We start from the raw sequence: 57,671 nt of genomic DNA, 5'->3' as shown, positions 1-57,671 counted from the left end.
ACCCCGACCCGATCCCCACGACCCCGGCCGTCAATCCCACCCCCGCTTCCCCTGACGCCCAGGAAGAAGCACGCCTCATCCGCCGGCTTCAGCTCATGATGAACCTGGTGCTACAGACCATCGCACAGGACCATTCCCTCACCATCGACGACGCGTCGCAGATGATCGGCGACGCGCGCTCTGCTGCCCTCGCCATGTTTCCCGGCAAGGAGCTGGCCTACGACCTCATCTGGCGTCCCCGCTTCCAACGCCTGATGCGCGAACGCTTCCGCATCATGTAGCGCAAGCCTGATCCCGCGCCACACCCATCCTCGCCGTCCGCGCAGGACTATGGCGACTTTCCTGACGCGGTTACCGCGAGGTTCACTCCACTCACATCGCCCGTCACGACCAGCGGCTGTTCCGTCGTTCCATACTTCTGCACGACGGTCTCCTTGGTATGAAACGGCGGCATGGATCCAAGCCCGTTCGAGATCTCCTCGCGCCTCACATCCTCGGCGTCCTTGACCTTAATCACGTAGCTTCCCTCCGGCACAAACGGCATCCGAAACATCGGCTCATCGCTCTCTACCTTCACCGATGCAAGTTCTTCGCCTTCGCCATCCGAGTAGCACAGCACAACCGTTCCACCATTGATCGCGCGACCGCCGCCTGCCTGCACAATCTGCCCACTGACCATGTGCAGCTTCGACACGGGAATGGTGATGTTGGCACCCGACACCTCCTGCGAACTGTCCACATGGATGGGCTTCGCGTCTCGCAGCCGGACCGTATCGCCACTGTAGTAGTCCAGGGAGAAGTGCGGGAACGACGATATTCCTTGAGGCTGCTCCAGCACGCTCGACACAAACATTTCGTCGAGCGAAAAACTCGCCTTCAGCAAATACTCCCCCGCCAATAGACCAGTAATGCGGAAGTTACCCAAATCATCCGTATATCCACCACTTACCAGCGGCAACGTCTGCCACTTGCCCTTCGCATCCTTCTGCATCACCTGCACCTGCACATCGGGATACGGCTCTCCGTCATCGAAGCTAAGCGTCCCGCTCAAACTCGCCCCGCGCGTCAAATGAATGTCCATCGTCGCCGAGTTATTTGGCACCACCGTGACCACTGGCAAATACGCATCCATCTTCTGCTGATCATCCGGCGTCGGATGCGAAAGCTGTTGATTCGTGAACATCGCAAACGGCGACAGATACCCCGGCATCTTGACCACCACGTAATACGAACCAGGCCTCACACGCGTGATGCGGTACCCGCCGTCGAGCGCGGTCCGATAGATCTGGAACGAACTTGTCTGGCGCGTATCACTCTTCTTCGCATCATCACTCGGCACTTGCACTGGCTGCAGCGCCACCTGCGCCAGCCGCGCGGGGCTGCCGGTATCGGCCAGGTAGACGTGCCCCATGATCGTTCCGGTAGTCTCCGCAGTCGCAGGCGGCATCGCAGCCTGCTGCGCCAACCCAACCGACCCTGCCACGCCCAGCATTGCCGCAGCCATCCATCGCATCGCGCTCGCTCTCCGTTTACACGTACTGCATGGACGCTACGGTATGGCCGTGGTCAACGGCACGTACAGATTTATTTCCTACGAGGCCCCACGCGCCGACCGCCCTGAAATCTCCGCAGCCCGCGTCTCCGCGAACGCCGCCGCTCCCAGCAGAGCACACGAGTCATCCAAAATCACTCGCACCGGCATCGCCTCCAACAAGGGGGAGAGCCTTCCCTTATCCAGAAACGCCTGCGCAAATTCGCCACTCTGCATCGTCTTCAGAATCTTCGGAGCAATGCCGCCCCCCAGGTACATCCCACCTGCCGCCAGCACCTTCAGGCCCACGTTCCCCGCCTCTGCGCCAAACGCGGACGTGAACATGCGCAGCGTCTCAAGGCAGATTTCGCTGCTTCCGTCCTCGCCGCATTGACCGATCACGGCATTCGGATCTTCGCTCTTCATGCGTTCGCGCAGCCACGCAGGCTCTTCCATCTTCTCGTCATCACGCAAAAACGCGTAGACGTTCTTGATCCCAATCCCCGACACCACGCGTTCAAAACTTACGCGTCCATTCAGCGTTCTCCGCAGGTACTGGAGCAGCGCAATCTCGCGATCGTTGCGCGCTGCAAAGTCGCAGTGGCCACCTTCCGACGGGATCGGCCGATGCTGCCGTGTCTTCTCATCCCAGATCAGCAGTGCCTCGCCAAGTCCCGTTCCCGCCGACACCAGTCCCCTGTGCCCCTCCGCCGTCGGGTCGCCCTTGAGCAGCGTAAAAATCTTATCCGGCGCCAGCTCCGGAATCCCGTAGCCATTGGCCTCCAGATCATTGATCAGAAAAACGTGCTCGATCCCTAACGACTTCTCGAGCTCGCGTTCATCCAGCGTCCATGGCAGGTTGGTCAGCTTCAGGCGCCCATCGCGCACCGGCCCCGGGCATCCAAAACACGCCGCGATGATCTCTTCCTTCGACCCCTCAGCCTGAGCCAGAAATGTCTTCACCACCTCATCGAGCGTAGCGTGCTCGCTGGATGGGAATTTATTCTCCCGCACCAGGCCCAGCCGCCCACTAACAAAGTTGTACAGCGCCAGGTGAACCTTCGTTCCGCCAACATCGCCTGCAAGAATCATCCGCAACCGTCCTACTCACTGCTTTTATATCTCGAGCGTACCGACGCGATACCCATTGCCGGCTTCTTCTGCTGGTGGCAGCTTCGCTGCGGCAGCCTCATCCAGCAAGAAGAGAAGCTTACCATTCGCAGGCCGTATTAGTTGCGATGGCAGTCGATCCGGATCGCGCGGCCCGGTTAAAACCTCGGCCAGTACATCGGTCTTCGATGGCCCCTCCACCTCAAAAACGACCTCCGCCGCATGATTGATCACCGGCCACGTCAGCGACACTCGCCACACATCCTTCTGCGGCACATGGTTTGCAATCACCAGGCGGCCCAACTCATTCAACCCCTCGGTGTTCGGAAACAGCGAGGCTGTATGCCCATCCGGCCCCATCCCGAGCGTCACCGAATCGAACGCCGGTGTCTCGGCTCCTTCGAGCTTCAGCACGTTGCGAAGCGTGCTCTCATAGCGGCTGGCAGCGACCTCAGGATCCAACTCGCCCTCCATGCGAAACACATTTTCTGCAGGAATAGGCACCTTGCTGAGCAGCAGATCGCGCGCCACGCCGTAATTCGACTCCGGACTATCCGGCCCAACGCACCGCTCATCCACCCAGAACAGCTGCAGCTTGTCCCACGGAATCGTCTTCGCGAACGGGCCCGCTGGATCAGCCAGCAGCTTGAACGTAGCCTGCGGTGTACTACCACCCGAGATCGCCAGCCGCGCCACGCCATGCTTGGCTACTGCCGTCTCTACTGTCTCGGCAAACTTCCGAGCCGAAGCGAGCGCCATCTCCGCCGCTGTCGGCCAAACCTGGTATGTAACTTTAATCAAACGCGCCATCTACCCGCTCCACTCAGAAATTTCAAACCCAACCAAAAGAGCGGTCGCAGCGGCTGTTCCCCGCCGCAACCGCTCTCTCTATCCTCTACACTCTGCTCTTACAGCTTGTACCACTTCCGTCGATCCCGCTTCAGCAGTGCATCCGCAGCCGGAGGGCCCCAGCTTCCCGCCTCGTAATTCGGGAAGTCATTGGGCGGACGCTTTGCCCACGCCTCAAGAATCGGCGTCATCAACGCCCACGTTGCCTCAACACCCGAGCGATGCGCGAACAGCGTTCCATCGCCCAGCATCGCATCCAGCAGCAACCGCTCGTACCCGTTCGCCGAACTCTTGCCGAAACTCTCGGCGTAACTGAAGTGCATCTCCACGGGCATCACATTCGTCGTAGGTCCGGGAACCTTCGCGCCAAACATCAGCGAGATGCCCTCGTCCGGCTGAATGCGCATCTTCAACACATTCGGCTGCACCTGGCTCTTCGCGTCGTCGGACTTGAACATATGCAGCGGTGGCTGCTTGAACACCACCGTCACCTCGGTCACGCGCTTCGCGAGTCGTTTGCCTGCACGCAGATAAATCGGCACGCCAGCCCAGCGCCAGTTCTCAATCTGCAGCTTCATCGCCACAAACGTCTCGGTATTCGAGTCCGGATCCACGCGGTCTTCTTCGCGATAGCCAATCACCCTTTCGCCGTCCACGCGGCCCGGCCCATACTGCCCGCGCACCGTGTCCTCCACCTGGATCGGATCGATCGCATTCCAAACCTTCAACTTCTCGGTGCGCACGGAAGCTGATTCAAAGCTATCGGGTGGCTCCATTGCAACGAAGCTCAGCACTTCCATCACGTGATTCTGCAGCACGTCGCGCAGAGCGCCTGCGCTCTCATAGAACGGTCCGCGTCCCTCGATGCCAATCGACTCAGCAGCCGTAATCTCCACGTGGTCAATAAAATTACGATTCCAGATCGGCTCAAAAATCCCGTTGCCGAAGCGGAAGACCAGGATGTTCTGCACCGTCTCCTTGCCCAGGTAATGATCGATGCGGAAGATCTGGTCCTCATGCAACACCCGGTTGATGTCATCATTCAGCTTGCGAGCCGACTCCAGATCCGTTCCGAACGGCTTCTCGATAATCACGTGCATCCACTGCCCGGGCTCCTTCGAGGTCGTCATCTCATGCTTGCCCAACCGGTCGGTGATGTCGGCAAAATACTCTGGCGCCACCGCCAGGTAAAACAGCCGATTCCCCTTGGTGCCAAGCTCCTTGTCGATGTCTTCCAGAAATCCCTTTAGCTTTTCGAAACCCGCATCGTCATCGAAGTTAGTAGTGAAGTACTTCACCCGCTCCATGAATTTCTTCAACTTTGGATCAGTCGGCTCCACACCGCCGCCCTTCACAATGCCGTCTTCCATGTCGGCTGCGAACTTCGCGGAAATATCTCGCCGCGCCACACCCACAACAGCAAACCCCTCGGGCAACAAACCTTCCTGCTGCAAGTGGAACAGCGCCGGCAGCAGCTTGCGCTTGGTCAAATCGCCGGACGCTCCAAAGATCACGACGATACAAGGATCAGGAACTCTCTCCTGCTTCTTAATGTGATGCTCGAACCCTGCCTGCATCCCCGCATGTTTTACTTCGTTTGGCATCTACTGCTCCTTACGTATCTTCACAACTCTGGATTTCCGCTTAGCTTATGAGTGATGAGTAGTCTTCACAACCGCACAAACCACTGTCTCTATGTTTTCTTCACGGCATGCCCGCCAAACTCATGGCGCATCACCGAAAGCATTCTGTCCGTAAAGTTATCGTCCTCGCGCGAACGCACACGGCGTATCAACGACTCCGTAATCACCGGCGCAGAAACATTCAGATCAATCGCCTCGAACACGGTCCAGCGACCTTCACCCGAATCCGGCACATATGGCTCCAACCCATCCAGCGTTGGATTCTTCTTGAGCGCGTCCGCCGTCAGGTCCAGCAGCCACGACCGCACCACCGAACCATACCGCCAGATATTCGCAATCTGAGTCAGGTCCAGCTCCAGCGGCTTCTTCGAGTTCATGATCGAGAAGCCTTCTGCATACGCTTGCATCAATCCGTACTCAATCCCGTTGTGCACCATCTTCACGAAGTGCCCTGCGCCGCTCGGCCCCGTGCGTCCCCAGCCCGTATCCTTCGTTGGAGCCAGCGCTTCAAAGATCGGCCGCAGGCGCTCAATCACTTCCTCATCGCCGCCCACCATCATCGAGTAGCCTTCGGTGATGCCCCAGATTCCGCCCGACGTTCCAACATCCACAAACTCAAAACCCTGCGGCTTCAACTGCGCATAGCGCCGCTGCGAGTCCTTGTAGTTGGAGTTTCCGCCGTCGATAAAAATATCGCCCTTCTGCATCAGCGGCTTCAGCTTGGAGATCGTGTCGTCCACCGGATCGCCCGCCGGAACCATGATCCAGATCGCACGCGGCGCCTGTAGATTCTTGACCAGGTCTTCAAGCGAGCTCACGCCCACCGATCCGGCATCATTCAGCTTCTTGACCGCATCGGCGGAAAAGTCAAAGCCGACAACCTTGTGGCCAGCAAGGCGAAGACGCTCCGCCATGTTGCCGCCCATCTTTCCAAGTCCAATCAATCCCAGTTCCATGTTGCAACCGCCCTCACGCGGAAAGTACCACTTAGAGAGTAAACTCAATCGCTGTCAATGCCCAGCCTACCGACTCACCTTTCGCCGTTAGATCTACCTTTTCATGCCTTTACAGCCCAGCCTCGATTCCTCGCCTTACGAGCAGATTGCCAATGCCGGACCCTCATTTGCCGTCGGAATAATCGGCTCCCAGCGTGGTCGATTCCCATGCTGAAAGATCCTTCTGCAGTGCCTCGATCTTCGCCTTCACCCGCGGAATCGTGCTCGCCCCCAGCAGCAAATGCAGCGGTGGATTCTTAGCCTCCACTGCCTTCACAATGGCCTCTACGGCCTTCTGCGGATCTCCCGGCTGCTTCCCGTCCTGCTCCGTGTAATACGCCCGCATCTTGCCCGACGTCTGGTCATAGTCCGAAATTTTGGCCTTGGCCTCGCCGCCTGCCTTACCCAGAAACTTCGTTCGGAACGGTCCCGGTTCCACGATCGTGACAGAAATCCCCAGCGGCTTTACTTCCTGCGCCAGCGCCTCGCTCAGTCCCTCCACCGCAAACTTCGTGGCGTTGTACAGACCAAATCCCGGCGTAGCTACCAGTCCGCCAATTGAAGAAAGATTCACAATGTGCCCCGACCCCTGCTCGCGCATCTGCGGCAGAACCGCCTGCGTCACCCGGATCAGCCCAAACACGTTGGTCTCGAACATCGGCCGAAACTCATCCTCGGCCGACTCCTCTACAGCTCCGACCATTCCATAGCCAGCGTTGTTCACCAGCACATCGATGCGTCCAAACCACTTCACCGCCGCGTCAACCGTAGCCTTCACCTGCTTCTGGTCCGTCACATCCATCGAAGCCACCAGCGCGCGCTCCGGATACCGCGTACCCAAATCCGCAAGCCCCTCTACCTTGCGCGCCGTCGCCACCACACGTGCACCCTGTGCCAGCAAATACTCCACCAGCTCGCGACCGAACCCAGTCGACGCCCCCGTTACCAGCCAAACCTTTTTGTTCGCGTTATCCATAACCAATCAGACGCTCCCCACGCGCCTCACGATGCAACCCGGTCTCGCTCTACATCGCGAAACTTTGCGCCTCTCTTCGCGCCCTTTGCGTCAGAGCCCTTGCCCTTCCCCCACCACCCTTACTCCGTCAGCTCCGTCACGCCATCGTCTCCCGCCACCAACACCATCGACGTCATACCCAGAAACAGCCCGTGTTCGACCACCCCAACAATTCCGCGAATCTCAGCCGCCGTCTCCTCCGGCTCCGGAATCGTTCCGCAAGCGCAATCCAAAATGAAATTATCCTCGTCCGTCATATAGACCGAGCCATCCGAATGATGCCGTAACTTCGGCCGCAACCCCAAGTCACTTAGTTTCCGCTCGACCAGCGGCAGCGCCATCTTGACCACCTCCACCGGCAGCGGAAACCGCCCCAGCACCCGCACCACCTTCGTCGAATCCACCACCACCACAAACCGATCCGCCGCGCTTGCAACAATCTTCTCCCGCAGCAGCGCGCCGCCTCCACCCTTAATTAACGCAAGCTCCGGCCCCACTTCATCAGCGCCGTCAACATACAAATCCAGTTCCGGCAGCTCCGCCAGGGTCACCACATCCATCCCCAGCGACAGCCCCAGGTTGTGGCTAGCATCGCTCGAAGCCACGCAGCGAATCTTCAGCCCAGCCCGCACCCGCTCCCCCAGCGCCTTGATGAACATGACAGACGTTGTGCCAGTTCCCAACCCGACCCGCATCCCGTCCTTGACCAGTTCCGCCGCCCGCCGTCCAACCAGCGCCTTAGCCTCATCCTGCGTCATCAGCACCACTCCAATTCTTCGCAGTTCAGGGTCTTAGCCGCGGGCCCTCAATCGGCGAGGAAAGAAGGCCCACGGCTAAAACCCTGTCTGGAAAACCTGAAGGCGGCGGCCCAACAAATGCCGCCGCCTTCACGACTCACTAGCTTTTCTTCACCAGCTTCTTCGCTACTTCCACAACATGTCCAACGGAAATCCCCAGCTTTTCCAGAACAATCGGTCCTGGCGCCGAAGCTCCAAAGCGGTCAATGCCAATCGCAACTCCATCCCGGCCGATGTACTTCCACCAGCCCATCGTCGCTCCGGCCTCAACCGAAATCTTCGGCACGCCATGCGGGAAGATCGACATCTTGTACTCTTCCGTCTGCTCTTCAAAGATCTTGAAGCTTGGCATCGACACGACCGTCGCGTTGATCCCGGCATCCTTCAGCTCGAGCGCTGCCTTCATCACCACCTCGACCTCCGATCCCGTCGCCACCAGCACAATGTCCTTGCCAAACGCCTCGAGCACATACGCACCCTTCCGCGCTCCCTCGTTCACCTTGTACTTGGCCGCATCCAGCACCGGCAGATCCTGGCGGCTCAGCGCCATGAAGCTTGGTCCATGCCGCTCCAGCGCCAACTGCCAGCAAGCCGCTGTTTCGTTCGCGTCCGCCGGACGGAAATCCGTCAGCTTCGGAATCACGCGCAGGCTCATCAGGTGTTCAACCGGCTGGTGCGTAGGCCCATCCTCGCCCAGCCCCACCGAATCATGCGTGAAGATATAGAGTGAGTGCGATCCCATCAGCGCTCCCATACGCATCGCCGAGCGGCAATAGTCGCTGAACGTGAAGAACGTCGATCCAAAGGGAATCAACCCGCCATGCGCCGCCATTCCGTTCACCGCGGCCATCATCCCAAACTCGCGTACGCCAAAGAACACGTTGCGCCCCTTGGGATCCACATGGAAGCTCGGCGAATCTTTGAAGATCGTCTTCGTCGACGCCGTCAGATCAGCCGCGCCGCCAAACAGCTCCGGCACCACCTTCTCGATGGCGTTCATCACCATTTGCCCCGCGTTGCGCGTCGCGATTGGCTTGTCCGTCGGGAACACAGGAATCGACTTCTCCCAGCCCGCCTCAAGCTTGCGCTCGTGCGTGCGCTCGTACTGCGCACCCTGCACCGGATACGCCTTCTTGTACGCATCGAACTTCGCCTGCCACTCTGCCTGCGCCTTCTTGCCCTTCTCTACGGCCTGCAGCCAGTTCTTGCCCGCCTCTTCCGGCACGTAGAAGCTCTTGTCCTCAGGGAAGCCAAGGTTCTTCTTCGTCGCCTTCACGGCATCCGCACCCAGCGCCTCACCGTGGACCTTGTTGGTCCCGGCCTTCGGGCTGCCGTAGCCAATCACCGTCCGTACCCGGATCAACGACGGCTTGGTCGTCTCCGCCTTCGCCGCCTCAATCGCCTTCTCAATCGCCACCAGGTCGTTGCCATCTTCCACCATCTGCACATGCCAGTGGTAGGCGTGGAAACGCTCCGTCACATCTTCGGTATAGCTCAGCTCCGTCGGGCCATCGAGCGAAATCAGGTTATCGTCATACAGCACGATCAACTTGCCCAGCGACAGCGTACCCGCCAGCGACGCGCTCTCGTGCGAAATCCCTTCCATCAGATCGCCATCGCCGCACAGCACATATGTGTAGTGGTCCACAGGCGTATGGCTCTCACCCTTCGAATCCTCAACATGCGTATTGCCGCCGTTGTTGAATACCGCTGCCAGATGCTTCTCCGCAATCGCCTCGCCCACAGCCATTGCAAAGCCCTGGCCCAGTGGTCCGGTGGTCACTTCCACGCCCGGCGTATCCCCGCACTCCGGGTGGCCCGGCGTCTCCGACCCATACTGCCGGAACTGCTCCAGCTGCTCCATCGGCAAGTCATAGCCGGTCAAATGCAGCACGCCGTACAGCAGCGCCGACGCGTGCCCGTTCGACAGGATGAACCGGTCCCGATCCGACCACAAAGGATCCTTCGGGTTGTACTTCATGAATTTGTGAAACAGCAGGTAGGCAATCGGAGCGCAACCCAGCGGCGCTCCGGGATGGCCACTGTTGGCCTTCTGCACCTGGTCAACGGCCAGAAATCTCAAAGTGTTAATCGACAACTGATCCAACTCATCCTGTTGCCGCTGACCTAACGCCTCTTGCTGCACTTGTTCAATCATTCCTGTCCTCGAAAGAGAAATGCGCGTAGCTCCGCGCTTCACAACCATTCAGATGCCCAATCCCACCGACCAGGCACGTTTACCAGTGTACTCGCGCAACCGCGAATGCCAAGCCAACCCCGGAAGACGCCCCGACCATTACTCCCGCACCATCTCCGCGCCCCCAACCAGCCGCTCCTTCACATCCCGCATCGGCGGCATTCCAAAAAACCGCCGATACTCCCGGCTAAACTGGCTGGCGCTCTCATACCCCACCTCAAACGCCGCACTCGCCGCGTCCATCCCCTCATTCACCATCCGCTCCCGCGCCACGTGCAGCCGCACCTGCTTCTGATACTGAAGCGGACTCATCGCCGTCAGCGACCGAAATTGGTGATGCAGCGTCGACACGCCCATCCGCGCCATCTCCGCCAGCTCCTCCACCCGCAGCGGCTTCGCATAGTTCTGCCGCAGCCACTCCACTGTCTTCGACAGCCGCTGGCTCTGCTCACCCAGCGTCGCAATCGCCCGCAGATTCCGCCCCTGCGGACTGGTCAGCAGCCGATAGATCACCTCACGCTGCACCAACGGCCCCAGGAACGGAATGTCCTGCGGCGCATCTAGCAGGTCGACCATCCTGCAGCACGCATCCAGCAACTCTGCCGAGCTCGTCCCAATCGCCATCCCCCGCGCCGCGCGACTCTCGCCCAGCGCATGAAACTCCTGCTGACTCAGAATCTCCCGCACCATCGGCATCTCCAGCCGCAGAACCAACGCCAGAATCGGCTTCTCCTTCGTCGCCTTCATCACCTTGCTCATCACCGGCAGGTCCACCGACGTAAGCAGAAAGTTCGACCCATCCATCACATACACGGTCTTCCCTACGGTGATCTCTTTTTCGCCCTGGACGCTCACCACCAGGCTCGGCTCATACGCCGCCGATACGCAGGACGCCGAAACCGATCGCCGATAAAGCCGCAATCCGGCAATCTCAGTTTGCGAGTCGCCTTCTCCGAGGGCCCTCCGATCAATCTTCGCCATCAGCTCAACGCGACCCGCCTCCGCGTTCGACTCCAAGCCCTCACCCGGTCTGTCCGCTGCCGTCGTCATCGCCATCCCTCAAATCCACCTTAACTGTAAATTCACACGCCCATACACGAAAATGCCGCCTTCGACAGAATCAGGCAAGCAATCGGCAGGATTGGGATACCGCCTCATCCCCTAATCTCCGTACTCTGAAACCCGAGCGAGTCTCCCAACCACTCGCTAGAAACCGAGGACTTCCCCATGTACCAAGCCAAAGCCTACTCCGTCTCCAGCGCCACCTCCGCCTTCGCTCCCACCACCATCTCCCGTCGCGAGCCCACCGACACCGACGTCCAGATCGAGATCCTCTTCTGCGGCATCTGCCACTCCGACCTCCACCAGGCACGCAACGAGTGGAAAGAGTTCATGCCCACCGTCTACCCCTGCGTCCCCGGCCACGAGATCGTCGGCCGCGTCACCAAGGTCGGCTCTTCCGTCGCCAAGTTCAAGGTGGGCGACCTCGCCGCCGTCGGCTGTCTCGTCGACACCGACCGCACCTGTCCAGAGTGCCTCGCCGGCCTCGAACAGTTCTGCCCCAACCCCACCCTCACCTACAACTTCCCCGACAAGCACACTGGCGGCGTCACCTACGGTGGCTACTCCGACAGCGTTGTCGTCGACGAGCGCTTCGTCCTCCGCGTCCCCTCCAACCTCGACCTCGCCGCCACCGCCCCGCTCCTCTGCGCCGGCATCACCACCTACTCGCCCATGCGCCACTGGGGAGTCACCAAGGGCAAGAAAGTCGGCATCGTCGGTCTCGGCGGCCTCGGCCACATGGGCGTGAAGTTCGCGCACGCCTTTGGAGCCCACACCGTCGTCTTCACCACCTCGCCCAACAAGAAGGACGACGCCCTCCGCCTCGGCGCCGACGAAGTCGTCCTCTCCAAGGACGCCAACGACATGGCCAAGCACGCCTCCAGCTTCGACTTCATCCTCGACGCCGTCTCCGCCGACCACGACCTCAACGCCTACATCCAACTCCTCCGCCGCGACGGCACCCTCACCCTCGTCGGCGCCCCCGAGAAACCCCTCCCCATCGCCGCCTTCGGCCTTCTCTTCGGCCGCAAGAGCGTCTCCGGCTCACCCATCGGCGGTCTCCCCGAAACCCAGGAGATGCTCGACTTCTGCGGTGACCACAACATCACCTCCGACGTCGAAGTCATCCCCATCCAGAAGGTCAACGAAGCCTACGAGCGTCTCCTCAAGTCAGACGTCAAGTACCGCTTCTCCATCGACATGGCCTCGCTCAAATCCGAGTAGCTGTCGCTGTCGGACCGAAGTTCTGAAGAGCCAGATGTCTTGACCGTGATGGCGGTGATGACATTGTTCCGAGCCAGCGAAATGTTGTTCGCTGGCTCGGTCAGGACATCTGAAAAGGAACCGCGTGGAGCGGATTCGGATATGAATACGTGCTCGCGGATGCTCGTGGGCCCGACCAAATCGCGACTACGTTAGTGGACGGAGACGCGGAGGACCTCGCCGCCGCTAGGCGCTGCACCGAAGTTCGAGACGTAGAGGTAGCCATCCGGGCCGAAGGTCATACCAGTAGGCCCGGTGAGTCCGGTGGCTACCTCCTCGATATCGCCGGTGCGGTTAACGCGGACAACCTTACCGTAGCCAGCCATCGGGAAGCCGGGAGGTGCTGGGAAGGGGGGATCGTCAGAGAGTTCCAGCGCATAGAGGAGACCATCAGGGCCAAAGTCGACGGCGACAACTGTGGTGAAGCCAGCGCGCGATCCCGAGAGCCGAAGCTTCTGGGGCTCATCGCCGCAGCCGAAACCGAAGAGGAAGGGCCAGGGGCATGCGCCAACGTTGAAGCTCATGACCTTGCTTGAATCTGGCGTGATGGGAAAGAGTCCGAGGTTGCCGATGTAGAACTTTCCATCGTTGACGGCGATGGAGGTTGGCACGATGTGGCCCTGCTGCATAGAGATGTCGAGATCTTCACGGATGTCTCCGCCGGCGGAGGTGGAAAAGAGCTGGCCATGGTTGGGTTCGAGGGTGTAGAGCCGGTTTTCGTAAGCGATAAGGCTGTAGAAGACACCGTCGGGCTCGAAATCGGCCATGTCCGGATAAGCGGCGGGGTGACTCTTAACGAATTGACTCAGGTTAACGATGGCTTTCCAGGAACCGGATTTGGTGTCGACGCGGGCGATGACGTTAGGCGACGAGGCGTTGCCGTGGGAGCAGCCTCCCGCAGCCGTAACAGCGTAGAGGGTGCCGTCGAGGAAGGCGATGTCTGCCACGCCTTGCAGGTCGCCCTCAGCGGCGAGCGTGGATGGGAATCCGGAGGCAACGGTGGTGCGTTTGCCGGACTTGTCCAGTTTCGAGATGCGTCCACTATTGCCCCCGAGGTAGGCGCCGATGGGGGGCAGAACCTGGGCACAGGAGCCGACAGTTGACACGCTGCCTCCGGTCCCGGCCTCGGCGACGTAGAGATCGCCGTCCGGGCCGAATTTAAGGCCGCGGGGAGCTTCCAGTCCCGTGGCGAAGACCGCTGCGTTCGACGAAAGCGGTGGAGTGGGTGTGGTGGACTGTCCATAAGCCGGGGCGAAAGCTATACTGGCGGCGGATGCCGCGAGGCAAAGATAAGCACCTAGTCTGATGTTCACGATCGGACCTCTTTTCTGGGAAAGGCCCTTGGCCACCCGGAGCCAAGATCAACCTGGAAGCTCGACCGCGGAAGTATCTTGCCGTAAGTTACGTGGGTTACGCCAACGGAATCTATGGGATGCTGGGGACAGCTTAATGATGAACAACGGGACCGAGCCGACCGCCCCTGAGATAAAAGAAGAGCTTGAACGCATACTGACTTCGAAAGTGTTCTCCGCTGCGCAGCGGAGCCAGGCCTTCCTGCGCTATGTGGTGGAGCAATCTCTGACGGATGCGCCGCCTCCTCTCAAAGAGTTTTCGATCGCGATGGACGTCTTCGCTCGGGGCGATGACTACGATCCCTCGATCGACGCTACGGTCCGGGTTGAGGCTGGCCGGCTGCGAAGCCGACTTCGGGAGTATTACGACACCGAGGGCAGCGGCGATCCCATCTCTATCGATGTCCCCAAAGGAGCGTATTACCCGGCCATTGCGTTTCGCGACCGCGAGACCGTTGCAGCGAAAGAGGTCCGGCCGAATGTGGTGGGACCCCAGTCGGCGCAAACGACTCCAGTGCGTACGCCTCTGAGTTGGAGCCGTTGGGCGGTTGTCGGTTTCGTGCTGCTCGCTCTGGTTACAGCCGGTGTGTGGCGATGGCACCCGTCGAGAAAGCAGGTAGTGAGTGATCCTGCGAGTAGTCAGCAGATTGCGCTGGCAGTCCTACCGTTCGCAAATGAGACCGGGGACAAGGCGAACGACTACCTGGTGGATGGGTTGACGGACAATCTGATTCGGCAGTTATCAGAGATTCCTCCGCTCAAGGTGATGGCTCGCAGTGCAGTCTACCGGTTTCAGTCCAGCACGGATAAGGCTGTGAGTGTAGGGCGTTCGCTGCATGTGAACAATGTGTTGACCGGCGATGTGCACCAGGTCAATGGCAAGTTGATAGTCGACACGGAACTGAGCAACATGTCGGATGGCAGCATCATTGAGAGCCACCGGTATCTGCCGGAGGGCGACGATCTGGCGCCGGTGCAGGCGAGCATCACCCAGAATCTGATTCACGGATTAAAGATCGAGCTGGATGCGAGGCAGTCAGCGCATGTTCTGCGGCCCGTCTCTACGAGCGTAGAGGCATACCAGGAGATGTTGCGGGGAGAGAGCGAGGCACGGGGAAATTCTCCGATAGAGCTTCACGACGCAATTAAGCATTTCGAGCAAGCGGTTAAGCTTGATCCGAAGTTCACGATTGCGTGGTCGGACTTGGCCCAGATCCATCTGTTGCTCGGGATTTACTTCGAGGATCCGCGGCAGCACATGCCACTGGCGAGCGAGTATGCGACCCGCGCGCTGCAACTTGACCCCGGATTTGGGGAGGCGCATGGGACCCTCGGCCTGGTTCAACTGCTTTATAACTGGGATTATTCCGCGGCGGCGTCGGAGCTTGCTTCCGTTAAGGATGAGCAGAGCGCGATGACTGCGCTGAGCTGCACAGCGCACCTGATGTCGCAGACGGGCCGGACACGCGATGCCGATGAGATGGTGCATTCCATGTTGGGGTACGATCCGCAGTCGGCACAACTGATCGGCGAATTGGGTTGTATCGACTACTATCGTGGTGACTACGACAATGCGATCAAACACTATCGCGAAGCAATGGCGAAGGATCCGCACTCGCCAGTACCGTATTGGGGATTAGGGAAGACCTTATCGCTTCAGGGTAAATACGGCGAAGCCGTGGAGATCTTGCGCCAGTTCAAGCGCGCGAGCGGGTTTGAGCCTCCTCTACTGACGGCCGAGATCGGCTATGCCCTGGGACGAGAGGGCAAAACGAGCGACGCAGAGAGGGAGATCGCGGAGTTGCGTGAGGAGTCGAAATCAATGTTTGTCGATCCGTACTTCGTGGCACTCATTTATCTGGGCATAGGAGATGAGCAGGCCACACTTCAGTGGCTGGATCGCGCCTATGTCGTGCGATCGCCCTTCCTGATTTCCATTACGACAGAACCAAAGTGGAAGCGCATGCTTGGACGTCCTGGGCTGCAGGCATTTTTAGCGAAGATGACTCCGCAGAATCGCGCGCGGGCCTAAACAGATCCGACGCACTGAATCAGCGACAATCCAAACTGCCCGCAAAGTCGTCTTTAGGCACTTCGATCCGCAGTTGCCGAAAACGCCGTTCCTGCCACATTGATTGTCACCGCTCGTGCCTGCCACCACACCACAACTGCGCTTTCCTGTAACTAATGACAGTTGTCAATCGAGTGAACGGCTCATACTCTTGAGTCCTCTTTGCCTAATGTCCAGCCCAAATTCAGTCACAGTGCGGAGCCGAGCCTCTTTGCGAAGCTCCGCAAAGAGGCAGCAGTGCAAATGAGTTCGGAGCAAGCGAGCGGCCAAGGCTTGGAAAGCCATATTTGATATGCAACGGTCGTGTCGGTTAGGGTTGGCGGCGACATTATTGTTCTGTGGGCTACGCGGGGTTCTTGCCCAGGACCTCTCGCCGCGTGCGTATACCGTTACGCCCATCCACTTCAACGCAACGAATCTCACCTCGTCTTTTTTCGACGGCAGCATCAATTTCAACGGTGTGCTGCCGGCGACAGGCGCCACGGGCACTTATAACGTCGGAATCTTCAGCCTCTACCATAGCTTCAGTTTCTTTGGACGGTCGGCCAACGTGGTCGCGGCGCTGCCGTACGCGGTAGGGAACTTCCAGGGAACGATCGCGGGCGCAGGACAAAATCTCTACCGCTCCGGCTTGGCCGACACAGTCTACCGACTTTCCGTGAACCTAAAAGGCGGCCCAGCGATGGAGCCGCGAGAATTCGCGAAGTGGAAGCAGAAGGTGTTGATCGGAGCCAGTTTGAAGGTGACGGCTCCAACCGGGCAATACGACCCGACAAAGCTGATTGGGTGGGGCACCAATCGCTGGGCCTTCAAACCGGAGATTGGCTATTCTCAGCGTAGCGGCAAATGGGTTCTGGATGCCTATGCGGGAGTCTGGTTCTTTACAACCAATCCGCTCTACTGGTCGAACAATATCTACTATGCAGGGACGAGGTCGCTATCGCAGAATCCGGTGGGAGCGTTGGAGACTCATCTGAGTTACGACTTCGCGAAACAGCGGCTTTGGGTCTCCCTCGACGGTAACTACTGGTTCGGAGGAAGCACCAGCATCAATGGAATAGAGAACCCTGCCACCACGGCCAGGAACTCACGTATTGGAGCCACCGTCTCGATCCCCATCACCAAACGCAACGCTATAAAAGTGAGCTACAGTGACGGCGCTCATATCGAGTTCGGCGGCAACTACCAGAACGTGTCAGTTTCGTGGCAATACAGTTGGCTGGGAAGACCCCAATGATCTGTGGCACAACTTGGGTACCCCGTCGGACCGGCCCCGAGGCGCCCTGTGCGATCCAACGAAGCTAAACTAAAACCAGCATGTACACCATCGCTGCCTTCTACCGCTTTCTCGCGCTCGCCGATCCCGCCGCCCTCCGCGACGCACTGCGCGCCACCTTCACCTCGACCGACCTCCTCGGCACCACACTCATCGCCCCCGAAGGCATCAACGGCACCATGGCCGGCTCGACTGAAACCATCGACCAACTCCTCAGCTTCCTCGCCGCACGCACCGGCCTAAGCCGCTCCGAAGTGAAATTCTCAACCGCCGAAGCGCCTCCCTTCCGCCGCCTCAAGTTCAAGCTCAAGCGCGAGATCATCACCTTCCGCAACGCCACCGTCGACCCCGCGCGCCCCGGCCAGTACGTCGACCCCGACCAGTGGAACGCCCTCCTCGCCGACCCCGAAGTCCTCCTTCTCGACACCCGCAACACCTACGAGACCGCCATCGGCACCTTCGCCGGCGCCGTCACTCCCCCGCTCGACACCTTCTCCGACTTCTCCGACTACGTCCGCGAACACCTCGACCCCGCCCGCCACCGCAAGGTCGCCATGTTCTGCACCGGCGGCATCCGCTGCGAAAAGGCCTCGGCGTACATGCTCCAGCAAGGCTTCCCCGAGGTCTACCACCTCAAAGGCGGCATCCTCAAATATCTCGAAACAGTCCCCACCGAATCCAGCCAATGGCAGGGCGCTTGTTACATCTTCGACGAACGAGTCTCCGTAGACCACGAAGACTTCCAAGCCCCCTAACCATCCTCCAAAAACCAAAATCCCCGCCCATTCGCGCAAAGAGCACGCGATAAGGACGGGGTACCTGGTCTCTTGAGCTTTACTTCTTGGGCCGCGACTCCGGCGGCACAAGACCTGCGAGGCGGTAGTACACAACGAGCTGGCCGTAGTGTTCCCCGCTATGTTCGATGATGCCGTAGGCCATGTCGAGAACACGCGATTTCTGCCCAGGGAAATACTCAAACTCCGTCGTCATGCCTTTCTCGCCTTGCGCCTGGATGGCGGCTGCGCCATCGGCGAAGGATTTCTTGACGAACGCAACGATGTCGGCCTTGGACTTATATTGGTCGCGCTTCGGATCTCCAGCAGGAAGCTTCTGCCCCGTCACAGTATTCGTGAAGTAGTAGCAAGAACCCGCCGCATGCAGCAGCTGCTCGGCGAAGCTCCGCTCGGCGGGTGTCGCCTTGAAGTCATATTTGTCCTCGGGAAAATCTTCGGCCATCGCCGTCAACTTGCGGCCAATATCATTCCATGAATCGAGCACGACTTTCACTTCCGGATCGGCAGGTTTGGCTGCATCTTTCTTCATCGCGTCCTGGGCATGAGCGGCAAATGCGAATGCCACCAGAACGATAGCGAGAAACGGTAGTCTTTTCATTTCTTTCTCCTAGATTGAATTTCGCGATCAAACCTCAGCTTCTTATTTCGCCTGCGCCAGCTCTGCAACAACGGCCGCAATTTTATCGAGTGTCTCAACCCAGCCCTCGAATTGACCGCTCTCTTTTGCGCTATCAATGGGTTCATTTCCAATGTAAGTGAGTTTCGTCTGGCCGTTTCCGAGATCCTCAAAGAGGGTCACGTCGTACGCACCGTCGATAGCCTCTTCCATTCCTAATTCCGCAGGATCGATCTTGTTTCCCTTCGAGTCCGAAAAGTACATGGAGGAAACGATCTTCTCGTGAAGAACAATCTCGTGGTATTCAATCGCATTCCAGCCCTCGTACCCATCCGGCGTCTTCATGCAGAGGAGAGACTTTCCTCCAACGCGAAAATCCATCTTGCAGGCGGGGCAGCTAAAGCCTTTCGGCCCCCACCACTGCATCACGTATTTCGGGTCGGTCCACGCCTTCCAGACCAACTCGCGTGGGGCATCAAAAACTCTTGTAACGACCATCCGCTCAATTTCGCTAACCTTGTTTTCTGCCATCTCTGACCTCCTCTTTCTTCATTTGATTGACAACTACTTCCAGTTTGTCGAAGCTCTCTTCCCAGAACCGGCGATAGCTGATCGCCCAGTCGCTGACTGTCTTGATCGCCTCGGGCCTAAGCGTGCACACACTCTCTCGTCCACGCTTCGTCTTGACTACAATTCGCGCCCGCACCAGGGTCGCGATATGTTTTGAAATCATCTGCTGCGAGAGTGAAAACGGTTCCGTCAATCCATGCACAGAGGCAGGCCCGTGGGAGAGTCGTTCGATCATTGCCCGGCGGGTTGGATCAGACAAGGCCGCAAATGTTGTACCAAGATTATCCACAACCGAATGGTAGTGGATTGGCTGTCAATGTCAACTGCTAATTTTGCGATTCGTGGTTTCTGCCCGAATCTTTTAGCCCTAAAAGCGGTGCTGATACTCGACTTGCCAGGACCTCAGCGACGAAGGTCAAATCGCCAACGCGACAAGCGCGAACCGTCCCGCCCCATCTCTCGGTCAAATCAGGCGTTCTCGGAACGAGAAGCCTTGCCGTCCGCCCAGAACTGTCAAGCCCCCAACCGCCCGTAATCCCACCCAACTCACTGATTCCAAGCCAGATAAAACTTCTCAAAACTTGGCATAGTTACCCCCCGCCAATCACTACAATTGAAGTAGGGATGAATCAGCGCGAAGCAGGAGGGGCTTGGCGCAGAACCGGACCGCAGCAAGGGGTATTTTGACTCCTAAGCCGCTTGGTTAGACTACTTTACAGGAGATGACGGCCTCGGCAGGGGGGGGTACTTTGGCTTCTAAGCCGTCTGCTTAGACTACTTTGCGAGCAAAGTATGACTCGGGAGGGGGGTGGGGGTACCCACAAGCCTCCGACCACCGCGACTACACCTTCAACCCAATCAGCCGCATCAACTCCACCCCATTACTCTTCATCGCCACGCCCTCCCGCAGCGTGAAATCGAAGCGCATCTGCCCATCCACAATCTGATCCTGAAAGTGCATATTTTTCATGGCTCCTTGCGGCAGTCCGACCATCTCCGCAAGCGCCAGATCATGAGTGGTGACCATCCCAATCGCGCCAGCCTCCACCAGCGCGCGCACCACGCCTTCCGCGCCCACCAACCTGTCCTTCGAATTCGTCCCCTGTAGTAACTCATCGAGCAAAAACAACATGCCCGTCTGACCACCGCTCCCGCTTTTACTCTCGCCGTCCGCGCAGGACTCTGCTAGCGAACAAATTCTACCCAGCTTCTCGATCTCCGCATAAAACCGCGAATGCCCTTCCTGCAGCGAATCATTCAACAGCAAGCTCGCGCCAATCTTCAGCGGCGTCAACCTAAACCTCTTCGCTCGCACCGGAGCTCCACACATCGCAAGCACCGTGTTCACGCCGAGCGTGCGCATCAGCGTACTCTTTCCGCTCATATTCGATCCCGAGATAAGCAGCACACGCGTCTCGCCGCCAATCTGCAGACTGTTCCGCACGCACTTCGACGCGGCAATGAGCGGATGCCCGATCTTCTCGGCATCCACGCAAGCGCCATCACGCTCGAACTCCGGAAACACGTCCGCAGGATGCTCGTACGCATACATGGCCAGCGAGTTCAGCGCCTCCATCTCGGCGACGGCTTCGATCCACAGCGGCACCGCACTTCCATGCTGCCGCCTCCACCGCTGGATCGCCCAAGCCACCTGCACCGAATACATCAGCGGCGTATTGAGCCCCTTCACGATCAGGTTGTCCATCGAGTCGCGCCATTGCCCAAGCTTGCCCAGCTTGCCAATCGCCACGGACCCAGCAACCTTGTGCGACGCCAGCTTCTGCTTGATCTCCAACAGGCGTTCCGACACGAACGTCTCCGCCTCCATCACCTCCAGCAGCGACGCAAGCAGCTGCATATTCTTCAACGCCGCATCCGTACCGTCGAGCACAGCCGTGATCCTCTTCTCAAACGGCCGCCGGACAAACCTCTCCACCACCATCACCAGCAGCATCAGGCTCAGCCCATCGCCAAAGGTGAACGACCTGAGCGCATCAATCGTCCCGCCCAGCCACACCCAAAGCGTCGCAGCCGCGACGATCGCCCACACAACTGCCAGCACGCCCGCAACCCAAGGCATCCACCGCTGCGTCAGCACATCGTCGGCCGCGGCCCACTTCCTGAGCGCCTCAGCCTGCACACCCACCGCAGCCGTCTCGCCCGCCACGCCCATCCGCTCCCGCAAGTCGACTCGCCCACGTAACTCGTCGACAGCCGCCTGTCGCCGCAAAATCTCCGGTACCTCTGCCGGCTCCAGCAGCCAGGTGAGCAGCGTCTCTTCGCCCATCCGTGTCCGCGCGCGGCACAGCAGCTCGAACATCCCACCGTGACCCACGATGTCCAGGTCACCTGCGTACAGGCTCGCGGTCTGCCGCGCCCGCACATCTGCGGAGAGTCCGGAAGTCTCGCGTACCTCCAGACCAATCCAGCGGTCCTCGATGCGCGCGATGCCCCGACGATAGATCTCCGCAGCCCGCCGCGCCGTGCTCAGCCGCCGCGATACCCTCCCCTGCCACACGCCAAGCGCCACAAACAGCACGATCGGCACGAGCACACCCCAACGCGGGCCATCCTTCAGAAAAATCGTGAGCCACGCCACCCCAAGAAACAGCACAACCGTCGCCAGCCGCAGCCAGCCCAGCAACAGGTGCAAGGCTGTCAGCTTCGATGCACGCTCTTCGCGCGACAACAATCGCCGCTGATACTCGTGCAGCGGTCCAGCTTCCACCCCATCGCTCATCACTCCATTATGGACGCGCCGGGAATATACATAGCGCATCCTCTAGTGGTGTGGGCTCGACGGTGCGCTGCGCGGTGCCGGCGGCGGCGATGGCCTTGGTGCTGGCGCTGCGCCACCTCCGCCGGGGCGAAACCCTCTTGGAGACCCCTTGAGAACCAGGCTGAACTGGCGACGCTGCGCGGTAGCCATGAAGTGCAATCTTCCTCATTCCCGGAGCTCAAACTTTTGAAAATCAAGCTGTTCGTAACGAAGTAGAAGTGTACCCCGCTGATACGCACAAAAGTGTTCAGCTAATTTGACTCGACAAGCCACCACACGTTCCGCCTCCGTCATCACATATCGATGGAACCATTGGGTGGTTCCAGGCGTATCCTCTTGTCGTATCCCAAAAGACCGCGCGCGCCCCTGTGCGCTGGAGGATTGATGACCCGCACTCTTCGCTCCCTGACCACCTTTGCCGCCGTAGCCGCGCCTCTCGCATGCCTTTTGCTCTCCGGCTGCCACGTCACCGAGGACGACCACGGCGACCACAAGAACGTCAGCATTGGCACCCCCTTCGGCTCTATGAAGGTGAATACCAACAAGAATGGGACCGACACCGCCTCCATCGGCATCACTGCCTACCCCGGCGCCACTCCCATCAATGACAAGGACGACGACAACTCCAACAATGCGAACGTCAGCATGAACTTCGGCCCCTTCCACCTCGGTGTTAAGGCTGCCGACTTCCAAAGCTCCGACCCCTCCGACAAGGTCATCGCCTTCTACATGAAGGATCTCGCGTCGCGCTACGGCAGCGTTATCGAATGCCGCGGCCACAACTCCGTTGGCTCCGTCAATCGCACCTCCCAGGGCCTGACTTGCAACGATGACGAGCACACCCACATCAAGACCGGCGATGGCCACTCCAAGGGCTTTGCCATCAACAACGGCAACTCCGCCACCGACATTGAACTGCGCTCCGGCTCTCCACAGCATTTGCACATCGTCGGCGTAGAGCCCCGTGACGGGGGCACCAAGATCGGCCTTGTCTCCCTCGATCTCCCGTCAGATCTCTCCAACCACGACAGCAAAGACAGCGAATAGCTCCATAGCGTTTGCTACGCGGCCACTGCTCGACTAACCTTGAGAGTAGTGAGTCCTCGCATCTGTTCCCGTTGTCACGCCCTTCTGCATCGCGAAGATGAAGGCGCCCTTGTCTATTGCTGGAACTGCGGAGCACCGCAGGTGCAGCTCTCCGAAGAGCTGCGCGACCAGATCGATCAGCAGATCACTGCCCAGAAGGCCGCCTCCAATCCTCTCGCCGAGCCGACCCCGCAGCCCATCGCCCCCAGCTACGCCATCGTCTGGCGCGGGGCCATTCAGACCGCCGCTTTGGCAGGAGCCATCGCCGCCGCGCTTGCCCTTCTCTCTTTCGCTCTTCCGCCTGTCACCCTGCTTTCTTTCTTCTGGTTCATCTCCGCCCCGATCATCGTGATGGGCGTCTACAGCTCCCGCTTTCGCAAGACGCGCATTACTACCGGGTTTGGCGCGCGCCTCGGCCTCCTCACCGGCCTCTTCATCCTCATCGTTACCTCGACCCTCAACACCATCGGCCTCGTTCTCCAGCGCTTCGTCTTTCACTCCACCGCCGAGCTCGACACACAGATCGAAAAGCTGTTTGCCCAGGTGCACACCAACTTCGCCACGCAATCGCAACAGTCCATCAAAATCATGAGCGATATGCTCGCCATCCCGGAGTTCCGCGCCGGCATCTTGCTCAGCAGCATTTTCTTCGGCTTGGTGCTCTATCTCGCCTACTCCGCGACGGCCGGCGCCTTTGCCGGGTATCTCCGCTCCCGCTCACCGCGCGCCTGACCTCGCTCCCCCGCACGTTGTCCCGATACTCGCCCACTCCCTCTCAGGCGCGCGCTGATCGATACCCTCCGCTGCTATCATGAAGGGCAAACCATGAGCGATCTCACCAGTTCCGCCGCAGCCACTCCCTCCGACTCCAAGCCACACCTCCGCGAGAAGGGCCGCCTCATGTCCGCCTCCGAGATTGAGCGCACCCTCGTCCGCCTTGCACATGAGATCGTCGAGCGCAATAACGGCAGCGCCAACCTCGGTCTCATTGGCATCAAGCGCCGCGGCGTTCCGCTTGCCCAGCGCATCGCCAAGCTCATCGGGACCATCGAGAAGTCTCCCGTCGATACCGGCGTCCTTGACATCAGCTTCTACCGCGACGACCTTTCCACCGCAGGCCCACGCCCTGTCGTCGAAAAAGGCGACATCGGCTTCGACGTCAACGGCCGCGACATCATCCTCATGGACGACGTCCTCTACACCGGGCGGACCATCCGTGCTGCCCTCGATGCCCTCTTCGACCAGGGCCGACCCAAGAGCGTGCAACTGCTCGTCCTAATCGACCGCGGCCATCGCGAGCTTCCCATTGAAGCCCGCTTCATTGGCCGTACCGTCCCCACCTCGCGCCGCGAAATCATCGAGGTTAAGCTCCGTGAGATCGATAGCGACGAACAGGTTCTCCTCGTCGAGCTCGCCGACTAGCTTCTCGAGCGTCCGCACGAAGCCGCATCGGCATTAGTTCCTCTGTAGCTCGCCAGCCACAATCGAGAGACGGCTTCCCGTTTTCTCGCATATCGCAGGCACACATCTCTGCGTCCTTCGCATGTGACCTTGCATCTGTATCTGGAGACAACGCCATGAGCCAGGAATCCCTCAATCAACTCGACAACGAGCTCGACGCCAATACCGTCGAAGCCGTTCCCGTGCCTGCGCCCAACGCCCCAGAGCCACTCAGCATGGGCGCGGTGCTCCGCGTCGTCACCATGCGCCGCCTCTGGTACGCGCAGATCGTCTCCACCTTCGGCGACTTCCTCGCTCTCTTCGCTGTCATCACCTACATGACCTTCCGGCTGCACGCGACACCGCAGCAGGTCACCGGCATCCAGATCGCCTACCTTCTGCCCATCGCGCTCATCAGTGTCATCAGTGGCGTCTTTGTCGACCGCTGGCCCGTCAAAACGACGCTCGTCACCAGCGACTTCATCCGCGCCGGCCTCTGCCTGTTTCTTCTGCTGGTCCACAGCGTTTACGGCTTTTACGCTGCGCTGGCAGCTATCAGCGTCGTCTCGAGCTTCTTCAGCCCCGCGCAGGGGGTTGCCATCCGCTCAGCAGTGCCATTGCATGGACTGCGCTCAGCCAATGCGCTCATGCAACAAGTGATGTTCATCATGCGCATCATTGGACCGTCCGTAGCCATCCTGCTGGTCGGCGCCTTCGGTGCGAAAGTCTGCTACTACCTCGACTCCGCCAGCTTCATCGCATCCGGCTCCCTCATCGCCTCGCTCTCTCTGATTCTTCCCAGGAAGGCTCCGCCCGCTCCTGTCGACGGACAGCCCGCCGTCAAGGAAAAGACTGGTATTCCGCGTATCCTCGCCGATATGAAAGTGGGCGCCGGCTTCATCCTCCATCACGCAGGTCTTCTCTTTGTCATCGTCGCCCTGGCCGCCGGCATGTTCGTGATGGGTTGCTTCGGCCCACTCATCGCCGTCTATGTTCGCGACGTCCTGAATGCGCTCACCAAGACCTACAGCATCGTGAGTGCCATGATCGGCTTCGGTCTGCTCATTGGCGTCAACTCCCTTAACGCCTTCGCCAAGAAGATGAGCAACACCCTGCAGGTCTACCTCGGCTTAGGCGGCATCGCTCTGGGAACCCTTCTACTCGCAGCCATCCCCACCGTCGCGACCGCCATCCTTGGCTGCTTCCTCATCGGCTTCGCCGTCGCCGGCATCATCGTTCCTTCGCAGACGCTAGTTCAACAGGAGACGCCACCGGAGCTCATGGGCCGCGTCGGTTCCACGCTCATGTCAGCCATCTTTAGCGCGCAGATACTCGGCTTGGTACTCTCCGGAATCCTCGCGCAGCACACCAGCATCCGCGGCGTCTTCGGCTTGTGCACCGCGCTTCTTGTCGCGCTCATCATCGCCGGCAAGCTATGGATGGAACCTGCCGAACATCCTGCCCTCACCTAATTATTTCTTCGAGAACGACCGCACCAACACAACCATGTTCCAAAGATCATCGGTCTTCGCCCGATCCCCTTCTGCAGGCATCTGGCCCACACCGTTCTTGATGATGTAGAACAGCTCACCATCTGTTTTAGTCTGCAGCGCCGCGGGATTGCTCCAGTCCTTCAGATCCATCTTCAATTGCACGGCCAGTTCGCCTTTTCCGTTGCCGTTCGCTCCGTGGCACATCAGGCAATCGTAGCTATACATCTTTGTCGCATGGGCCCTGCCCTCTGCAGTGGGCCTTACCGGGTTCGTCATGTGCACAGCTTCTGGAGGAATGACCAACGCAGCTGGTGCAGCCGCAGGTTGTTGCCCTGCTCCCACAAATAAGAACAGGGAGAACAGCAAAAAGGGAGGAAACATAGAACGCTCCTGTTGAGTAGCGCCCTAACTATACCCCTGGTTGGGGCCACCCGCCAGCTCACTACGTCCTCAGCGTTCCACCTTCTACCCTGCCAGTCAGTGACTTCTATCACCCGGCCCGGTCTTCCATCCATCAGCGAACCAGCGGATCAATCCTTTGCTTGCGCTGCCCGAGCAATCAGTACCGCCGTGTATGCAGCACCAAACCCGTTATCGATATTCACCACCGTCACATTCGGGCTGCAGGAATTCAGCATGCCCAGCAGCGCCGTCGCGCCACCAAACGAGCCGCCATACCCAACCGACGTCGGCACCGCGATCACCGGAACCCCCACCATTCCACCCACAACCGAAGGGAGCGCGCCCTCCATCCCCGCACACACGACCACCACATCGGCCGCCGTCATTTCGCTCCGCACCGCCAGCAGACGATGCAATCCCGCCACGCCAACGTCATACATCCGCGACACCCGTGCGCCAAACGTCTCCGCCGTAACCGCAGCCTCTTCCGCCACGGGGAGATCACTCGTCCCTGCACACACCACCGCAATGTGCCCCTTGTTGCCTTCCGAAGCCGGCGTCTGCCGCAGACTCACCGTCCGAGCCACGGCGTTATGAACAGCCCCCGGATACGCGCGTACCAGCGCATCCGCAGTTCCCGGCTCGACGCGCGTCACCAGCACATCCACTCCATCAGCCAGCAGACTCCCGAAGATCGCCAACGTCTGCTCCTGCGTCTTGCCCGCCGCATAGATCACCTCCGGCAACCCGCTGCGCAGGCTCCGATGGTGATCCACGCGCGCATGTCCCAGATCCTCGAACGGCAGCGATGCCAGACGTTCGGCCGCAGCCGCCGGCGACAGGCCTCCGCACTCAACCTCCGAAAGAATCTTCAGCAAATCATTCCGTTTCATGACGCAACCTTGCCCCCGACCTTCGCACCCTCGGTCGCTGTCTGCGCATACGCTGCAATCGCCGCCTGCTGCACCTGTTTCAGCGGAATATCACAGCGCACCGCAGCAGCACGACAGTCTTCAAACTCCGGCGCTGCGTTCATTACTTCGCCGTCGAGCTTGCCAATCTTCACACGAATCTCTCCATACGGCGTCTGCACCGCCAGATGATGCCGCTCCAGGCAACTCCGCTCGTCGCGCCGAATCCTCATCCCCAGCGTGCTGGTCTCGCGCAAAATCAATCGTTCCAACTTCTGCTGAGTTTTGTCGCTGCACAAAACAGTGAGCAGCGTTCCCGGCCGACCTTTCTTCATGATCACCGGCGTCAGCATCACATCCATCGCGCCCGCAGCCAGCGCCGACTCCGCCACCCACGCCAGCACCTGCGGCGACAGATCATCGAGCGCCGTCTCCAGCACCGTCACCGTATCCGTCTTTGTATTTTCTTCCGCCTCGCCAATGCTGATCCGCAATGCATTCGGAAACCCCTTCGGATTCCGCGAGCCCGCCCCATAGCCGATCCGTTCCACGCTCATCGCCGGCTGCGCCCCGAACACCGGCTCCAACATCCGCACCAGCGCGGCACCCGTGGGCGTCACCAGCTCCTTCTGCACATGCGCCGAGTAAGTAGGAAATCCGCGCAACAGATCAGCCGTGGCCGGGGCGGGCACCGGAAACGTTCCGTGCGCACACTTCACCATGCCGCCACCCACATTCAGCGGCGAGCAATACCACGCATCCACCTTCAGATACTCAATTCCCGCACAGGCCGCAACAATATCGACAATCGCATCCACCGCACCCACCTCGTGAAAGTGAATCTTCTCAACATCCACGTTGTGAATCTTCGCCTCGGACGCACCCAGCAAACAGAACGTCCGGATCGCCCGCCCCTTTACAGCCTCCGCTAATGGCGCCTTCCGGATTAGCTCGCGAATAGCCGACAGCGAGCGTCCATGCGAATGCTCGTGCTTATGCTCGTGCGTGTGTTCATGCTCATGTGTATGACTGTGCGTGTGATCCCCCGCGCGCGCATGGTCGTGCACCACTTCCGGCACGCGCTCCTCCGCCACAGACGCGCCCTCCATCACCTGCACTCGCGTACACGAAATCCCGCTACGATCCACCGTCTCGATCTTGAGGCTCGCGCCCAACTCCAACGCCGCGGTCGCCTCCTGCAATACCCCCGCCGGAACCCCAGCATCGATCAACGCACCGAGAAACATATCGCCGGCAATCCCGGCGAAGCATTCTAAATAAGCAATCCGCATGAACTCTCTTTCAATAGTGGAAACACGTGTGTGGGATGTCCTAAACCTGACAGCGGATAATCCAAGTCCGCCTATCCAGCCTGCGCAATGGCCGTAACCGGCAACACATCGTTCATCGAACCAGAGCGATACCCCTGCGTGTCCAACGTGGAATACAGAAACCCCGCAGCACGCACTGCCTCCGTCATCCGATCCAGCATACTCAGCGTCAGCGCCCGCTCAAGATCTTCCCTTGCGACCTCAACACGCGCAAGATTTCCATGGTGCCGCACACGCACTTGCGCGAACCCCAGCGCATGCAGCGCCTCTTCCGCCCGCTCCACCTGCGCAAGATTCTCCGCCGTCACCTCACGGCCATACTCAATCCGCGACGACAAACAAGCACTCGACGGTTTATCCGCAAGCGAAAGCCCGGCCTCGCGCGCCAGCACCCGAATCTCCTGCTTGCTCAGCCCTGCATCCACCAGCGGCGCCAACGCTCCGTGCATCTCTGCCGCCCGCTGCCCCGGTCGAAACTCCCCGCGATCATCCATATTCATTCCGTACGCCAGATGCTCAAAGCCCAGCCGTGCCCGCGCCTCTTCCATCTGCGTAAACAGTTCGTTCTTGCAGTGGAAGCATCGTTGCGCATCATTGCGCGCGTACTCCGGCTTCTCCAACTCATTGGTCTGCAGCACCTGCACCGGAATGCCATGTAGCCCTGCAAACGCCATCGCGTCCGCCAGCTCCTTACGCGGCAGCGACGGCGAATCCGCAATCACCGCGAGCATCCTCTCGCCCAGCACTTCGTGCGCCGTATACGCCAGGTACGCGGAATCCGTGCCGCCGGAATATGCAACCAGCAACGAGCCAGCCGAAGCAAGATTCTCCCGCAGCAACTCCGATTTGTCCTTCAAATCCATCGTGGTCTCAGCCTTTGCTGCGATCCGTAAACCGGAAGAAGAGCGACTGCTTCGCCACCGGCTCCGCAAGCTCATTGATCGATGCCATCTGCGATGCCGAGAGGGGTGTGAAGTTGGCGGCAAGGTGAACGTTCTCCTCCAACTGCGCCACCGAGTCGCAACCAATGATCACCGTGCTCACCGGGTGCGTCAGCGTGAAATACATTGCCTCGCGCATATTAATCACACCCGGTCGCGTAGCAATCGCCGACCCCTCCCACGAGTGCCGCTGCGCGTCCAAAGGCGGCGGCGTCCAGTTCGACAGCAGCCGCCCGCGCGCCGGAACCTTCATCCCGATAATTCCCATCTGCTTCTCAACCGCCAGCGGCAGCAGCGCGTCGGAAAAACTATAGATATGCGAATCTGCCGCATTCAGAGCCAACAGAATCGTGTCGAAGGGATGCCGGTTGATCGCATCGATCAGCGCATCAGGCCGATAGTGCCCCGTGACTCCGAGGAACCGCACCACCTTCTGCTCCTGCATCTCGATCAGCGCTTCCATCGCGCCGCCCTTCGCAAAAATCGCGTCGACATCCTCAGGCAGCCCGACATCATGCAACTGCCAAAGGTCCACATGGTCCGTGTTCAGCAGCTTCAGAGACTTCTCGATCATCCGCAGCGAACCCTCGCGCGTCCGCTCCTTGGTCTTCGTCGCCACAAACGCCTCGTTGCGACGCCGCTTCATCACCTGGCCGTAATACTGCTCACTCCACCGATCCGGCCCACCGTAAATCGACGACGTATCCATATAATTCACGCCCAGATCCAGCGCTCGCTCAATGATCGGCACGGCCACGTCAAAATTGTTTGGCTTCTCCAGCGCCGCCTGCCCGCCAAGGCTGAAGATCCCCACCTTGTAGCCGGTCTTGCCCAGGTTCCGCGTCGGCATAGCCGTCAGCGTTCTCGGATTATCCGGAAGCGCACCAAACTCTTTGCCTGCCTGTGCATCGGCGGGCATGGCAGCCTGCGCCAACAAACCAGCTGCCAGAGCTCCACTCTTCTTCAGAAAACTACGGCGATTTCCAGCGTTTGGCGGATTGGCCATCAAAGGAGCCTCCAGGCTCAACTGACTCCGATTCTATTCCAGCAGTAGGATTTCTGGTTACAGCGGGCTCCCTGTCGGATCTACTGTAGCCACAGGAGTCTGCGTTGTTGGCAACTGCCGCCGCGCAGGCTCCGCCGGTGTCGGCTCCAAAGGCTCCGTCGTCTCCTGGTCTCCAATATTGAAAACCGGCGTCCCCTTCGGCAGCTTCAGTCGACCATCTGCCAGGTACGCCACCACCGCGGCCCCCGTCACCGCAGGCGCAAGAATCGTCATCGGAATCAGATACTTCTTGCTCTTGACCAGCGACTCCGTCACACCATCTACCGCGTGACTGCGCGGAATCGTGCCCGGCACCTGTGGAATCACAAACGCGCTCATGTTCACGTCTGGATACTTCTGGCTGTACGCCACCAGCGATCGTGCGACCTGCTTCGGCGTCATCAGCCCGAAATCGGCGATGAAGTTGCGGTGAACTGCATGCGGCATATAAATGTCCAACACCATCCGAGAAAAATCCGCGCAGTTATGAAAGAGCAGGTTGAAGTGGCCAACGTTCTTCCGATCGTTGAAGATCGCCATAAACCGTTGGTCCTGCTCGGCGGTGCTATCCACCTGGAACCCATGCATCGTACGGATATACGATTCGCCCACCAACTCATTCCACTCACCCTTGGGAGCTTCACCCTTTTTGTTATCCGGAGCCAGGTCCATCAGGTGCGCCTTGCGATACGCATCCTGCAACGCTGCAACCTGCTTCCGATCCGCAGCGGCTGGGATATCGCTGAGATTATCGACAGCATACAGATACCCGACCAGTGGCACCGCAATCCAGTCATAACCGTCCACCTTGTGATACCGGCTGATGACCACACCATACTCGCCCTCGTGGCAAGCCCGAAGAGATGTAGGCGAGTCCGCGCAGACGTGATTCAAATAAATTGCCGCATGGCCCGTAGGATTCATCGCGCCAAATGCCCCGTAAGGCTCTTCCATCAGCAACGCCACTGATGCGTGCGCTGTCCCAGCCGTCACCAGGAAGCATCCAAATAGACAGCCGACGACTGCCATCGTTCGTCGAAACATCCTATTGCCGTGCCGCACCACTGCCTCGCATTTAACCATCCCTGTTTGGATGCAAATCATTGACTCGTGGCGGGTTAAATCTTCTTTGAGCGCGATATGCGCACCACAATAAAAGGACTTAGCCGCTACAGGTCGGTCGATTGTTCCACTCTCGGATCCCCGGAAACTTTCAGCGAACCCCGCCCCACCGCGGGGTTCGCTGTAGTCCATTAAGCGTTGTACGTGGACGACGACACGCGGCCCCCGTGCCCCGTCCAGTTGGTGTGGAAGAACTCGCCGCGCGGCTTGTCCGTCCGCTCATACGTATGTGCGCCGAAGAAGTCGCGCTGCGCCTGCAACAGGTTCGCCGGCAACCGCGCCGTGCGGAAGCCATCGTAAAACGCCAGCGCCGTAGAGAACGCCGGTGTCGGCACGCCCAACTCAATTGCCTTGATCAGCGCCTTCCGCCAGCTACCCTGATACTTATTCAGCGCGCTCGAGAAGAATTGATCCAGCAGCAAATTCTCCAGGCTCGGATTCTTGTCAAACGCGGCCTTGATGTCGCTCAGGAAGATACTGCGAATGATGCAGCCGCCGCGCCACATCAGCGCGATGCCGCCCATGTTCAACTTCCAGCCAAACTCCTTCTCGGCCGCGCGCAGAAGCATGTAACCCTGCGCGTAGCTCACCATCTTCGAGCAATACAACGCCCGGCGCACCAACTCAATGAACTCTGCACGATCACCAACGGCCACCTTCTCCGCCGGTCCCTGCAACACCTTCGAAGCCTTCACGCGGTCATCCTTCAACGCCGACAGGCAGCGCGCGAACACGCTCTCGCCAATCAGCGTCACCGGCATGCCGAGATCGAGCGCCGAAATCGCCGTCCATTTGCCCGTACCCTTCTGTCCCGCCGTGTCCAGAATCTTGTCCACAATCGGCGTTCCATCCTCATCCTTCTTGGCAAAGATGGTCGCCGAAATCTCAATCAGGTAGCTATCGAGCTCGCCCTTGTTCCACTCCTTGAATACCTCGGCAAACTCATCGGCGCTCAAGCCCAGTCCATCCTTCAGCAACTGGTACGCCTCGCAGATCAGCTGGATATCGCCATACTCAATGCCGTTGTGCACCATCTTCACGTAGTGGCCGGCGCCATCTTCACCCACCCAGTCGCAGCAAGGCGTTCCGTCTTCCACCTTGGCCGAAATCGCCTGGAAGATCTCCTTCACATGCGGCCACGCAGCAGCATTGCCGCCCGGCATAATCGACGGACCAAATCGCGCACCCTCTTCGCCGCCGGAAACGCCCGTCCCGATAAACAGGATGCCCTTCGCCGCCAGATCCTTCGTCCGACGATTGGAGTCGGTAAACAGCGAGTTGCCGCCGTCGATAATAATGTCGCCCTTATCGAGGAACGGCAGAATCTGCTCAATCGTCTTGTCCACCACATCGCCGGCCTTCACCATAATCATCACGCGGCGCGGGCTCTTCAACAGTCCGCACATCTCTTCAATCGAGTGCGCACCCACAACTTCGGTGCCCTTAGCTTCCTCGTTGATGAACTCATCCACCTTCGATACCGTGCGGTTGAACACCGCCACCTTGTATCCGTGATCGTTCATATTCAGAACAAGGTTCTGTCCCATGACTGCAAGCCCGATCAATCCAATGTCACAACTTTCCTTCGACATAAATCGTTCTCCATGTGCAGATCGCAGCTCTTGGCGCAATCCGTTTCGCTACCGTTAGAGGCTTGCTCAACGATCGAGCGCAGCCTGGGTGGACAAGTTAAGGTAATTCCTTCGCGACCCCACTTATTATCATATCCGCCGCATTCCCAGCTACGTGACGGCAAACACAGCGCGATTCTGCCCCTGCGATCTCGAATCGAAGAAATTCATGATCCGTCCTCAAGACGAGCGACTGAACGCTCGTCGCCGCAAGCGCAGCGCCCTCATGGTACGGTTTTGTAGACGTGATGCTCCAACCTCACTCGGAGCATCACACCCCTCAAGGCAACTCGATGCGTCCGTCCCTACGCTCCCTCTTCAACGACCAACCCGGCAACACCCGCGCCAAGATCATCGCGATCTACGCCATCCTCGCTGCCTTCAACCTCGGCGCCTGGGCCTGGGCTGTCATTGCCTTCCACCACTTCCCTGTCCTCCTCGGCACCGCCTTCCTCGCCTACAGCTTCGGCCTCCGCCACGCCGTAGACGCCGACCACATCGCCGCCATCGACAACGTCACCCGCAAGCTCATGCAGGAAGGCAAACGCCCCGTCGCCGTCGGCTTCATGTTCTCGCTCGGCCACTCCACCATCGTCGTCATCGGGTCGATCGCCATTGCGGCGACCGCCCTCGCCCTCCAACATCGCATCGATCACATCCGCGACATCGGCAGCATCGTCGGCACGCTCGTCTCCACGCTCTTCCTCTTCGCCATCGCGATCGTCAATCTCATCATCCTGCGCGCGGTCTTCCGCACCTTCCAGTCCGTCCGCCGCGGTGAGCCCTATATCGACGAAGACTTCGACCTCCTCCTCGGCAGCCGCGGCTTCCTCTCCCGACTCTTCCGCCCCGTCTTCGGCCTCATCCGCAGCAGCTGGCACATGTACCCCCTCGGCCTGCTCTTCGGCCTCGGCTTCGACACCGCCACCGAAATCGGCCTGCTCGGCATCTCCGCCGCCGAAGCCTCTAAGGGCCTTCCCCTTATCTCCATCCTCGTCTTCCCCGCCCTCTTCGCCGCCGGCATGTCCCTCATCGACACCACCGACAACATCCTCATGCTCGGCGCCTACGGCTGGGCCTTCGTCAAACCCATCCGCAAGCTCTACTACAACCTCACCATCACCTCTGTTTCAGTAATCGTAGCCTTCGCAGTAGGAGGCATCGAAGCTCTCGGCCTCATCGCCTCGCAACTCCACCTCGACGGACACTTCTGGTCGCTCATCGCCAAGCTCAACAACAACTTCGGCGTCCTCGGCTACTTCATCATCGGCCTCTTCGCTCTCGCCTGGATCCTCTCGGTAGTCATCTATCGCTGGCGCCGCTTGGATGACATAGGGGACCACCTCGAGCTAGCCACACCCCTCCCCACCACGACTGAATCGAAATAGCTGACCTGCCAACCCTTCCTCGGCGTCCGTATACTGTCCTCGCTCGTATAAGTACCGTGGCCCAACAATGAAAATAATCTCCCCCAAGCTCTTCGCAGCGCTTCTCCTCGCGCCCCTCGCCGCCCTGGCGCAGCAGCCCCGACCCGCCATCACCGGCATCTCTCACATGTGCGTCTACGCACACGACCTCGCCGCCTCCGACACCTTCTACGGCCACATCCTCGGAGCCACCAAGGCACCCGACCCCCAGGATCCCACCGGCGCCCGCTACTACTTCAGCCCCACGCAGTTCGTGGAAGTCCTTCCCCTCCCCGCCGACCACACCATCAGCCGCATGGCCTGCGTCGCCTACACCACCACCGACGCCGCCGCTCTCCGCAGCTATCTCGCCGCGCACAACCTCACCCACCTCTCCGAACTCCATACCTCCACCGACGGCGCGCACTGGTTCGACACGCAGGATCCCGAAGGCAACAAAGTCCAATTCCTCCAGCCCACCCACGCGCACGCCGTAGCGATCACGACGCACCCCATTAGCACCCGCATCATCCACATGGGCTACCTCGTCCACAACCGCGCCGACGAAGATCACTTCTACCGCGAGCTCCTCGGCTTCCGCCCTTATTGGTACGGAGCCATGAAGCCCGAATCCCTCGACTGGATTTCGCAGCAAGTCCCCGACGGCCATGACTGGCTTGAGTACATGATGGTTGGCGACGGTTCTGACACTCCCATCGACCACCTCAACGAGCGCGAGATCGGCGTTCTCAATCACTTCTCGCTCGGCGTCCCCAACATGGAGCAGGCCGTCACCACTCTCTACCAGCAGGACCGCCTTTCCCCGCGCCACGACGGCCCGCAGATGGGCCGCGACGGTAAATGGCAAGCCAACCTCTATGACCCCGACAACACCCGCGTAGAGCTCATGGAATTCCAGCCCGTCTCCAAGCCCTGCTGCTCCGACTTCACCGCCTCCAGCCCCACCCACTAACGTCTTCTCTCCACCCTGAGGGCCAAGTGCCCATGGATCCGATGAACCGAATTCGTCGCCGCTCCTTCCTCAAATCCCTCGGCGCCGCTGCTGCCGCTTCGACGCTCCGGCCGCAATTGCACGCGCTATCGTCTTTCGTGCAGGAACCTCTCTCAGCGACTTACACCGCACCGCCCATCCTCCTCAACCAGCTAGGCTATCTCCCCAACCACGCGAAGCTCGCGACGGTTCTGTTGGCGAAGATGCCCAGCCAAACGACACAACCAACAACCTTCCGCCTACGCTCTGAAAATCACGCCGTAGTCTTCGAAGGCAAGCTCTCCACTCCATCTCTCGACGCCGCCTCCGGGGACACCACTGCCCAAGCCGACTTCTCTTCCATCACCAAGCCTGGTCTATACCAACTCGATGTCGAAGGCACCCTCTCCGACCTCTTCACCATCGCCCCCACCGTCTACGCAGAAGCCCTGCGCCTCACCATGCGCAGCTACTACGGTCAGCGCTGCGGTTGCGTAGTCGATCTAGGCAACGGCTACCACCACCCAGCCTGCCATCACGACGGCGCCTTCGACCCCACCTCTGGCCGCTCCGGCTCCGTCCCCAACACCGGCGGCTGGCACGACGCCGGCGACTATGGCCGCTACATCGTCAACTCCGGCATCACCACCGGCACGCTCCTCTGGGCATGGGAGATGTACCCCGACGCGCTCCACTCCCTCAAGCTCGACATCCCCGAATCCGGCATCACCCTCCCCGACTTCCTGGCCGAAATCAAATGGAACCTCAACTGGATGCTCTCCCTCCAGGACCCAGCCGACGGCGGTGTTTGGCACAAGCAAACCAGCCTCCACTTCTGCGCCTTCATCATGCCGCAGGACGACCACCTCCCCAGCGAAATCATCGGCACCGGCTCCGCGCCCTACAAGAGCACCTGCGCCACCGCCGACTTCGCCGCCGTCATGGCCATCGCCGCGCGCTGCTACCACCCCTTCGACCCCACCTTCGCCGCCCGCTGCCTCGCCGCCGCGCGCCTCGCCTGGACCTGGGCCCGCGAACACCCCAACGTCCCCTTCATCAACCCGCCCACCGTCCTCACCGGCAACTACGGCGATCCCGACTGCAGCGATGAACTCATCTGGGCCTCCGCCGAGCTCTATCACACCACGTTGGAATCGCAGTACGAATCCGCCTTCCTCGACTCCATCAAGCCCCTTCTCCCCAACCTCAAGATCACTGTTCCCTCCTGGAACAACGTAGCCTCCCTCGGCCTCTGGGCCTACGCCTTCGCACCCAGGCACAAGCTGAGTCCCGTCGTCGAGGCAATCCAGCAAGCAACGCAAACCGCAGCCGCCGAACTCATCGCCCGCACGCGCACCAGCGGCTATGGCACCACCCTCTCGCTCGCCGACTACCACTGGGGCTCGAACTCCAACGCCGGCAACCAGTCGCTGCTGCTACTCGTCGCGAATTATTTCCAACCCAACAAAGCGACGGTCGACGCGGCCCTCTCCAACCTGCACTACCTCCTCGGCCGCAACTGCTTCGGCGTCTCCTGGGTCACGCAACTTGGCCAACGTCCATTCCAGCATCCCCACCACCGCCCCAGCGCAGCCGACGGCATAGTCGCCCCGTGGCCCGGCTTGCTATCCGGTGGCCCCAACGCCTACGGCGGTGACGCCATCGCCGATGCCCTCCCCAAAGCTCCGCCCATGCGCATGTGGCTAGACGACCAGCGCGCCTACTCCGTGAACGAAATCGCCATCAACTGGAACGCCCCACTAGTCTTCCTGCTAGCCGCCGCCAACAGCTCCCGCCCCTAGGTTGTTGCTCTTGCTTCTGTTCTTGCCGTTGCCTTTCTTGCTGTCCTTCCCTTTGGGAATGCGCCTTGTCTTTCTTTGACTTTCTAAAAGAAATTGTCATTCCGAGCGAAGCGAGGAACCTGCTGTCTCCCGCTCTTGCCTTTGCTCCGATCGCCTAACCTCATCCCGGCTAGTCAACTCACCGCCGCCTTCAGTGCCCCCTTCGCAGCCTCCAACACCAGCTCAACCTCAACCTCCCCATGCGCCGCACTCACAAACGCCGCCTCATACTGGCTAGGCGGCAGCCACACACCCCGCTCCAGCATCCCGCGATGAAACCGCGCAAACATCGCCGTATCCGACGTCGCCGCACTAGCAAAATCCGTCACCCTCTGCGGCGTGAAGAACCATGTGAACATGCTCCCCACCATGTTCGTGGTCATCGCAATCCCCTCTTGCGCCGCCAGCTTCGCTACACCCTCCACAATCGCCGTCGTCGTCTCCTCCAGCTTCGGATAAATCTCCGCTTGCCCCTCCAGAATCGCGGACAACGTAGCAATCCCCGCAGCCATCGCCAGCGGATTCCCGCTGAGCGTTCCCGCCTGGTACACCGGCCCCAGCGGAGCCAGGCAATCCATCACATCCGCCCGCCCACCAAACACTCCCACCGGCAATCCTCCGCCAACAATCTTCCCGAGCGTCGTCAAATCCGGAAGCCCACCAATCTCCTCCGCAAAGAACTCCTGCGCACCACCAGCCGCCAACCGAAACCCAACCATCACCTCATCAAAGATCAGCAACGCCCCATGCTTCCACGTAATCTCCCGCAGCCCCTTTAGATATCCGGGTTCCGGCAGGATCGTCCCCGCATTCCCCACCACCGGCTCCAAAATCACGCAAGCGATCTGATCGGGATGCGCCGCGAACGCCGCCTCCACCGCGGCCAAATCGTTATACGGCAGCGCCAGCGTATGCATCACTGTCTCTGCCGGCACGCCCGCCGATCCCGGAATCCCAAACGTCGCAATACCACTCCCCGCCTTCACCAGCAGCGCGTCCGCATGCCCGTGATAGCAACCCTCAAATTTAATAATGAAGTTCCGTCCCGTAAACCCGCGCGCCACCCGTATCGCCGACATGCAAGCCTCCGTCCCCGAGCTCACAAACCGCATCTTCTGCACGGACGGATAACACCGCTGCACCAGCTCCGCTAAATCCGCCTCAGCCGCCGTGCTCGCTCCAAACGACGCACTCTTTCCCGCCGCCTCGCGAATCGCCGCCACCGCCGGTGGAAACGCGTGCCCCAGCAACATCGGCCCCCACGACCCAAACATATCCACAAAGCGATTACCGTCCGCATCGAACAGGTACGCGCCCTCGGCACGCTCCACAAACGGAGGATGCCCGCCAACCGCGCGGAATGCGCGCACCGGGGAATCCACACCACCCGGCAGAAATCCTTCAGCGCGCTGCTGTAACTGCGCTGACCGTGCAAAAGAAAGTGCCATATTCCTCAGTATAGAAGTCGCTCCGAAAATCGGCTGATAAACTTGCTCTGCACACTCCAGCAACTGAAGGCGGCCTCCTTGGGAAAATCAAACTCCGGCAACGATGAGCAATCGCCGCGTGAAGGCTCAGCCGCCTCGTCGCAACCATCCAAAAATTCAACCATCCACAAGGAAGCCCGCGCGCTCCGCAGCGACGACCACGCCATCGTCTCCACCGATCGCCACGTCCTCGCCAACGACCGCATCAAGGGTCTCGCCCGCCGCACCTTCAACAAGCATGTGCTCAGCGAAATCGGTGGCTTCGCCGGCCTCTTCCAACTCGACGCCGAGCGCTTCCCCGACCCCGTCCTGGTCTCCACCACCGACGGCGTCGGTAGCAAGCTTGAGCTCGCCATCCAGCTCGGCCTCCACTCCAGCATCGGCGCCGACCTCGTCAATCACTGCGTCAACGACATCGCCGTGCAAGGCGCCACGCCTCTCTTCTTCCTCGACTATTTCGCCGCCGGCCAAATCGATCCCGACGTAGTCCAGCAAGTCATCAGCGGTCTCGTCGACGCCTGCAAAGCCAACGCCTGCGCCCTCCTCGGCGGTGAAACCGCCGAAACCCCCTGGCTCTACGGCAACTCCGACTACGAACTCGCCGGCTTCATGACCGGCGTCGTCAGCCGCCCCCGTCTGCTCTCGGGCGATGCCATCCGCGAAGGCGACTGCCTCCTCGGCCTCCCCTCCAACGGCCTCCACACCACCGGCTATGCGCTCGCGCTCAAGCTGCTACTCGAGACCGCCCACTACCGCCCCGATCAGTACATCAACGAGCTCGGCGACAAGGTCGGCGCAGCCCTCATGCGCCCCCACCGCAGCTACCTCGCGCCCATCCGCAAGCTCATTCAGGCGGAAGTCGTCACCGGCTTCTCACACATCACCGGCGGCGGCCTCACCGAAAACCTTCCCCGCATCCTCCCCCGCGGCCTCGCCGCCCACGTCGACCTCTCGGCTTGGGATCCACCACCATTGTTTACGCACCTGAAGGAGCTCGGCGGCCTCGATCACGACGAGATGTTCCGCACCTTCAACATGGGCATTGGCCTGGTTGCCGTCGTACCCGCCGACCTCATCAAAAAAGCGCGCCTGACGCTCACCCGCATGAACGAGCGCTCCATCATCCTCGGTCGCGTGATCCGCAAATCCTCGCCCCGCATCCTCTACAGCTAAAAATTGCTTTGCAGATCTAGCGCCCCGGCGCAACCATCCCCGCGAACTGCGTCCGATACACGATCACGCCCAGAATCAGCACCAGCGCCTGGAAGTACAGGAACGTCCGCGTGCTCGGCTTCTCCGGCTCAGGCCCAAAGGCTCGCCACGCCATGCCCAGGCCCACGATCAAAAAGATCCAAAGCGTGGTCGGCCCGAAGACCTCTCCATTCGTAATCGACAACGCAAACAGAACCACGCACGTCGTTGCAACCAGCCCACGCTGCAGCCGCGACAACGCATACGTAGCCTGCGCGCCATCCAGCCCCAGCAACGGAAAGAGGTTCAGAAAATTAACCCACGCGCCTACATACACCAGCACCATGAAAATTGGCGCATGCGTCGACAGGAAAAATCCATAACAGGCAAACACCGCAAACAACCCATAGAGCGGCCCCGCCAATGAGATCGAAGCCAGATCCTCCAGCGACACGCCCTGCCCATACCAACGCACATACGCGCCCATCATCGGCAAAAACACCGGCAACTCAGCCTTCAACCCTCGCCGACGCACCGCCACGTAATGTCCCATCTCGTGGATGAACAGGCACGCAAGAAATCCTGCCGCAAACTTCCACCCAAACAGCACCCAGTAAATCCCGAAGAACGCCACCAGGCTCAACAGGAACTTCAGCTTGAACACTAAAAACAGCAGCGACTTGATCTTCAGCAAAAACAGCGCAATCGGCGCAAACGGCCCCAGCCGTTTCGTCCACTTCGTCTTCTGATCATCAGCCGCTTTCAATCGCGCATCAATCTGCGCGATATGTTGCCGCACGCTTGCCGCCTGCTGCGTCTCTTCCGGCAGCCACGCTAGCGCCGACCGCCACCGTTCCCGCGCCTCCACCCACTTCTGCTCCTGCTCCAACTCCTGCGCCGATCGCGCAATCTCGGCCAGGTGCACCCCATACGTCAGTGTCTGGCAGTCTGGACACGCCAGCGTACCCTCAGGCAGCCAATGGCTGCACGACGGGCAATTGTGGATCACCTCAGGCGGCGCGGGTTCAGGCGGAAGTACGGTTGCATTCGTAGTAGACACTGCATTCACATTCTATTGGACGCGCCCCAATCCCAGACGACGCGCGCACCAAATCGCTCCTCATCGCCGATTCCGAATCGCTCCCAACCGACCGTCTACAATCGCTCCCGTGCTTCCCGCCTGCTCCTCATCACCCTCACTCTTGCCCTCCCTGTGTCCCTGCACGCCCAGCAGCCCCCTCCGCCGTCATCGCGGACCCCGCACCGCGTCGCGTCCTCCCACGCACTCCCTACATCTAACCCCCATGTCCAAGCCGCCCGACAGCCTCTTCACCCCGCTCACCCAGCGCAGCATCACCCTCCCCAACCGCATCGTCGTCTCCCCCATGTGCGAGTACAGCTCCGTCGACGGCCACGCCAACGACTGGCATCTGGTCCACCTCGGCAGCCGGGCAATCGGTGGCGCGGGCACCGTCATCACCGAAGCCGCCGCCGTCAGCCCGGAAGGCCGCATCACCCCCGGCGACCTCGGCATCTACTCCGACGACCACATCCCCTTCCTCTCCCGCATCACCACCTTCCTCAAGGAGCATGGCAGTGTCCCCGGCATCCAACTCGCGCACGCCGGCCGCAAAGCCAGCATGTCCGTCCCTTGGGTCACACCCTCACACACCGTCTCCCCCGCCGATGGCGGCTGGACCAACGTAGTCGCCCCCTCAGCCCTCCGCTTCCACGACGAGTACCCCCTCCCCAACGCCCTCGACCGCGCCGGCATGGACAAGGTCCTCGCCGACTTCACCGCCGCCGCCCACCGTGCAGCCGCCGCCGGTTTCCTCCTCGCCGAAGTCCACTCTGCCCACGGCTATCTCGCCCACGAATTCCTCTCGCCCCTCTCAAACCAGCGCACCGACGAGTACGGCGGCTCCTTCGCCAATCGCGCAAAGTTCCCCATCGAAATCATCCGAGCTGCCCGCGCCGCCTTCCCCGCCAACCTCCCAGTCTGGGTCCGCGTCTCCGCCACCGACTGGGTAGACGGCGGGTTAACTCCCGATGAAATCGTCCAGTTCGCCAGCCTCGTCAAAGCCGAAGGCATCGACCTCCTAGACGTATCCTCCGGCGGCAACGACCCTCGCCAACAGATCCCCATCGGCGCCGGTTACCAGGTAGCCTTCGCCGACCGCATCCGCCGCGAAACCGGCCTCGCCACCGGAGCCGTCGGTATGATCACCGATCCCGCCCAGGCCGACCAGATCATCCGCACCGGTCAAGCCGACGTAGTCCTCCTCGCCCGCGAACTCCTCCGTGAACCCTACTGGCCCCTCCGCGCCGCCGACCAGCTCCACCAACCCGCCAGCTGGCCCATCCAGTACGAACGCGCCGCCCAAGGCAAAGTAATCCGCCGCCAACCCCTCAAGACCGAGTAAACAACTCCACCACCACCCTCACGCGCTCTTTTTGGCGGCTGCGCGGAAACCGCTTCGTTCTCGTCAGCTCGGCGATCCCGTGAAGGCTCGCCCAAAATAATTCCGCTAGAACCTCCGCCTTCGCATCCCGCCCCTCAAACAATTCCAGAAGTTGGGAAAACCCGAATCGCAGCTCCGGAGGAGTGTCAGGCGCGCCGAACGGCACGCTCAGCCCGAGCGAAAACATCACCTCATACAGTGCCGGGGAAGACGCCGCAAACTCCAGATACGCCTCCGCGACCGATTCCACCGCGCTCTCCCGCTTGCTTCGCTTCCGTGCCTTCTCAAGCGCCAGCCCTAGCTCCTGGAACCCCTCTACAGCCACCGCCGTCAAAATTCCCTCACGGCTTCCAAAATGCGCGTACAAAACAGGTTGGCTGTACGAGATTTCGTCAGACAGCCGCCGCACCGTTACGTTCGGCCACCCCTCAAGCTCTGCGATTTTTCGTGCCGCACGAAGGATCTGTGCCCGGCGGGCCTGCCTGTCCCGCAACTTTCTTTCCGCAATCCGGTTCGTCGCCAACGTCTCCGCCATTGATAGAAATTATAGCGCTGCTAGAAAATTAGGCAAATTTCCGAACCCTCGAGTTCTTCATTGCATCCATTATAGCGTTGCTAGATTTTCTATCAAGGAGATTTCCTATGTACAACGCTATCCCCCTTTCCGTAGCCGCCCTCATCGCCGCTGCCGTCATCAGCATCGGTTCGTTCTACCTCTGCTCGCCACAACGAATCTCCCCATCCTTCGGCCTCAACCCGCCCGCATCCGACCCCGACACCCGCGCCTGGCTCCGCCTCAAAGGAATCCGCGACGTCGGTTCCGGCCTGGTCATCCTCACCCTGATGCTCACCGTAGGCGCGCACACGGTAGGCCTGGCTATGCTCGCCTTCGCCATCATCCCTCTCGGCGACATGTTCATCGTGCTCACCTCAAACGGATCGAAGTCAAAAGCCTTCTCCATCCACGGTGCAACCTGCGCGGTAATGCTCATCGCCGGCCTCTTCCTCATCCAAATCCTGTGAGCCAGAAGCCCTGAGCGGGTCTCGCCCACCACCACCGCAGGAGCGCTCCCTCATCCCAACTGAGCGCTCACAACCGGGAACTGACAACTCCCCACCATCCCCACCCAACTCTTCAAGTATCCCTCGAACCCATGTTAACCAACCTGACACCCTGTGCACTCATAGGTGAACCATAGGCGGAACCGCCCTTACCACTAGTTCAATCCGTCTGCGATCCTATACGTTAGTAACTCAAAGCTTAGTGACGTCACATCATCCAATTCGCAAGGCAGTTACTCCCGAGCCAACCGTCATTCCGGACAAGCTCTATTTCCGCATTGGCGATGTAGCCAAGCTGTGCGATGTGCCCGCCTACGTGCTCCGCTTCTGGGAAACCGAGTTCCCCCAACTCAAGCCCAACAAAGGCGGCACCGGCCAGCGCCTCTACCGCAAGCGCGACGTCGAGATGGCTCTCCGCATCAAGAGCCTGCTCTACGACCAGGGCTACACCATCCCCGGTGCCCGCCAGGTCTTCTCCACCGAATCCAAAATCAAAGAAGCCCCCGAAGCCGCGCCCCAGCTCGCCGCGGCGCCAGCCCCGACCCCCGCGCCCCAGCCCGCATCCACCGTCGACATCGGCGAAACCATCCGCCAGGAAGCCCACCGCCGCGAGCAGCTCTCCACCCTCCGCGCCGAACTCCGCTCCCTCGCCGATCTCCTCGCCAAGCCCGCCTCCCCCAACCATCCCGCACCTGCCGCCGCTGTCGCCGCAGCACCCGCGCCCATCGAGTCCAAGCCAAAATCCCCGCGCCCCCGTCTCGTCCTCGAGCCCAAGCCCGACGCCAAGGCCCCCCGCCTCCTCGACCAGGGCGACCTCTTCCCCTCCGAGTAACCTGCCGACAAGTTTTTCGTCGTCATCCCGGCCCTGAATGAAATGAAGGGGAAGGACCCCCGTATTGGCTGTTGCCCTTGCCCTTGCTGTTGCTGTTGCCGTTGCTGTTGCTGTTGCTGTTGCTCGTTTTACGCCGTCATCCTGAACGTAGTGAAGGACCCCTGTATTGGCTGTTGCCTTTGCCGTTGCTGTTGCTGTTGCCGTTGTCGTTGCCCTTGCCTTTCTTTCTGTCATTCCCTTCGGGAATCTGCTTCTGAGCCACCAAACGAGTACCTGACCCCATGACCGCCTCCGCCCCCTCGCTCCCGACACCTCCCGCACCCCGGAAGCGCACCCACACCGCCGGCTCAGCCGCCATCCTCCTCATGCTGAGTTCCTTCGGCTCCGGCCTGCTCGCGCTCGTCCGCATCCGCTACGTCAACTCCCTCTTTGGAGCAGGCGCCGCTCAGGACGCCTACCGCGCCGCCTTCACCCTCCCCGACCTGCTCAATTACTTCCTCATCGGCGGCGCCGCGTCCATCTCCCTAATCACCATCCTCAACCGCTATCGCGAAGCCGGCGACGAAGACGGAGGTGACCGCGCGCTCTCCGTCATCCTCACCACCATGCTCGTCGTCCTCGGCGCCGGTGTCCTGCTCGCAGAAATCTTCGCACCCGAATACGTCTGGCTAGCCAACAAAGGCTTCCGCTCCGATCCCGTCCGCGCCGCGCTCTGCACCGCCCTCACCCGCATCATCCTTCCCGCGCAGCTCTTCTTCTTCATCGGCAGCGTCATGAGCTCGCGCCTCCAAGTCCGAAAAATCTTCATCTACCAGGCCTTCACGCCGCTCATCTACAACGCTGGCATCATCCTAGGCGCCGTTCTCCTCCACACCCGCATCGGCATCTACTCGCTCGCCATCGGCGTGATCGCCGGCGTCCTCATCGGCTCCGCCCTGCTCAACACTCTCGGAGCTTTCCGCACCGGCTTCCACTACACCCCGCGCGTCAACTTCAAAGCCCCCGCCTTCCTCGAGTGGCTCAAGCTCTCTCTCCCCCTCATGATCGGCGTCTCGCTAGTCATGTTCGACGGTATCTTCCTCAAGTACTTCGCCTCCGTCCAACATGGCGGCATCACCCTTATCGGCAACGCGAAGGACCTCTTCAACGCCCCGTTCAACGTCATTGGTGCAGCCGCCGGCGCAGCCTCTCTCCCCTTCTTCGCCAGCCTCTTCCAGCAAAATCGCAGCTTCGACTTCTCGTCCTCCGTCGGTCGCAGCGTCTCCCGTCTCTTTGCCGTTGCCATGCTCGTCTCTGCCTGGATGATCGCGCTAGCCCCCTGGCTCATGGACCTCTTCAAGAGCGGCAAATTCAATCACGCCGACGTCCTCTCCGTCACCCACCTCTTCCAGATCCTCGCCATCACTCTCCCGCTTTGGGCCGTGCAGGGCATCTACGCCCGTGCCTTCTATGCCGCATCCGACACGCGCACCCCCGCCATCACCGGCACCATCATCACTGTCCTCTCCGTCCCTCTCTACTGGGCGCTCTTCAAGACTCACGGTCTCACCGGCCTCGCCATCGCCTCCGACATCGGCATCCTCATCCAGACCGCGACGCTCGCCATCCTCCTCCACCGCAAGCGACTCGTCTCGCTCACCCACCTCGAATACACCGAGCTAGCCCGAGCCCTCGCCGCCGCACTCGTCGCCTTCGCGGCCGCCTATGCCGCCGTGCAAACTCTCCTTCGTGCCCTTCCCAACCTCCAAGGCCACAAAGCCGACCTCTTCATCCTCTCCACCGGAAGCCTCACCTGGGCGGTCGCCGCGTTCCTCGTCCTCCTAGCCTTGCGCTCCAAACTCCCCGCCCAAATCCTCCGCCGCAAAACTGCCTGACCCGTCAACCTGTAGCCAACTGAGAACTGAGAACGGACAACTGAGAACCTGTTCCACCCTCTCTCCCTCCCCCTTCACCCCGCGTTTCCCGCCACTTACTGTTCCCGCTTCGCCCCACCCCCTCCGCGCAGGTAGAATAAAAGAGTTCCTCTGACACGATTTGCATCGTATGGAGGAACGTCCGGAGACCAATGCTGCCGCCACGCCCGTGGCAACGTGCAGCACGAGGGGCCGGTCGTCGGGCGCTCTGTTTTTACCCGAGCGCGTCCGGCTATCTGATCTAAGGAGCTTCCCGCTTTGTCTACCAACACCGACCGTTTCCTCTTTACCAGTGAGTCCGTGACCGAAGGTCACCCCGACAAAATCGCCGACCAGATCTCCGACGCCATCCTCGATGCCTGCCTCGCCGAAGACCCCTACAGCCGCGTCGCCTGCGAAACCCTCACCTGCACCGGCCTCGTCGTCGTCGCCGGGGAGATCACCACCAAGGCCTACGTCGACTTCCAGACCCTGGTCCGCGAGACGGTCAACAAGATCGGCTACGATGACGCCATCAAGGGCTTCGATTCCAAAACCTGCGCCGTAATCTCCACCATCAACCGCCAGTCCCCCGACATCGCGCAAGGTGTCGACACCGGCGGCGCCGGCGACCAGGGCATGATGTTCGGCTACGCGACCAACGAGACCCCCGAGCTGATGCCCACCCCTATCTCGCTCGCCCACAAGCTCGCACACAAGCTCTCTGAAGTTCGCAAGAACGGCAAGCTCCCCTACCTCCGCCCCGACGGCAAGTCGCAGGTCACCGTGGAGTACGACGCCAACAACAAGCCCATCCGCGTCGACGCCGTCGTCATCTCCACCCAGCACGCCGAGTTCTCCGATCGCGACCCCAAGAGCACCCTCACCAACGAGCAGCTCCGCGCCGAGATCATGGAGCACGTCATCCAGGCCGTTATCCCCGCCAACCTGCTCGACGCCGACACCAAGTACCACATCAACCCAACAGGCCGTTTCGTCATCGGCGGGCCGATGGGCGACACCGGTCTCACCGGCCGCAAGATCATCGTCGACACTTACGGCGGCATGGGCCGTCACGGCGGCGGCGCCTTCTCCGGCAAGGACTCCACCAAGGTCGATCGCTCGGCCGCTTACATGGCGCGCTACGTTGCCAAGAACATCGTCGCTGCCGGCCTCGCCGACCGCGTCGAAGTCCAGCTCGCCTACGCCATCGGCGTAGCCGAGCCGGTCAGCATCCGCGTCGACACCTTCGGCACGGGTACTGTCTCTGAGCCCCGCCTCATCGAGCTGGTTCGCGAGAACTTCCAGCTCACCCCCAAGGGCATCATCGAAAGCCTCAACCTCCGCCGTCCCATCTTCAAGCAGACCGCAGCCTATGGCCACTTCGGCCGCACCGGCGACGCCTTCACCTGGGAAGCCACCGACAAGGCAGCAGCCCTCAAATCTGGAGCCGCAGCCGAACTAGCAGCCAAGTAACGTTCGGAGTAGCAGCGGGCTTTAGCCCGCGGGATACCAACCACCACCACGCTGGGCTTTAGCCCCGGCGCAACGCAAAGGGCGAGCCACCAGGTTCGCCCTTTGCATTTGCTTCTGCCGTTGTTGTTGCCGTTGCTCGTTTCACGCCGTCATCCTGAGCGCAGCGAAGGACCCCCGTATTGGCTCTCTCCCGTTCTTCCTTCCTCCACTCTCTCTTCGGTCTTACGACGACGCCGGGTGCCCCATTCATGACGATGGCTCCATCATCGGCATGAGTGGGTGACGGTGCCAGCCTCACCCACAACCATCTCAGCACCCACCAACCCAACCCCCGCCGTCCGCGCAGGACCTCACCGCGCCGTCCCCTCAAACGTAATCCGCCGAATCACCACCGGCTTCAGCGGCCGGTTATGTTCATCCCGCGGCACCCGCGCAATCGCCGCCGCAACCTTCACCGAAGCATCATCGCACTGCCCAAAGATCGTGTAGTTCCCATCCAGCCGATGATTCGGCGCCTCGGTAATAAAGAACTCGCTCTCATTCGTATTCGGCCCAGCATTCGCATACGCCAACCGCCCCGGCCGATCAAAATTCAACCCCGGCACAATCTCATTCTCAAAATGAAATCCAATGTCGCCGTCGCCAGATGGATCCCCCGGCAAATCCGCATTCTGAATCATGAAGTCCGGAATCACCCGCCGAAAACTAAGCCCGTCATAAAACTTCTTCCCATGCATCTCCACATGCGTCGAAGGATTCTTCCACTCCTTCGTCCCCTCAGCGAGCCCCACAAAGTTCGCCACCCCAATCGGCGCCTCTTTGTCGAACAGCCTGCACGTGAGCGTACCCATTGTCGTCTCGATCACCGCAGTAGGCCCCGTAGGCTCCGGTGAAGGAATCGCCGCCATCGGCATCGGCACAGGATGCGGTGTCACCTGCGCCAACGGCACCGCCGCCGCGACTGCCGGCATCGCCTCTCCCTCCCGCACCACCGCAATATGATTAATCGCAATCGCCTCCGCCGGATGATTATCCGTGCTCAACAACGCATGAGAGATCGCCGTCACCACCGGCAGCGATGCATCATCGCACTGCCCAAACACCGTCCCGCGCCCCTCATATTCCTTGTCCGCGTGATCCAGCACATAAAACACCGAGCTACTCGTAAGCTCCGGCGCCTTCCCAACAGGAGCCGCCTCGCCCGGCTGCGGCTTGTACTTCGCCATCACCAACCGACCCGCCCTCTCAAATCCCAACCCACTCTTCTCCATAGGAAACGGAGGCCCCGCCGTTCCCAGCAGCCGCCCCAACCTATCTCCGCCCAGAATTCCATCCGACGTCCCCGCCAACCCCGTCCCGTCATAGAACGGCTTCCCATGCACCATCTGATCCGTAGCAGGATCCTTCCAGTCTTTACTCCCCTCCGCCAAGCCAACAAAATTCGCGACCGTCACCGGCGCCTGCTTGTCATACAGCCTGCACGTAATTCTCCCCATCGACGTATCGATCGCCACAGTCGGCCCCGTCGGCTCCACAACCTTCGCCGCCGCACTCGCCCCATGCCGAGCACCTGCATGCGTCTGTGCGAATCCCATCATCCCCACGCCCAACATCAACCACACCGCAATGCTTGCCTTCAACATGAACACTCCTCGCTATAAGCGCTGGCGCGATTGTAGCAATCCAATACCAACGCCCATCCAGCGCAGATTCCGCTAGCCCGCCTCTTCGCATCCGTGTACTCTCCATCTACCGGGCTCGTCTAATCCCTCAGGAAACATCCGCACGTCCATCCAGGAGATTCGTTTGAACCTTCGCGGCTTCACTGCACCCATCTGGCTGATGGGCATGTCGAACCTATCCTTCGGCTTATACGCGGGCTTCATCACACTCTCTCTGCCTCAATTACTCGCCGCGCAGCACGTACCGGAAGCGCGTATCGCCACCATCACCGCTACCGTCTTCTCCGGCGGCATTTGGGTCTTCCTGCTCGGCCCCATGCTGGACGTCCGGTTCAGCCGCCGCTTTTACGCAACCCTCTTCGCCGCGCTCGCCGGAACTTGCCTCACCCTCGCCCTGCTCAACCGTACGAACCTCGCGCTACTCGAGCTCCTCATGCTCATCGGCTTCGCGTCCGCGCAACTCTGCACCAACGCGCTCGGCGGCTGGCTCGCCACCATCGTCCATCATCACGACGAGAGCAAGCTCAGCTCCTGGACCTGGGCCGCCTCCTTCGGCGGCAATGGCCTCATGGCCATCCTCGCCGGCGAACTCGTCCGAGCCCTCCCCATTCAACTCGCCGCACCTCTCCTCGGCATCATCGTCTTCATTCCCACTGCCATCTTTCTCGTCATGCCATCGCCCGGGCCTGACCGCCGCCTTGCCCGCGAGAGCTTTACTAAATTTGTTAGCGAAGTCCTCGCCGTCGTTCGCCGCCGCCAGGTCCTCATCGCGCTCGCGCTCTTCGCTTCACCCTGCGCCTCCTTCGCTCTCACCAACACTCTCGGCAGCATGGGGTACGACTTTCACGCTTCAGAACGAATGGTCTCGCTCGTCGGCGGCGCAGGTCTATCTCTCGCTGGCATCTTCGGCAGCCTCATGTTCGTTCCCTTCGCCAAACTCCTCCCCCTGCGGCCTCTCTATCTCGCCATCGGAGCAGCCGGCGCGATCTTCACCACCAGCCTCCTGCTCCTGCACCACACCCCCGCCACCTTCGGCATCGCGATGGTCGGCGAAAACATCTTCCAGGCCCTCGCCTACACCGGCATCACCGCCATCTCATTCGAAACCATCGGCCGCAACAATCCCCTCGCCGCCACTCAATACAGTCTCTTCAACGCCGCCTCCCTCATCCCCATCATCTACATGCAGGTCATCGACGGCCACGCCTATAGTTGGCACGGCGTCACCGGCAGCTTTCTCGCCGACGCCCTCTTCGGCCTTCTCGCCTGCGCACTCCTCGGCCTCATGCTCCGACTCCTTCGCACACCCCAGCCTCACCTCTCAGAAGTCGCGCAATAACCGCGAATCGGCCCCGATAAGGTACAGTCAGAGCAGCCCAACCGTACATTCACAGCATCTCAATAACCAGCACCCGCGTGTCTCTTTCGAGTCCCTGTCTCTTGCAAATGTTGGTGTGTCCCACCGATCTCTGTCCCCCGAAAGGCACCTTTGCTGATCCAATCCGAGTACGACATCCAATTTCATCTCCTCCAGCCCACACCCATCGTGGCGCTGCTGCATCTCCATCCCAAGCACGACGTCCACCTCGCCACCGTCCCCGGCATCGACGCCGACGATCGCCTCCACGCCGAACAACTCGGCCCCAACAAAGAGCCCATCCAGGACGTCCCCGTCGACGAGTACCTAGACTCCTTCGGCAATTGTTGTTCCCGCTTCCTAGCCCCCGCCGGCGACCTCCGCCTTCACGGCCGCAGCATCGTCACCGCCGACGACTTCCCCGAGCTCCAAGGCTTCAATCTCCCGCAAACCCCCATCGAACTCCTCCCCGCCGAAACCCTCCAGTTCCTCCTCGCCAGCCGCTACTGCGAAGTCGATCTCTTTGGCAGCATCGCGCACGATCTCTTCGGCCACCTCGGCACCGGCTGGGCCCTCGCCGCCACCATCCGCGACTGGGTCCACACCAAGGTAGCCTTCGACTACAAAAAAGCTCGCCCCACCATGACCGCCATGGACGTCTTCTCGGAGCGCATCGGCGTCTGCCGCGACTATCAGCACCTAGCCGTCACCCTCACCCGCTGCATGAAAATCCCCGCGCGCTACGTCACCGGCTACATCGGCGACATCCGCGTCCCCTTCTCCGGCCCCGGCGACTTCAGCGCCTGGTACCAAATCTGGCTCGACGGTCGCTGGTGGGACATGGATGCCCGTCATAACTATCCGCGCACGGGCCGCATTCTCATGGCCACCGGCCGCGACGCCGCCGACGTAGCGATCACCACAAGCTTCGGCCGCGCCGACCTAACCCACTTCTACGTAGACTCCTTCGAAATCGACGCCCACGGCAACCGCGTCCCCTTAGTCCCCACGCTTGAAGCCCCACCACCCGCGCCCCCCACCACCTAGGTCTCAACTCGAGGCTCTGCACGAAGCAAAGGCGCCAGCCTCCAAGCTGGCGCCTTCCGTCTTTGCACTTGCATTTGCTTTTCTGGCTGTCATTCCGAGCGCAGCCGGGGTCCCCAACGGGCGTTCTTTGCCCGCTGGGGTGGGAGCGAGGAACCTGCTGTCTCCCGTTCTTGCCGTTGCTCTTAACGCCTACCGCGCCGCCACCACCGCCGGCTCCTTCGCCCCGGCACTCAACACCGTCCAGGGCCCAGCCTTCATGTCATGCAATATCGGCTTCTGCCAAGCAAACTCCGGATGCGCCTTGAAGAACGGCTCCGCCAGAAAATCCTCTCCGCACGGATGCCCCGCTCTCCCAATAAACGTCATCTTCTCCGCCATATCCGAATCCATCACCTTGCCCGTCACCGCACCACTCGGGCTGAACGGCGGATTCCCCCACACTGGCTCTCCCACCGACGACGTCTCCTCATGCCCGCACAAACTCCTCTTCCCCGCATCCACCTTCTTCTCATACGTATCGAAGTGGTCAGACAAATACGCCTCCGCCAGCGCAGTATCCAGCTTCCCGTAGTGCTCCTTCATAAACGCCAGCGCCCGTGCATGCCGCGCATTCATCGTGCTCTCCGGATTGTTCGGATCAAACCCCGGCGTGTCATCGCGAATCACCATCGGGTCCTGCGAAAAGTTCGCGCTCACAAAGAACCCATCCTTCTTCACCGTCAGCGGAGTATGCCGCAGCCCCAGCTCCAGGTAAGCAATCTCGTTCGTCTTCCGATCCCCAATCAGCCACGAGTTCGCATACCCACCGTTATTCCCCTTGCGCATGATCTCTGCGTACTCGGCAATCGAACTCGCATACTGCATCGCCTTGCGCGACCGCTGAAATTCCGGGATCCCATTCACATCGAATCCCTTCGCCATCGGCAACGTCGTCTCAGTAATCATCAGCCCCGCCGAGTTCACCCCGAAATCATCCTGGCTCGTAATCAAACCCGGCAAACCATCCATAAAGAAATGCAAACCCTTCGCCGGCACCACATCGAACGCAATGGCCCAGCGCTCGCCCTCCGCATACGAGGACCAGTTGCTGTGCGCGATCACGATCTTCCCGTCTTTCGTCGCGGAGCCAGTAGCAATAAACGCGCTGCACTTCCCCGGAGCCTTCGCCGCCGCTGGATTCGGCTTTCCCTCCTTCGCATTCACCATAGGCAAGTAGTAGCCGGTCAGTTCTTCATTCCCGTTGATCGCCACCACATCCCACAGATCCACCTTCGATCCTTGCGCCTTCAACCCTTCAGCAATCCCCTTCAACTCCGCCTGATACTCCGGATCCAACTTCGGCCACAGCACATTCTTCCCCGCCTGCCGAAAAAACTCCCAAGACCGCTTGTACTCATTCACCCCCTCAACCGAGTACACCTGCACGTTGTCCTCAATCTCCCGCGCCAGCAGATACCCATGCTGAAACCCAATCTCTTCCGGCGTCCCTGAGAGGTGCACATACGTCCACCCACCCTTATGGAACTTATAAGAATCCCCCAGTCGCGCATCAGGAGCAGCGGCAACAGCACCCAACGCAGCGACCGACGGAATCGCAAGAAGAAACAGGGCGGCCAAACGCACAGCAAGACGCATAACGATTGCTCCTGAACACAAACAGTAGATTTTAGAATTAGGACCCGCAGCGGATGATTCCAAGTGTAAGCCATCCCACCCGCTTCGCTTGGACGAGCACCCTGCATTTCGAGACACATTCCTTCAACCGCTTTGCGTCCATCTTCACGAAAATGGACAAACTGTCATCCAGCCTCAAGCCCATCGCTCACTCGACCGATTTAGCATAAGGCACGGAGCACTTCACCAACCCAGGGACCCGCATCGATGCTCTCGCGCCGCCGCTTCACCCAACTCTCGGCCATGACTGCCGGCGCGATCCTCGGCGCCGACAAGCTTCTCGCCGCGGCCCCATCCGACATCACCCTCGAGCTCGCCCCCTACCTCCTCGAAGCCTCGCCCAAACACCACATCCGCACCCTCGCCTACAACAACCAGGTACCCGGCCCGCTCCTGCGCATGCGCCAGGGCCGCCCCACCTCCGTCACCATCCGCAACAGCACGCCCGACCCCGAAATCGTTCATTGGCACGGCCTCTTCCTTCCCTCAGAGATCGACGGCGCCATGGAAGAAGGCACGCCCATGATCGCTCCCGGCGCGTCCACGCACTACACCCTCACCCCCGACCCGCCCGGCTTCCGCTGGTACCACACCCACGTCCGCGCCGGAAGCGATCTCAGCAAAGGCCTCTACAGCGGCCTCTTCGGCTCTCTCCTGATCGAACCCACCAGCCACCCGGGCGACTACGACACCGAAGTCTTTATCGATCTCCACGACTGGAGCGGCCACTTCGAATCCAGCAACGACGGCAACATGGCACCCGCCTACGACGTCTCCACCATCAACGGCAAAATGCTCGGCTTCGGCGAGCCCATCCGCGTGAAGCAAGGCCAGCGCCTCTTACTCCACGTCCTCAACTCCAGCGCCACCGATGTCCACTGGATCGCCTTCGCAGGCCACACCCTCCGCGTCATCGCCCTCGACGGCAACCCCGTCGCCACACCGCAGTCCGTCCCCATGATTTCCCTCGCCCCCGCCGAACGCGTCTGCGTTCTCGTCGAGCTCAACAACCCCGGCGTCTGGATCCTCGGCGAAGTCCGCAAGCACATCCAGTCCGCCGGCATGGGCATCGTCGTCGAGTACGCCAACGCAACCAACAAACCGACCTGGATCCAGCCCGAAGAACTCGTTTGGAACTACAGCCAATTCGCTTCGGCCGGCCAAGTCCCCGACAGCAAAGAAGAACCCCACCGTATCGACCTCGTCTTCGACGCGAAGTTCCACGGCCACGGCGCCGAAGAGCAGTGGCTCATCAACGGCAAGTCCTACCCCGACACCGACCAGCCCATCCTCACCGCGGGCCAGCGCTATCGCCTCGTCATGAAAAACAACAGCATGGACGCCCACCCCATCCATCTTCACCGCCACACCTTCGAACTCCGCCGAGTCAACAACAGCCCCGAACTCCACGGCATCATGAAAGACGTAGTCCTCGCCCCCCCCAACCTCACCACCGAAGTTGAATTCACCGCCAACAACCCCGGCCTCACCCTCTTCCACTGCCACCAGCAAGACCACATGGACCGCGGCTTCATGATGGTGTTTCGCTATGCGTAAGCTTTTTTCTCTGCTAGCTCTGACCCTCTGTGCGATCGCCCACGCACAAGGAAACTACGAAATCCAGGTCTACGGCGCCGACACCGTAGCTCCCAAAACCCTCATGGTCGAGCTCCACTCCAACTTCACCATCGAAGGCCAGAAGAACACCATCGACGGCGTCTACCCGACCAACCACCAGCTTCACGAAACCCTCGAGCTCACCCAAGGCATCAACAACTGGTCCGAAGTCGGCTTCTACGTCTTTACCAGTTGGCAGGACGGCCACGGCGTCCAATGGGTAGGCGACCACATCCGCCCCCGCGTCCGCGTCCCCGATAGCTGGCACTGGCCCGTCGGCGTCAGCCTCTCCACCGAAATCGGCTACCAGCGCCCGGAGTACTCCCCCGACACGTGGACCTGGGAGATTCGTCCCATCATCGACAAGTCCATGGGCCGCTGGTATCTCGCCTTCAACCCCGCGCTGGAGCGCACCCTCCACGGCCCCGACGTCAACCAGGGCGTCGGCTTCTCCCCTGCCTTCAAAGTCAGCTACGACTTCACCCCCATCATCAGCGCCGGCTTCGAGTACTACGCTGACTATTGCAGTATCACCACGCCCTGCGCCGTCCACGACCAACAACAACAGCTCTTCGCCGTCACCGACCTCAACGTCTCCCCCAACTGGGAGATCAACGTAGGCATCGGCATCGGCCCCACCTCCGCCACCGACCACCTCATCGTCAAAGGCATCCTCGGCCGCCGCTTCAACTGGGGCAAACACCCCGACGTCCAGTAGCTTCCCTCCCAACTGCGCTGCCCACGATCCGTCATCTCGACCGGAGCGGAGCGCAGCGGAGAGATCCCAGCATTGGCACTACTACTTGCTTTTGCTTTTTGGCTGTCATTCCGAGCACAGCGAGGAACCTGCTGTCTCCCGTTCTTCCCTCATTCCTCCCTGCGCCCTCCCTTACTTCGCGCTCGCTCCAATCGCGTCCAGCTCCTTCAGCGTCTCCGCGTTTAGCTCCAAATTCTCCACCGCCAGATTCTCGCGCAGATGTCCCACCGACGACGTACCCGGAATCAGCAGCACATTCGGCGACCGATGCAACAGCCAAGCCAGCGCCACCTGCATAGGCGTAGCTCCCAGCCGCTCTGCAATGTCATTCAGCTCAGACGACTGCAGCGGCGAGAACCCTCCCAGCGGAAAGTAGGGAACATACGCAATGCCCTGTTTCGCGAGGTCATCGATAAACCCATCATCACCGCGCTGCGCCAGGTTATACATGTTCTGAATGCACACGATCTCCGTCATCGCTTGCGCGTCTTTCAACTGCTTCGCTGAAACCGTACTAAGCCCGATATGCTTCACCAGCCCCTGCTGCTTCAACTCGACAAGCGCAGTGAGCGGCTCCTCAAACGGCTCGTCCTCAGGCGCAGCAAATCCCCCAAGCCGCAGATTCACCACATCCAGCGCATCCAGTCCAAGATTCCGCAGGTTGTCATGCACCGCGTCGATGATGTCCTGCCGCGAGCGAGCATGTGGCCACGATCCATCGCTGCCACGCCGAGCCCCCACCTTCGTCACGATCACCAAGTCCTTCGGGTAAGGATGCAGCGCCTGCTTAATGATTTGATTCGTCACGTGCGGCCCATAGAAGTCGCTCGTGTCGATATGATCCACGCCTGAAGCAACGGCCTCGCGCAGCACAGCAATCGCCTCTGGAACATCCTTCGGCGGACCCCACACCATCTTCTGGCCATCTTTCCCCGCCAACTGCATCGCACCATATCCCAGGCGCTTCACCGACATCGTCGTTCCCGGAAACGTAAACGTCCCGCCCAACTTCTCTTTTGTCTCTGCCATGAATCCTCCAACGGCCCAGTGCATCAACCCTATCTGAACCATAAAAACTAAGCTGAATCAGCTTGCGTAGTGTTAGATGAAGCTATCTTCAGTTTCGGAGTTCGCATTTGCCCACCCTCCTCAAACCCGCACTAAAGCCCCGCAAAACCCCCATCCAGGCCCGCTCCAGCGCCAGTGTCGACGCCATTCTTCAGGCCACCCTTCAGGTTTTGACCTCGGTCGGTAAGGAACGCCTCACCACCACCCGCGTCGCCGCACGCGCCGGCGTCTCCGTCGGCACCCTCTACCAATACTTCCCCAACAAGAGCGCCCTCCTGCAAGCCTGCCTCCGCGTTCACATGGACCAGGTCCGTGGCGCCATCGAAACCGCCTGCGCACAGCACCGCTCCGCTAGCCTCCTCGACATGGGCACCGCCCTGATCTTCGCCTACCTCGACGCCAAGATGCAGAACGTCAAAGCCAGCGCAGCCCTCTACGCCGTAAGCTCCGACGTCGACGGCGCTGCCATTGCCAAAGCCGCCGGCCAGCGCTCCCGCCGTGCCATCG

At 60.5% G+C, this 57,671-nt stretch carries 50 protein-coding genes (2 of these 50 running past the window's edge); 23 read left to right on the top strand and 27 right to left on the bottom strand.

The genetic code is table 11. The features are described 5' to 3' along the window. Nucleotides 1–281 carry the 3' portion of a hypothetical protein gene (locus tag GSQ80_RS20955; protein ID WP_371315748.1) on the top strand. It extends 7 nt beyond the left edge of the window, so 281 of the gene's 288 nt are visible here — the last part of the coding sequence; its start codon lies off the left edge, out of view; it ends in the stop codon at nt 279–281. A 47-nt stretch (nt 282–328) separates the two neighbouring features. On the opposite strand, the gene GSQ80_RS20950 is transcribed toward GSQ80_RS20955, so the two are convergent. The 9 genes from GSQ80_RS20950 to GSQ80_RS20910 all read right to left on the bottom strand — a co-directional run bounded on the left by GSQ80_RS20950 (nt 329) and on the right by GSQ80_RS20910 (nt 11,193). After that, a complete protein-coding gene (locus tag GSQ80_RS20950) occupies nt 329–1,513 on the bottom strand; it encodes a carboxypeptidase-like regulatory domain-containing protein (protein WP_158789600.1) in 1,185 nt (394 codons plus the stop codon). 78 nt (nt 1,514–1,591) lie between these two features. After that, on the bottom strand, nt 1,592–2,623 hold the full coding sequence (gene glk, locus GSQ80_RS20945; RefSeq protein ID WP_158789599.1) for a glucokinase: 1,032 nt from the start codon (nt 2,621–2,623) through the stop codon (nt 1,592–1,594). A gap of 24 nt (nt 2,624–2,647) precedes the next feature. Next, nucleotides 2,648–3,451: a 6-phosphogluconolactonase gene (pgl, locus tag GSQ80_RS20940; protein WP_158789598.1), complete on the bottom strand. Its 804-nt coding sequence runs from the start codon at nt 3,449–3,451 to the stop codon at nt 2,648–2,650. A gap of 98 nt (nt 3,452–3,549) precedes the next feature. Further along, nucleotides 3,550–5,094 (bottom strand): glucose-6-phosphate dehydrogenase, encoded by a 1,545-nt coding sequence (zwf, locus tag GSQ80_RS20935; RefSeq protein ID WP_371315747.1) that lies wholly within the window; start codon nt 5,092–5,094, stop codon nt 3,550–3,552. An 89-nt stretch (nt 5,095–5,183) separates the two neighbouring features. Then, complete coding sequence (gene gnd / locus GSQ80_RS20930; protein WP_158789597.1) at nt 5,184–6,089, bottom strand: phosphogluconate dehydrogenase (NAD(+)-dependent, decarboxylating); 906 nt, start codon at nt 6,087–6,089, stop codon at nt 5,184–5,186. Nucleotides 6,090–6,252: 163 nt separating this feature from the next. Beyond that, nucleotides 6,253–7,104 (bottom strand): oxidoreductase, encoded by an 852-nt coding sequence (locus GSQ80_RS20925; protein ID WP_158789596.1) that lies wholly within the window; start codon nt 7,102–7,104, stop codon nt 6,253–6,255. A 119-nt stretch (nt 7,105–7,223) separates the two neighbouring features. Beyond that, entirely contained in the window at nt 7,224–7,901 is a 678-nt protein-coding gene (gene rpiA / locus GSQ80_RS20920) for a ribose-5-phosphate isomerase RpiA (protein WP_158789595.1), read from the bottom strand. Nucleotides 7,902–8,040: 139 nt separating this feature from the next. Continuing rightward, nucleotides 8,041–10,098 carry a transketolase gene (tkt, locus tag GSQ80_RS20915; protein WP_158789594.1) on the bottom strand — a complete coding sequence of 686 codons (2,058 nt, stop codon included), beginning with the start codon at nt 10,096–10,098 and terminating at the stop codon, nt 8,041–8,043. Nucleotides 10,099–10,236: 138 nt separating this feature from the next. Continuing rightward, nucleotides 10,237–11,193 carry an AraC family transcriptional regulator gene (locus GSQ80_RS20910; RefSeq protein ID WP_216850504.1) on the bottom strand — a complete coding sequence of 319 codons (957 nt, stop codon included), beginning with the start codon at nt 11,191–11,193 and terminating at the stop codon, nt 10,237–10,239. Between the two features lie 171 nt (nt 11,194–11,364). Here GSQ80_RS20910 and GSQ80_RS20905 point away from each other — a divergent pair, with 171 nt between their 5' ends. Next, nucleotides 11,365–12,423, top strand: coding sequence for an NAD(P)-dependent alcohol dehydrogenase (locus tag GSQ80_RS20905; RefSeq protein WP_158789593.1), 1,059 nt, complete (start codon nt 11,365–11,367; stop codon nt 12,421–12,423). A 191-nt stretch (nt 12,424–12,614) separates the two neighbouring features. Here GSQ80_RS20905 and GSQ80_RS20900 read toward each other — a convergent pair whose 3' ends face one another. Next, complete coding sequence (locus GSQ80_RS20900; RefSeq protein ID WP_158789592.1) at nt 12,615–13,775, bottom strand: ScyD/ScyE family protein; 1,161 nt, start codon at nt 13,773–13,775, stop codon at nt 12,615–12,617. 136 nt (nt 13,776–13,911) lie between these two features. Here GSQ80_RS20900 and GSQ80_RS20895 point away from each other — a divergent pair, with 136 nt between their 5' ends. The 3 genes from GSQ80_RS20895 (at nt 13,912) to GSQ80_RS20885 (ending at nt 17,916) form a co-directional block, all read left to right on the top strand. Beyond that, entirely contained in the window at nt 13,912–15,846 is a 1,935-nt protein-coding gene (locus tag GSQ80_RS20895) for a tetratricopeptide repeat protein (RefSeq protein ID WP_158789591.1), read from the top strand. Nucleotides 15,847–16,177: 331 nt separating this feature from the next. Further along, on the top strand, nt 16,178–17,122 hold the full coding sequence (locus GSQ80_RS20890; protein WP_158789590.1) for a transporter: 945 nt from the start codon (nt 16,178–16,180) through the stop codon (nt 17,120–17,122). An 80-nt stretch (nt 17,123–17,202) separates the two neighbouring features. After that, a complete protein-coding gene (locus tag GSQ80_RS20885) occupies nt 17,203–17,916 on the top strand; it encodes a rhodanese-related sulfurtransferase (protein WP_158789589.1) in 714 nt (237 codons plus the stop codon). A 79-nt stretch (nt 17,917–17,995) separates the two neighbouring features. On the opposite strand, the gene GSQ80_RS20880 is transcribed toward GSQ80_RS20885, so the two are convergent. The 4 genes from GSQ80_RS20880 to GSQ80_RS20865 form a co-directional block, all read right to left on the bottom strand. Next, nucleotides 17,996–18,553, bottom strand: coding sequence for a DinB family protein (locus GSQ80_RS20880; protein ID WP_158789588.1), 558 nt, complete (start codon nt 18,551–18,553; stop codon nt 17,996–17,998). A gap of 42 nt (nt 18,554–18,595) precedes the next feature. Continuing rightward, entirely contained in the window at nt 18,596–19,102 is a 507-nt protein-coding gene (locus GSQ80_RS20875; RefSeq protein WP_158789587.1) for an SRPBCC domain-containing protein, read from the bottom strand. After that, nucleotides 19,083–19,430, bottom strand: a complete 348-nt coding sequence (locus GSQ80_RS20870; protein ID WP_254059828.1) for a helix-turn-helix transcriptional regulator — start codon at nt 19,428–19,430, stop codon at nt 19,083–19,085. The genes GSQ80_RS20875 and GSQ80_RS20870 overlap by 20 nt, the downstream gene beginning before the upstream one ends. Before the next feature lie 552 nt (nt 19,431–19,982). Continuing rightward, nucleotides 19,983–21,881, bottom strand: coding sequence for a mismatch repair protein (locus tag GSQ80_RS20865; protein WP_158789586.1), 1,899 nt, complete (start codon nt 21,879–21,881; stop codon nt 19,983–19,985). 423 nt (nt 21,882–22,304) lie between these two features. Between GSQ80_RS20865 and GSQ80_RS20860 the strand changes: the two genes are divergently transcribed. The 4 genes from GSQ80_RS20860 (at nt 22,305) to GSQ80_RS20845 (ending at nt 25,918) form a co-directional block, all read left to right on the top strand. Continuing rightward, nucleotides 22,305–22,967: a hypothetical protein gene (locus GSQ80_RS20860; protein WP_158789585.1), complete on the top strand. Its 663-nt coding sequence runs from the start codon at nt 22,305–22,307 to the stop codon at nt 22,965–22,967. A gap of 48 nt (nt 22,968–23,015) precedes the next feature. After that, on the top strand, nt 23,016–23,738 hold the full coding sequence (locus GSQ80_RS20855) for a hypothetical protein (RefSeq protein ID WP_158789584.1): 723 nt from the start codon (nt 23,016–23,018) through the stop codon (nt 23,736–23,738). A 93-nt stretch (nt 23,739–23,831) separates the two neighbouring features. After that, nucleotides 23,832–24,428: a bifunctional pyr operon transcriptional regulator/uracil phosphoribosyltransferase PyrR gene (gene pyrR / locus GSQ80_RS20850; protein WP_158789583.1), complete on the top strand. Its 597-nt coding sequence runs from the start codon at nt 23,832–23,834 to the stop codon at nt 24,426–24,428. A 155-nt stretch (nt 24,429–24,583) separates the two neighbouring features. Further along, on the top strand, nt 24,584–25,918 hold the full coding sequence (locus GSQ80_RS20845) for an MFS transporter (protein WP_158789582.1): 1,335 nt from the start codon (nt 24,584–24,586) through the stop codon (nt 25,916–25,918). Here the strand turns inward: GSQ80_RS20845 and GSQ80_RS20840 are convergent, their stop codons facing one another. The 7 genes from GSQ80_RS20840 to gnd (GSQ80_RS20810) all read right to left on the bottom strand — a co-directional run bounded on the left by GSQ80_RS20840 (nt 25,919) and on the right by gnd (GSQ80_RS20810) (nt 33,283). Then, nucleotides 25,919–26,320: a cytochrome c gene (locus tag GSQ80_RS20840; RefSeq protein ID WP_158789581.1), complete on the bottom strand. Its 402-nt coding sequence runs from the start codon at nt 26,318–26,320 to the stop codon at nt 25,919–25,921. Nucleotides 26,321–26,469: 149 nt separating this feature from the next. Next, a complete protein-coding gene (gene larB / locus GSQ80_RS20835) occupies nt 26,470–27,234 on the bottom strand; it encodes a nickel pincer cofactor biosynthesis protein LarB (protein ID WP_158789580.1) in 765 nt (254 codons plus the stop codon). Next, complete coding sequence (gene larC / locus GSQ80_RS20830; RefSeq protein WP_158789579.1) at nt 27,231–28,544, bottom strand: nickel pincer cofactor biosynthesis protein LarC; 1,314 nt, start codon at nt 28,542–28,544, stop codon at nt 27,231–27,233. Before larC ends, larB begins: the two co-directional genes overlap by 4 nt. Nucleotides 28,545–28,615: 71 nt before the next feature. After that, entirely contained in the window at nt 28,616–29,446 is an 831-nt protein-coding gene (gene larE, locus GSQ80_RS20825; protein WP_158789578.1) for an ATP-dependent sacrificial sulfur transferase LarE, read from the bottom strand. Between the two features lie 7 nt (nt 29,447–29,453). Continuing rightward, on the bottom strand, nt 29,454–30,530 hold the full coding sequence (locus GSQ80_RS20820; RefSeq protein WP_158789577.1) for an aldo/keto reductase: 1,077 nt from the start codon (nt 30,528–30,530) through the stop codon (nt 29,454–29,456). 57 nt (nt 30,531–30,587) lie between these two features. Then, the gene (locus GSQ80_RS20815; RefSeq protein WP_158789576.1) at nt 30,588–31,598 is read right to left on the bottom strand and encodes a hypothetical protein; all 1,011 of its coding nucleotides are present in this window, start codon (nt 31,596–31,598) and stop codon (nt 30,588–30,590) included. 224 nt (nt 31,599–31,822) lie between these two features. Next, a complete protein-coding gene (gnd, locus tag GSQ80_RS20810) occupies nt 31,823–33,283 on the bottom strand; it encodes a decarboxylating NADP(+)-dependent phosphogluconate dehydrogenase (protein ID WP_158789575.1) in 1,461 nt (486 codons plus the stop codon). 332 nt (nt 33,284–33,615) lie between these two features. Here gnd (GSQ80_RS20810) and GSQ80_RS20805 point away from each other — a divergent pair, with 332 nt between their 5' ends. The 3 genes from GSQ80_RS20805 (at nt 33,616) to GSQ80_RS20795 (ending at nt 37,521) form a co-directional block, all read left to right on the top strand. Further along, nucleotides 33,616–34,710, top strand: coding sequence for a HoxN/HupN/NixA family nickel/cobalt transporter (locus GSQ80_RS20805; protein ID WP_158789574.1), 1,095 nt, complete (start codon nt 33,616–33,618; stop codon nt 34,708–34,710). A 67-nt stretch (nt 34,711–34,777) separates the two neighbouring features. Further along, nucleotides 34,778–35,701 (top strand): VOC family protein, encoded by a 924-nt coding sequence (locus GSQ80_RS20800; protein ID WP_158789573.1) that lies wholly within the window; start codon nt 34,778–34,780, stop codon nt 35,699–35,701. Between the two features lie 41 nt (nt 35,702–35,742). Beyond that, entirely contained in the window at nt 35,743–37,521 is a 1,779-nt protein-coding gene (locus tag GSQ80_RS20795; RefSeq protein ID WP_158789572.1) for a glycoside hydrolase family 9 protein, read from the top strand. Between the two features lie 173 nt (nt 37,522–37,694). Here GSQ80_RS20795 and hemL read toward each other — a convergent pair whose 3' ends face one another. Next, nucleotides 37,695–39,008 (bottom strand): glutamate-1-semialdehyde 2,1-aminomutase, encoded by a 1,314-nt coding sequence (gene hemL, locus GSQ80_RS20790; RefSeq protein ID WP_158789571.1) that lies wholly within the window; start codon nt 39,006–39,008, stop codon nt 37,695–37,697. Between the two features lie 78 nt (nt 39,009–39,086). Between hemL and purM the strand changes: the two genes are divergently transcribed. Then, the gene (gene purM, locus GSQ80_RS20785) at nt 39,087–40,220 is read left to right on the top strand and encodes a phosphoribosylformylglycinamidine cyclo-ligase (RefSeq protein ID WP_254059827.1); all 1,134 of its coding nucleotides are present in this window, start codon (nt 39,087–39,089) and stop codon (nt 40,218–40,220) included. A 16-nt stretch (nt 40,221–40,236) separates the two neighbouring features. On the opposite strand, the gene GSQ80_RS20780 is transcribed toward purM, so the two are convergent. Next, complete coding sequence (locus GSQ80_RS20780) at nt 40,237–41,298, bottom strand: site-2 protease family protein (RefSeq protein ID WP_158789570.1); 1,062 nt, start codon at nt 41,296–41,298, stop codon at nt 40,237–40,239. Between the two features lie 244 nt (nt 41,299–41,542). On the opposite strand from GSQ80_RS20780, the gene GSQ80_RS20775 reads away from it, so the two are divergent. Continuing rightward, the gene (locus tag GSQ80_RS20775) at nt 41,543–42,661 is read left to right on the top strand and encodes an NADH:flavin oxidoreductase/NADH oxidase (protein WP_158789569.1); all 1,119 of its coding nucleotides are present in this window, start codon (nt 41,543–41,545) and stop codon (nt 42,659–42,661) included. Here the strand turns inward: GSQ80_RS20775 and GSQ80_RS20770 are convergent. Beyond that, nucleotides 42,648–43,193 carry a TetR/AcrR family transcriptional regulator gene (locus GSQ80_RS20770; RefSeq protein ID WP_254059826.1) on the bottom strand — a complete coding sequence of 182 codons (546 nt, stop codon included), beginning with the start codon at nt 43,191–43,193 and terminating at the stop codon, nt 42,648–42,650. The two genes, GSQ80_RS20775 and GSQ80_RS20770, sit on opposite strands and share 14 nt — an antisense overlap. A 149-nt stretch (nt 43,194–43,342) precedes the next feature. Between GSQ80_RS20770 and GSQ80_RS20765 the strand changes: the two genes are divergently transcribed. The 4 genes from GSQ80_RS20765 to metK all read left to right on the top strand — a co-directional run bounded on the left by GSQ80_RS20765 (nt 43,343) and on the right by metK (nt 47,962). Further along, nucleotides 43,343–43,723 carry a DUF4267 domain-containing protein gene (locus GSQ80_RS20765; RefSeq protein WP_158789567.1) on the top strand — a complete coding sequence of 127 codons (381 nt, stop codon included), beginning with the start codon at nt 43,343–43,345 and terminating at the stop codon, nt 43,721–43,723. 241 nt (nt 43,724–43,964) lie between these two features. Beyond that, nucleotides 43,965–44,594 carry a MerR family transcriptional regulator gene (locus GSQ80_RS20760; protein WP_216850503.1) on the top strand — a complete coding sequence of 210 codons (630 nt, stop codon included), beginning with the start codon at nt 43,965–43,967 and terminating at the stop codon, nt 44,592–44,594. A gap of 281 nt (nt 44,595–44,875) precedes the next feature. After that, complete coding sequence (locus tag GSQ80_RS20755; protein ID WP_158789566.1) at nt 44,876–46,468, top strand: lipid II flippase MurJ; 1,593 nt, start codon at nt 44,876–44,878, stop codon at nt 46,466–46,468. A gap of 297 nt (nt 46,469–46,765) precedes the next feature. Continuing rightward, on the top strand, nt 46,766–47,962 hold the full coding sequence (gene metK, locus GSQ80_RS20750; RefSeq protein WP_158789565.1) for a methionine adenosyltransferase: 1,197 nt from the start codon (nt 46,766–46,768) through the stop codon (nt 47,960–47,962). A gap of 350 nt (nt 47,963–48,312) precedes the next feature. Here the strand turns inward: metK and GSQ80_RS23790 are convergent, their stop codons facing one another. Then, complete coding sequence (locus GSQ80_RS23790) at nt 48,313–49,605, bottom strand: peptidylprolyl isomerase (protein WP_305794653.1); 1,293 nt, start codon at nt 49,603–49,605, stop codon at nt 48,313–48,315. Nucleotides 49,606–49,768: 163 nt separating this feature from the next. Between GSQ80_RS23790 and GSQ80_RS20735 the strand changes: the two genes are divergently transcribed. Both GSQ80_RS20735 and GSQ80_RS20730 read left to right on the top strand, forming a co-directional pair. Then, nucleotides 49,769–50,983 carry an MFS transporter gene (locus GSQ80_RS20735; RefSeq protein WP_158789564.1) on the top strand — a complete coding sequence of 405 codons (1,215 nt, stop codon included), beginning with the start codon at nt 49,769–49,771 and terminating at the stop codon, nt 50,981–50,983. 150 nt (nt 50,984–51,133) lie between these two features. Next, nucleotides 51,134–52,048, top strand: a complete 915-nt coding sequence (locus GSQ80_RS20730; RefSeq protein WP_158789563.1) for a transglutaminase family protein — start codon at nt 51,134–51,136, stop codon at nt 52,046–52,048. Nucleotides 52,049–52,237: 189 nt separating this feature from the next. On the opposite strand, the gene GSQ80_RS20725 is transcribed toward GSQ80_RS20730, so the two are convergent. Beyond that, entirely contained in the window at nt 52,238–53,683 is a 1,446-nt protein-coding gene (locus GSQ80_RS20725; protein ID WP_158789562.1) for a C45 family peptidase, read from the bottom strand. Nucleotides 53,684–53,929: 246 nt separating this feature from the next. Here GSQ80_RS20725 and GSQ80_RS20720 point away from each other — a divergent pair, with 246 nt between their 5' ends. Together GSQ80_RS20720 and GSQ80_RS20715 are read left to right on the top strand one after the other, a co-directional pair. Then, nucleotides 53,930–55,279 carry a multicopper oxidase family protein gene (locus GSQ80_RS20720; protein ID WP_158789561.1) on the top strand — a complete coding sequence of 450 codons (1,350 nt, stop codon included), beginning with the start codon at nt 53,930–53,932 and terminating at the stop codon, nt 55,277–55,279. Then, nucleotides 55,272–56,057, top strand: a complete 786-nt coding sequence (locus GSQ80_RS20715) for a hypothetical protein (protein WP_158789560.1) — start codon at nt 55,272–55,274, stop codon at nt 56,055–56,057. Before GSQ80_RS20720 ends, GSQ80_RS20715 begins: the two co-directional genes overlap by 8 nt. 171 nt (nt 56,058–56,228) lie before the next feature. Here the strand turns inward: GSQ80_RS20715 and GSQ80_RS20710 are convergent, their stop codons facing one another. Then, nucleotides 56,229–57,125 (bottom strand): aldo/keto reductase family oxidoreductase, encoded by an 897-nt coding sequence (locus GSQ80_RS20710; RefSeq protein WP_158789559.1) that lies wholly within the window; start codon nt 57,123–57,125, stop codon nt 56,229–56,231. Nucleotides 57,126–57,232: 107 nt separating this feature from the next. Here GSQ80_RS20710 and GSQ80_RS20705 point away from each other — a divergent pair, with 107 nt between their 5' ends. Continuing rightward, a protein-coding gene (locus GSQ80_RS20705) for a TetR/AcrR family transcriptional regulator (protein WP_158789558.1) crosses the window boundary here: on the top strand, nt 57,233–57,671 show its 5' portion. 191 nt of this gene lie beyond the right edge of the window; only the first 439 of its 630 coding nucleotides appear in the window; the start codon lies at nt 57,233–57,235; its stop codon lies off the right edge, out of view.

This window comes from Granulicella sp. L46, assembly GCF_009765785.1.
GTDB lineage: Bacteria > Acidobacteriota > Terriglobia > Terriglobales > Acidobacteriaceae > Granulicella.
Note: the sequence above shows the minus strand (reverse complement) of the source record. Positions and strands in the feature narration are given on the sequence as shown.

Coding starts and splice junctions, on each gene's coding strand:
- GSQ80_RS20865 (WP_158789586.1), bottom strand. CDS start 21,881: ATGAGCGATGGGGTGGAAGCTGGACCGCTGCACGAGTATCAGCGGCGA.
- glk (WP_158789599.1), bottom strand. CDS start 2,623: ATGATTCTTGCAGGCGATGTTGGCGGAACGAAGGTTCACCTGGCGCTG.
- GSQ80_RS20885 (WP_158789589.1), top strand. CDS start 17,203: ATGTACACCATCGCTGCCTTCTACCGCTTTCTCGCGCTCGCCGATCCC.
- GSQ80_RS20800 (WP_158789573.1), top strand. CDS start 34,778: ATGAAAATAATCTCCCCCAAGCTCTTCGCAGCGCTTCTCCTCGCGCCC.
- zwf (WP_371315747.1), bottom strand. CDS start 5,094: ATGCCAAACGAAGTAAAACATGCGGGGATGCAGGCAGGGTTCGAGCAT.
- GSQ80_RS23790 (WP_305794653.1), bottom strand. CDS start 49,605: ATGTTGAAGGCAAGCATTGCGGTGTGGTTGATGTTGGGCGTGGGGATG.
- GSQ80_RS20820 (WP_158789577.1), bottom strand. CDS start 30,530: ATGGCCAATCCGCCAAACGCTGGAAATCGCCGTAGTTTTCTGAAGAAG.
- GSQ80_RS20925 (WP_158789596.1), bottom strand. CDS start 7,104: ATGGATAACGCGAACAAAAAGGTTTGGCTGGTAACGGGGGCGTCGACT.
- gnd (WP_158789575.1), bottom strand. CDS start 33,283: ATGTCGAAGGAAAGTTGTGACATTGGATTGATCGGGCTTGCAGTCATG.
- GSQ80_RS20755 (WP_158789566.1), top strand. CDS start 44,876: ATGACCGCCTCCGCCCCCTCGCTCCCGACACCTCCCGCACCCCGGAAG.
- hemL (WP_158789571.1), bottom strand. CDS start 39,008: ATGGCACTTTCTTTTGCACGGTCAGCGCAGTTACAGCAGCGCGCTGAA.
- GSQ80_RS20860 (WP_158789585.1), top strand. CDS start 22,305: ATGACCCGCACTCTTCGCTCCCTGACCACCTTTGCCGCCGTAGCCGCG.
- larC (WP_158789579.1), bottom strand. CDS start 28,544: ATGCGGATTGCTTATTTAGAATGCTTCGCCGGGATTGCCGGCGATATG.
- larE (WP_158789578.1), bottom strand. CDS start 29,446: ATGGATTTGAAGGACAAATCGGAGTTGCTGCGGGAGAATCTTGCTTCG.
- GSQ80_RS20895 (WP_158789591.1), top strand. CDS start 13,912: ATGATGAACAACGGGACCGAGCCGACCGCCCCTGAGATAAAAGAAGAG.
- GSQ80_RS20840 (WP_158789581.1), bottom strand. CDS start 26,320: ATGTTTCCTCCCTTTTTGCTGTTCTCCCTGTTCTTATTTGTGGGAGCA.
- GSQ80_RS20910 (WP_216850504.1), bottom strand. CDS start 11,193: ATGGCGATGACGACGGCAGCGGACAGACCGGGTGAGGGCTTGGAGTCG.
- GSQ80_RS20815 (WP_158789576.1), bottom strand. CDS start 31,598: ATGGCAGTCGTCGGCTGTCTATTTGGATGCTTCCTGGTGACGGCTGGG.
- GSQ80_RS20795 (WP_158789572.1), top strand. CDS start 35,743: ATGAACCGAATTCGTCGCCGCTCCTTCCTCAAATCCCTCGGCGCCGCT.
- GSQ80_RS20905 (WP_158789593.1), top strand. CDS start 11,365: ATGTACCAAGCCAAAGCCTACTCCGTCTCCAGCGCCACCTCCGCCTTC.
- pyrR (WP_158789583.1), top strand. CDS start 23,832: ATGAGCGATCTCACCAGTTCCGCCGCAGCCACTCCCTCCGACTCCAAG.
- GSQ80_RS20845 (WP_158789582.1), top strand. CDS start 24,584: ATGAGCCAGGAATCCCTCAATCAACTCGACAACGAGCTCGACGCCAAT.
- GSQ80_RS20725 (WP_158789562.1), bottom strand. CDS start 53,683: ATGCGTCTTGCTGTGCGTTTGGCCGCCCTGTTTCTTCTTGCGATTCCG.
- GSQ80_RS20950 (WP_158789600.1), bottom strand. CDS start 1,513: ATGCGATGGATGGCTGCGGCAATGCTGGGCGTGGCAGGGTCGGTTGGG.
- gnd (WP_158789597.1), bottom strand. CDS start 6,089: ATGGAACTGGGATTGATTGGACTTGGAAAGATGGGCGGCAACATGGCG.
- GSQ80_RS20875 (WP_158789587.1), bottom strand. CDS start 19,102: ATGGCAGAAAACAAGGTTAGCGAAATTGAGCGGATGGTCGTTACAAGA.
- tkt (WP_158789594.1), bottom strand. CDS start 10,098: ATGATTGAACAAGTGCAGCAAGAGGCGTTAGGTCAGCGGCAACAGGAT.
- larB (WP_158789580.1), bottom strand. CDS start 27,234: ATGAAACGGAATGATTTGCTGAAGATTCTTTCGGAGGTTGAGTGCGGA.
- rpiA (WP_158789595.1), bottom strand. CDS start 7,901: ATGACGCAGGATGAGGCTAAGGCGCTGGTTGGACGGCGGGCGGCGGAA.
- GSQ80_RS20710 (WP_158789559.1), bottom strand. CDS start 57,125: ATGGCAGAGACAAAAGAGAAGTTGGGCGGGACGTTTACGTTTCCGGGA.
- pgl (WP_158789598.1), bottom strand. CDS start 3,451: ATGGCGCGTTTGATTAAAGTTACATACCAGGTTTGGCCGACAGCGGCG.
- GSQ80_RS20890 (WP_158789590.1), top strand. CDS start 16,178: ATGCAACGGTCGTGTCGGTTAGGGTTGGCGGCGACATTATTGTTCTGT.
- GSQ80_RS20775 (WP_158789569.1), top strand. CDS start 41,543: ATGTCCAAGCCGCCCGACAGCCTCTTCACCCCGCTCACCCAGCGCAGC.
- GSQ80_RS20715 (WP_158789560.1), top strand. CDS start 55,272: ATGCGTAAGCTTTTTTCTCTGCTAGCTCTGACCCTCTGTGCGATCGCC.
- GSQ80_RS20805 (WP_158789574.1), top strand. CDS start 33,616: ATGCGTCCGTCCCTACGCTCCCTCTTCAACGACCAACCCGGCAACACC.
- GSQ80_RS20720 (WP_158789561.1), top strand. CDS start 53,930: ATGCTCTCGCGCCGCCGCTTCACCCAACTCTCGGCCATGACTGCCGGC.
- GSQ80_RS20880 (WP_158789588.1), bottom strand. CDS start 18,553: ATGAAAAGACTACCGTTTCTCGCTATCGTTCTGGTGGCATTCGCATTT.
- GSQ80_RS20765 (WP_158789567.1), top strand. CDS start 43,343: ATGTACAACGCTATCCCCCTTTCCGTAGCCGCCCTCATCGCCGCTGCC.